Origin of the sequence: Mesorhizobium sp. C120A, from assembly GCF_030323105.1 — a bacterium.
Classification (GTDB): Bacteria; Pseudomonadota; Alphaproteobacteria; order Rhizobiales; family Rhizobiaceae; genus Mesorhizobium.
On the sequence record NZ_CP100476.1, the window covers coordinates 5,033,772 to 5,090,229 of the forward strand.

Annotated in this window: 54 protein-coding genes and 2 pseudogenes (1 of these 56 running past the window's edge); 29 read left to right on the forward strand and 27 right to left on the reverse strand. The window is 63.6% G+C overall.

What is annotated here, in order from left to right:
* The 7 genes in view from NL532_RS32270 to NL532_RS24780 are tightly spaced (at most 52 nt apart) and all read right to left on the reverse strand, a layout consistent with a single transcriptional unit that may run on beyond the window.
* Window positions 1-219 carry the 5' portion of an addiction module antidote protein gene (locus NL532_RS32270; protein WP_196813849.1) on the reverse strand. Its footprint begins 363 nt before the window's first position, so the window shows 219 of its 582 coding nt (coding positions 1-219); it begins with the start codon at window positions 217-219; the stop codon falls past the left edge of the window.
* A gap of 52 nt (window positions 220-271) precedes the next feature.
* A complete protein-coding gene (locus NL532_RS24755; RefSeq protein WP_023829027.1) occupies window positions 272-1,276 on the reverse strand; it encodes a Rieske 2Fe-2S domain-containing protein in 1,005 nt (334 codons plus the stop codon).
* Window positions 1,273-2,406, reverse strand: a complete 1,134-nt coding sequence (locus NL532_RS24760) for a GNAT family N-acetyltransferase (protein WP_023829028.1) — start codon at window positions 2,404-2,406, stop codon at window positions 1,273-1,275. The genes NL532_RS24755 and NL532_RS24760 overlap by 4 nt, the downstream gene beginning before the upstream one ends.
* Window positions 2,403-3,659, reverse strand: coding sequence for a F390 synthetase-related protein (locus tag NL532_RS24765; protein WP_023829029.1), 1,257 nt, complete (start codon window positions 3,657-3,659; stop codon window positions 2,403-2,405). Before NL532_RS24765 ends, NL532_RS24760 begins: the two co-directional genes overlap by 4 nt.
* Window positions 3,656-4,480, reverse strand: a complete 825-nt coding sequence (locus NL532_RS24770) for an MBL fold metallo-hydrolase (protein WP_023829030.1) — start codon at window positions 4,478-4,480, stop codon at window positions 3,656-3,658. The genes NL532_RS24765 and NL532_RS24770 overlap by 4 nt, the downstream gene beginning before the upstream one ends.
* Complete coding sequence (locus NL532_RS24775) at window positions 4,477-5,481, reverse strand: NAD-dependent epimerase/dehydratase family protein (protein ID WP_031203082.1); 1,005 nt, start codon at window positions 5,479-5,481, stop codon at window positions 4,477-4,479. Before NL532_RS24775 ends, NL532_RS24770 begins: the two co-directional genes overlap by 4 nt.
* Window positions 5,478-6,419, reverse strand: coding sequence for a 3-oxoacyl-[acyl-carrier-protein] synthase III C-terminal domain-containing protein (locus tag NL532_RS24780; RefSeq protein ID WP_245261185.1), 942 nt, complete (start codon window positions 6,417-6,419; stop codon window positions 5,478-5,480). Before NL532_RS24780 ends, NL532_RS24775 begins: the two co-directional genes overlap by 4 nt.
* Window positions 6,420-6,620: 201 nt before the next feature.
* Here NL532_RS24780 and NL532_RS24785 point away from each other — a divergent pair, with 201 nt between their 5' ends.
* Complete coding sequence (locus NL532_RS24785; RefSeq protein WP_023693959.1) at window positions 6,621-7,217, forward strand: T6SS immunity protein Tdi1 domain-containing protein; 597 nt, start codon at window positions 6,621-6,623, stop codon at window positions 7,215-7,217.
* Between the two features lie 6 nt (window positions 7,218-7,223).
* Here NL532_RS24785 and NL532_RS24790 read toward each other — a convergent pair whose 3' ends face one another.
* Genes NL532_RS24790 through NL532_RS24800 form a run of 3 tightly spaced genes read right to left on the reverse strand, consistent with a single transcriptional unit; the run spans window position 7,224 to window position 9,515 of the window.
* On the reverse strand, window positions 7,224-7,673 hold the full coding sequence (locus tag NL532_RS24790; protein WP_023672739.1) for a DNA polymerase III subunit chi: 450 nt from the start codon (window positions 7,671-7,673) through the stop codon (window positions 7,224-7,226).
* A gap of 8 nt (window positions 7,674-7,681) precedes the next feature.
* The gene (locus NL532_RS24795; protein ID WP_023695590.1) at window positions 7,682-9,172 is read right to left on the reverse strand and encodes a leucyl aminopeptidase; all 1,491 of its coding nucleotides are present in this window, start codon (window positions 9,170-9,172) and stop codon (window positions 7,682-7,684) included.
* Between the two features lie 49 nt (window positions 9,173-9,221).
* Window positions 9,222-9,515 carry a hypothetical protein gene (locus NL532_RS24800; RefSeq protein WP_155923815.1) on the reverse strand — a complete coding sequence of 98 codons (294 nt, stop codon included), beginning with the start codon at window positions 9,513-9,515 and terminating at the stop codon, window positions 9,222-9,224.
* Window positions 9,516-9,547: 32 nt separating this feature from the next.
* Here NL532_RS24800 and lptF point away from each other — a divergent pair, with 32 nt between their 5' ends.
* The 8 genes from lptF to NL532_RS32275 all read left to right on the forward strand — a co-directional run bounded on the left by lptF (window position 9,548) and on the right by NL532_RS32275 (window position 18,105).
* Window positions 9,548-10,747, forward strand: a complete 1,200-nt coding sequence (gene lptF / locus NL532_RS24805) for an LPS export ABC transporter permease LptF (protein WP_023672737.1) — start codon at window positions 9,548-9,550, stop codon at window positions 10,745-10,747.
* Between the two features lie 2 nt (window positions 10,748-10,749).
* Window positions 10,750-11,832 (forward strand): LPS export ABC transporter permease LptG, encoded by a 1,083-nt coding sequence (lptG, locus tag NL532_RS24810; RefSeq protein ID WP_023695591.1) that lies wholly within the window; start codon window positions 10,750-10,752, stop codon window positions 11,830-11,832.
* Entirely contained in the window at window positions 11,832-14,264 is a 2,433-nt protein-coding gene (locus NL532_RS24815) for an LPS-assembly protein LptD (RefSeq protein WP_023829031.1), read from the forward strand. The genes lptG and NL532_RS24815 overlap by 1 nt, the downstream gene beginning before the upstream one ends.
* Window positions 14,265-14,354: 90 nt before the next feature.
* A complete protein-coding gene (locus tag NL532_RS24820; RefSeq protein WP_023826924.1) occupies window positions 14,355-15,284 on the forward strand; it encodes a peptidylprolyl isomerase in 930 nt (309 codons plus the stop codon).
* 12 nt (window positions 15,285-15,296) lie between these two features.
* Window positions 15,297-16,325, forward strand: a complete 1,029-nt coding sequence (pdxA, locus tag NL532_RS24825) for a 4-hydroxythreonine-4-phosphate dehydrogenase PdxA (RefSeq protein ID WP_031197143.1) — start codon at window positions 15,297-15,299, stop codon at window positions 16,323-16,325.
* A 38-nt stretch (window positions 16,326-16,363) separates the two neighbouring features.
* On the forward strand, window positions 16,364-17,200 hold the full coding sequence (gene rsmA, locus NL532_RS24830) for a 16S rRNA (adenine(1518)-N(6)/adenine(1519)-N(6))-dimethyltransferase RsmA (RefSeq protein ID WP_023826922.1): 837 nt from the start codon (window positions 16,364-16,366) through the stop codon (window positions 17,198-17,200).
* A 114-nt stretch (window positions 17,201-17,314) separates the two neighbouring features.
* Window positions 17,315-17,518, forward strand: coding sequence for a hypothetical protein (locus NL532_RS24835; RefSeq protein ID WP_023754730.1), 204 nt, complete (start codon window positions 17,315-17,317; stop codon window positions 17,516-17,518).
* Window positions 17,519-17,754: 236 nt separating this feature from the next.
* A complete protein-coding gene (locus NL532_RS32275; protein ID WP_348524272.1) occupies window positions 17,755-18,105 on the forward strand; it encodes a Fic/DOC family protein in 351 nt (116 codons plus the stop codon).
* 85 nt (window positions 18,106-18,190) lie between these two features.
* Here the strand turns inward: NL532_RS32275 and gmk are convergent, their stop codons facing one another.
* The 7 genes from gmk to fabD all read right to left on the reverse strand — a co-directional run bounded on the left by gmk (window position 18,191) and on the right by fabD (window position 24,983).
* Window positions 18,191-18,865, reverse strand: a complete 675-nt coding sequence (gene gmk, locus NL532_RS24845; protein WP_031197142.1) for a guanylate kinase — start codon at window positions 18,863-18,865, stop codon at window positions 18,191-18,193.
* Between the two features lie 6 nt (window positions 18,866-18,871).
* Window positions 18,872-19,762 carry a YicC/YloC family endoribonuclease gene (locus NL532_RS24850; protein WP_023685689.1) on the reverse strand — a complete coding sequence of 297 codons (891 nt, stop codon included), beginning with the start codon at window positions 19,760-19,762 and terminating at the stop codon, window positions 18,872-18,874.
* Between the two features lie 262 nt (window positions 19,763-20,024).
* On the reverse strand, window positions 20,025-21,281 hold the full coding sequence (gene mltG, locus NL532_RS24855) for an endolytic transglycosylase MltG (protein WP_023715070.1): 1,257 nt from the start codon (window positions 21,279-21,281) through the stop codon (window positions 20,025-20,027).
* Between the two features lie 202 nt (window positions 21,282-21,483).
* Window positions 21,484-22,746, reverse strand: coding sequence for a beta-ketoacyl-ACP synthase II (gene fabF / locus NL532_RS24860; RefSeq protein WP_023685687.1), 1,263 nt, complete (start codon window positions 22,744-22,746; stop codon window positions 21,484-21,486).
* A gap of 34 nt (window positions 22,747-22,780) precedes the next feature.
* Window positions 22,781-23,017, reverse strand: coding sequence for an acyl carrier protein (locus tag NL532_RS24865; RefSeq protein ID WP_006203723.1), 237 nt, complete (start codon window positions 23,015-23,017; stop codon window positions 22,781-22,783).
* Between the two features lie 220 nt (window positions 23,018-23,237).
* Entirely contained in the window at window positions 23,238-23,975 is a 738-nt protein-coding gene (gene fabG / locus NL532_RS24870) for a 3-oxoacyl-[acyl-carrier-protein] reductase (protein ID WP_023685686.1), read from the reverse strand.
* Window positions 23,976-24,035: 60 nt separating this feature from the next.
* Window positions 24,036-24,983 carry an ACP S-malonyltransferase gene (gene fabD / locus NL532_RS24875; RefSeq protein WP_023695599.1) on the reverse strand — a complete coding sequence of 316 codons (948 nt, stop codon included), beginning with the start codon at window positions 24,981-24,983 and terminating at the stop codon, window positions 24,036-24,038.
* A gap of 277 nt (window positions 24,984-25,260) precedes the next feature.
* On the opposite strand from fabD, the gene NL532_RS24880 reads away from it, so the two are divergent.
* The 13 genes from NL532_RS24880 (at window position 25,261) to NL532_RS24940 (ending at window position 39,300) form a co-directional block, all read left to right on the forward strand.
* The gene (locus NL532_RS24880) at window positions 25,261-27,189 is read left to right on the forward strand and encodes an LTA synthase family protein (protein ID WP_023829033.1); all 1,929 of its coding nucleotides are present in this window, start codon (window positions 25,261-25,263) and stop codon (window positions 27,187-27,189) included.
* Window positions 27,190-27,501: 312 nt separating this feature from the next.
* Entirely contained in the window at window positions 27,502-28,002 is a 501-nt protein-coding gene (gene rpsF, locus NL532_RS24885) for a 30S ribosomal protein S6 (protein WP_023672722.1), read from the forward strand.
* Complete coding sequence (gene rpsR / locus NL532_RS24890; protein ID WP_006203718.1) at window positions 28,002-28,250, forward strand: 30S ribosomal protein S18; 249 nt, start codon at window positions 28,002-28,004, stop codon at window positions 28,248-28,250. Before rpsF ends, rpsR begins: the two co-directional genes overlap by 1 nt.
* A 266-nt stretch (window positions 28,251-28,516) precedes the next feature.
* A complete protein-coding gene (rplI, locus tag NL532_RS24895) occupies window positions 28,517-29,104 on the forward strand; it encodes a 50S ribosomal protein L9 (RefSeq protein ID WP_023672721.1) in 588 nt (195 codons plus the stop codon).
* Between the two features lie 186 nt (window positions 29,105-29,290).
* Window positions 29,291-30,640 (forward strand): cyclopropane fatty acid synthase, encoded by a 1,350-nt coding sequence (locus tag NL532_RS24900; RefSeq protein ID WP_023829034.1) that lies wholly within the window; start codon window positions 29,291-29,293, stop codon window positions 30,638-30,640.
* 157 nt (window positions 30,641-30,797) lie between these two features.
* Entirely contained in the window at window positions 30,798-31,775 is a 978-nt protein-coding gene (locus NL532_RS24905; protein ID WP_023733856.1) for a small ribosomal subunit Rsm22 family protein, read from the forward strand.
* A 222-nt stretch (window positions 31,776-31,997) separates the two neighbouring features.
* Entirely contained in the window at window positions 31,998-33,491 is a 1,494-nt protein-coding gene (locus tag NL532_RS24910) for a replicative DNA helicase (protein WP_023731144.1), read from the forward strand.
* Between the two features lie 230 nt (window positions 33,492-33,721).
* Complete coding sequence (gene radA / locus NL532_RS24915; RefSeq protein WP_023672716.1) at window positions 33,722-35,125, forward strand: DNA repair protein RadA; 1,404 nt, start codon at window positions 33,722-33,724, stop codon at window positions 35,123-35,125.
* A gap of 48 nt (window positions 35,126-35,173) precedes the next feature.
* Window positions 35,174-35,860, forward strand: a complete 687-nt coding sequence (locus tag NL532_RS24920; RefSeq protein WP_023731145.1) for a CvpA family protein — start codon at window positions 35,174-35,176, stop codon at window positions 35,858-35,860.
* A gap of 108 nt (window positions 35,861-35,968) precedes the next feature.
* On the forward strand, window positions 35,969-37,450 hold the full coding sequence (gene purF, locus NL532_RS24925; RefSeq protein ID WP_023672714.1) for an amidophosphoribosyltransferase: 1,482 nt from the start codon (window positions 35,969-35,971) through the stop codon (window positions 37,448-37,450).
* A gap of 30 nt (window positions 37,451-37,480) precedes the next feature.
* Window positions 37,481-38,236, forward strand: coding sequence for an SDR family NAD(P)-dependent oxidoreductase (locus NL532_RS24930; RefSeq protein ID WP_023829035.1), 756 nt, complete (start codon window positions 37,481-37,483; stop codon window positions 38,234-38,236).
* Window positions 38,237-38,313: 77 nt separating this feature from the next.
* Entirely contained in the window at window positions 38,314-38,943 is a 630-nt protein-coding gene (locus tag NL532_RS24935; protein WP_023708609.1) for a hypothetical protein, read from the forward strand.
* 135 nt (window positions 38,944-39,078) lie between these two features.
* Window positions 39,079-39,300, forward strand: a complete 222-nt coding sequence (locus NL532_RS24940; RefSeq protein WP_023689120.1) for a hypothetical protein — start codon at window positions 39,079-39,081, stop codon at window positions 39,298-39,300.
* Window positions 39,301-39,581: 281 nt separating this feature from the next.
* Here NL532_RS24940 and NL532_RS24945 read toward each other — a convergent pair.
* Window positions 39,582-40,556 (reverse strand): annotated as a pseudogene (locus NL532_RS24945) (IS5 family transposase).
* Between the two features lie 71 nt (window positions 40,557-40,627).
* Window positions 40,628-41,134: an OsmC family protein gene (locus NL532_RS24950; protein WP_023731453.1), complete on the reverse strand. Its 507-nt coding sequence runs from the start codon at window positions 41,132-41,134 to the stop codon at window positions 40,628-40,630.
* Between the two features lie 287 nt (window positions 41,135-41,421).
* On the opposite strand from NL532_RS24950, the gene NL532_RS24955 reads away from it, so the two are divergent.
* The 3 genes and pseudogenes from NL532_RS24955 (at window position 41,422) to NL532_RS24965 (ending at window position 44,925) form a co-directional block, all read left to right on the forward strand.
* On the forward strand, window positions 41,422-42,927 hold the full coding sequence (locus NL532_RS24955) for a S10 family peptidase (RefSeq protein ID WP_023826919.1): 1,506 nt from the start codon (window positions 41,422-41,424) through the stop codon (window positions 42,925-42,927).
* Window positions 42,928-43,076: 149 nt separating this feature from the next.
* Window positions 43,077-43,965 (forward strand): annotated as a pseudogene (locus NL532_RS24960) (DMT family transporter).
* A 51-nt stretch (window positions 43,966-44,016) separates the two neighbouring features.
* Window positions 44,017-44,925 carry a DMT family transporter gene (locus tag NL532_RS24965; RefSeq protein ID WP_023727358.1) on the forward strand — a complete coding sequence of 303 codons (909 nt, stop codon included), beginning with the start codon at window positions 44,017-44,019 and terminating at the stop codon, window positions 44,923-44,925.
* A gap of 135 nt (window positions 44,926-45,060) precedes the next feature.
* Here NL532_RS24965 and NL532_RS24970 read toward each other — a convergent pair whose 3' ends face one another.
* Entirely contained in the window at window positions 45,061-45,924 is an 864-nt protein-coding gene (locus NL532_RS24970; protein WP_023727359.1) for a LysR substrate-binding domain-containing protein, read from the reverse strand.
* A gap of 112 nt (window positions 45,925-46,036) precedes the next feature.
* Here NL532_RS24970 and NL532_RS24975 point away from each other — a divergent pair, with 112 nt between their 5' ends.
* A complete protein-coding gene (locus NL532_RS24975; RefSeq protein WP_023693979.1) occupies window positions 46,037-46,447 on the forward strand; it encodes a tautomerase family protein in 411 nt (136 codons plus the stop codon).
* Window positions 46,448-46,450: 3 nt separating this feature from the next.
* Here NL532_RS24975 and NL532_RS24980 read toward each other — a convergent pair whose 3' ends face one another.
* Window positions 46,451-46,957, reverse strand: coding sequence for an RES family NAD+ phosphorylase (locus NL532_RS24980; protein WP_023689127.1), 507 nt, complete (start codon window positions 46,955-46,957; stop codon window positions 46,451-46,453).
* On the reverse strand, window positions 46,954-47,442 hold the full coding sequence (locus NL532_RS24985; RefSeq protein ID WP_023695606.1) for an Xre family toxin-antitoxin system antitoxin: 489 nt from the start codon (window positions 47,440-47,442) through the stop codon (window positions 46,954-46,956). Before NL532_RS24985 ends, NL532_RS24980 begins: the two co-directional genes overlap by 4 nt.
* A 199-nt stretch (window positions 47,443-47,641) precedes the next feature.
* Between NL532_RS24985 and NL532_RS24990 the strand changes: the two genes are divergently transcribed.
* Window positions 47,642-49,864 carry an AMP-binding protein gene (locus tag NL532_RS24990; RefSeq protein ID WP_023829036.1) on the forward strand — a complete coding sequence of 741 codons (2,223 nt, stop codon included), beginning with the start codon at window positions 47,642-47,644 and terminating at the stop codon, window positions 49,862-49,864.
* 160 nt (window positions 49,865-50,024) lie between these two features.
* On the opposite strand, the gene pssA is transcribed toward NL532_RS24990, so the two are convergent.
* Together pssA and NL532_RS25000 are read right to left on the reverse strand one after the other, a co-directional pair.
* Window positions 50,025-50,840, reverse strand: a complete 816-nt coding sequence (pssA, locus tag NL532_RS24995; RefSeq protein WP_023672701.1) for a CDP-diacylglycerol--serine O-phosphatidyltransferase — start codon at window positions 50,838-50,840, stop codon at window positions 50,025-50,027.
* A 3-nt stretch (window positions 50,841-50,843) separates the two neighbouring features.
* A complete protein-coding gene (locus NL532_RS25000) occupies window positions 50,844-51,704 on the reverse strand; it encodes a phosphatidylserine decarboxylase (protein WP_348524271.1) in 861 nt (286 codons plus the stop codon).
* A gap of 92 nt (window positions 51,705-51,796) precedes the next feature.
* Between NL532_RS25000 and NL532_RS25005 the strand changes: the two genes are divergently transcribed.
* A complete protein-coding gene (locus NL532_RS25005; protein ID WP_050588142.1) occupies window positions 51,797-52,486 on the forward strand; it encodes a lysozyme inhibitor LprI family protein in 690 nt (229 codons plus the stop codon).
* Window positions 52,487-52,583: 97 nt separating this feature from the next.
* Window positions 52,584-53,456: an SMP-30/gluconolactonase/LRE family protein gene (locus NL532_RS25010; RefSeq protein WP_031197140.1), complete on the forward strand. Its 873-nt coding sequence runs from the start codon at window positions 52,584-52,586 to the stop codon at window positions 53,454-53,456.
* Here the strand turns inward: NL532_RS25010 and NL532_RS25015 are convergent.
* From NL532_RS25015 to NL532_RS25025, 3 genes are all read right to left on the reverse strand, one after another.
* Window positions 53,435-53,770 carry an antibiotic biosynthesis monooxygenase gene (locus tag NL532_RS25015; RefSeq protein WP_023685667.1) on the reverse strand — a complete coding sequence of 112 codons (336 nt, stop codon included), beginning with the start codon at window positions 53,768-53,770 and terminating at the stop codon, window positions 53,435-53,437. The genes NL532_RS25010 and NL532_RS25015 overlap by 22 nt on opposite strands.
* A 285-nt stretch (window positions 53,771-54,055) precedes the next feature.
* Window positions 54,056-55,936 (reverse strand): ABCB family ABC transporter ATP-binding protein/permease, encoded by a 1,881-nt coding sequence (locus NL532_RS25020; protein ID WP_023826914.1) that lies wholly within the window; start codon window positions 55,934-55,936, stop codon window positions 54,056-54,058.
* A gap of 24 nt (window positions 55,937-55,960) precedes the next feature.
* Window positions 55,961-56,296: an ArsR/SmtB family transcription factor gene (locus tag NL532_RS25025; protein ID WP_023672695.1), complete on the reverse strand. Its 336-nt coding sequence runs from the start codon at window positions 56,294-56,296 to the stop codon at window positions 55,961-55,963.
* Window positions 56,297-56,458 lie beyond the last annotated feature (162 nt).

A 56,458-nucleotide genomic window follows, 5' to 3' on the forward strand; every position in this document is an offset into this window, starting at 1 on the left:
GAGCAGGATAATGACCGTGTTGCCGCGCCGGACGAAGTACACGCGGTATCCCGGACCGTAATCTACGCGCAATTCTCCTATGCCATCGAAGAACTTGGCGTCTCCCGCCAGCCCAGCCTGAACGCGGACAATCCGTTGGGTGATCTTCTTTACGGCGCGAATGTCCGTGAGCCCTCTGAGCCATTTTCGGAATTCGTCAGTGGATCGAACTTCGATCATCCGTGAACTATAATTTACAGCAGAACTGGAATCAAGTGCCGTGAACTTTAGATTACAACTCGATTTGGTGCACCCGCGGCTCTGCCGCCGCCGGTGGCATCTTGCCGTCGATGATCGCCGCTATGTCGCGGCGCAGGAAATCCAGCGGGCCGATCGCCGGCTGAACCTGCGGCGATATACGGGCGTTGTCGCTGGCCGATTTCAGCACACGGCGATCCTGCTGCAGGGCAAAGGCAAAGAGCGGCCGGAAAGCAAGCGCCTTGAGTTCGCCGAACAGGCCCTGTCGCGGGCCGATCAGCCAGCCGACGCCTTCGACGGTCCGTTCGTCCGCCTGACGCAAATGGAAAGTGGTCGCCAGCGCCAAGCCGCCCTTGCCCCAATATTCGAGTTCGACGATGCCGGGATGGCGGTAGCGGCCGATGGTCATGGCGCGCTCGCCTTCCAGCAGCCGGCTGACCAGCCCCTGTTGGCGGTCCTCGCCGGTGTAGCAGCTTTCGACCCAGCCCTTGCCGCCGGTCACCTCGACGCGCACGAGATGGCGCTTTGCGGTCAGGCCGCGCAGCACACCCTTGTGGGTGAAGTGGGTGTGAGTGGCGTCGAGAATGTTCTCGGCGGCGTCGAGCACCGTCGATCGCGCCGAGCTTCGCACCCGCTTCACGACGACATCCTTGCCTTGCATGCAATGGAGATAGGGCTCGCCCTCAGGCGTGCCTGCCGAGACGAAGACGACGCCGTCGCGCTCGATCGCGCTGTAGCGGCGGATACGGTAATGCGGGACGTCGCCGACATGGCCGGGAATGGCGGTGCAGCGCCCTTCCCCATTGTAGCGCCAGCCATGATAGGGACATTCGATCTCGCCACCGACGACCTTGCCGGTCGAGAGTTCGACCAGGCGGTGAGCGCAGCGGTCGAAGAGGGCGGCAATGCCTTTCGCCGAGCGGAACAGCACCAGTGGCGCGCCGTCGAACAGGATGCGCTTCGGCTTGGCTTTGATGTCGGCAGACCGCATCACCGCCTGCCAATAGTCTTTGTCTTTCTGCTGCCGGGTGTCGCTCAAAGTTCAAATCTCCTGAGCAGGGGAATGCCGATCTTCGCGAGCACAAATTCCATGATCCGCACCGCCATGCGTTGGCGGCGCGGCAGATGGGCAGCATAGACGGCGTTGTATTCCACCGTGGCCACGGCGCCGCGCAAGCGTTTGAAGGCGGCGGCACCGGCGCTCATGTTGAAGAACAGGCCGTGCGCCATCGCATGATCCTGCGCCAGCGCCATCATCATGCGGTAAAGGCCTTCGCTCACCGGGAGGCCGGTGTCGTAGCCGACGATGGGCTGCGTCAGTGTCCTGCCGTTCTGAGACAAAGCGGCGACGGCGACCAGTTCACCGCCGGGACGACGCAGGCCTGCCAGTTGCAGGATGCCGCGACGGTGCGTCTCGCCGATATAGCGGGCCGTGTAGTGCGGGTTGAGCGGCGTGTATTTGTCGAGATAGAGCATCCGGTAGAGCGCTTCGGCGCGCGCATAGTCGGCCTCGGTGAAGTCGCCATTGCCGACCTGCTCGAAAGGCGTCGTGGGCAGCCGCTTGCGGTCGCGCTTCATGTCGTTGGTCATGGCCGAACCGTCGCCTGCGAAGATGTAGATCTGCCGCGCCGCCAGCATTCGAAAACCCTCCGCCTTCAGCGCTGCAATTGTCGAGGGATCGGCGATCTCGTTCAGGGAGCGGATGAGAACAGCGCGATCGGGAAAACGCGCGGTGAGATCGTCGCGCATCGCCGCGACCGCGTTGCGATCGAGCAGCGGCACCGGATTGGTCGAATAGAGCCAGTTGTTGACCTGAACCTGATGGTCAAGGCCGCTCATCCTGACCAGCGGCGCGCACAGGCCAATCAACATGCGGATCGCTCTTTGCAGCATGGGCGACGAGACGAAATTGCGGGTCTCGTCGATGGCGTAGTCGATATAGGCGCTGGACGGGCAGCAGATATAGCAGTTCGGCGCCTCGCTTCTGTCGTTCAGCGTCAGTGGAAAGAAGCGGCCAGCGATCTCGAAGGCCTCGACGGCGACCGTCAGATTTCGCACGAGGTCGCGCACCGGCACCTCGTTAAAAAGCTGAACGAAGGCTTCGACCTCACGCGGGTTGTTTTCTACCCGGTTCGTCTGATCGAGTGGCAACATAGCGAGCCGGTTCATGATGCCGCTCCCAGGTGGCATTCGACCCGACGCAGTTTGCGGCCGGTCTCCAACGGCAGGTCCCTGCGAACAAGGCTGACCGAAGCTGTCGCCTGGCGCGCCGCCAGCAAATTGCGCACGGCCTGATGGGCGGCGGTGGCGGCTTCGTCGGCAAGCCCGGGGGCCAGGCTGAGTTCGATTGCATCTTCAGCGGTCTGGACCAGGCGGAAATCGTCGATGCGCCGGTCGGCCTTGAGCACCGCATTGCGTAGTATGTCGGGCGTGACGAGGAGCTGCCCGTGCGGCGAGGCGAGCCGGAAAGCGTCGTCCATTCGGCCGACGATCTCGTCCAGCGTGCGCAGCGGCGAGCCGCAGCGGCATGGCTTTTCGGACAGCCGCAGCAGATCGTTCATCCGGTAGCGCGCCATGATCTGGGTCCGGCGGCGAAAGGCGGTGATCAGCGGCATGACCAGGCCGTCGCCGGCCGGTTCGAACTCGAAGAACACCGAATCCTCGGCCAGATGCAGCCCGCCCTGGCGGCAGGTGACGGCGAACAGCCCTTCCGTCGCCATGTAGATCTGGTCGAGCTGACGACCAAAGAATGCCTGGATGACCGGCCGGTCAACCGGGTCGAGCGTTTCGGCGGCGCTGAAGACACGCTGCGGCTTGAGCCTAAAGCCCTCGGCCGCGAAGTGCCGCAGCATCTTCGGCGGCGCGATGATCACCGTCGGCGCGAAACCTTCGAGGGCGGCGCGCCAGCTCTCCGGACCGCGCGTCAGATCGAAGAAGCGCAGGTCGATACGCCGCGATTTGCGCGCGCTGTCGTAGAGCCCGGTGTTTTGCGGCAGGATCACCGCCACGCGCTGCCGGCGCCAGACGAGATCGGGCACGGCCTTGGCCAGGATCGTGCCCAGCCAGCGGTATTTTTCCGCCTCGGAAATGACGAACAGACCGCGATTGCCCGACGTGCCGGTGCTGGAGCCGACAGTCAGCTCGCCAATGTGGCCATCGCCGGCCTGCGCCTTCCAGGCCTCGGCGGCCGAGACGCCGCGGATGTTGAAGCGCTCGAAATTGCCCATCACCGTCGCCTTGTCGGTCACCGGCAGGTCGCCGAGAAGACGCGGCGCCTTGCCGTAGAACGGCGCGCGCGGCAGGTCGCGGTCGAGAAAGCGGCGCAAGGCTTGCGCCTGCCAGCGCTCGAAACTCTCGCGGCTTTTGCGCGAAACCCATTGCGTCAGCGCAAACGAGCGGATCGCTTCGGCCGGCCCGTTCACGCGCTCTCTCCGGCCACATCGTAGGCCGTCACCGCCGGATCATGACAAAGAACAACCTCGCCGCCGGTCGCCAGAAACCGACGCAACATTACGCTGGTCGGCTCGATCGCGGCGGCATCCTCGGCCAGCAGGGTTGCAGGCAGACCGGGAGTTCGGTTTTCGACAAGGGCCGCGATCAACCATTGCGCGTCGACAGCATAGAGCAGCGGCCGCTCCTGATTTGGGAACAAAAGGCCGAACTGGCCATCGGCATGGCCGGGCAGACCGACGGCGACGACGCTGCCATCGCCGAACAGATCGGCGCCGCCCGGTACGCCGCCACGCGACTCGACCTGCCGCTTCGACGATAGCCCGTCGAGTCGGGCCTCGAAGTCAGACGGGAACAGTTCCTTGAAGACGCCATGGCGCAGATTCTGCAGGGACGTCTTGGCCTTCGCCCGCGCCCACGCGGTGTCATTGGCGATAAGCCGAGCGTTGGGAAACAGCGACAGGCCCGACATGTGGTCGGCATGGAAATGCGTGACAATGACGGTGCGCACGTCCGGCGGCGAGAGGCCGAAGCGCGCCAGTACCGCGAGCGGCTGCTCGGCTTCGTTGAGCTGGGGCCGGAGGATCGCACTGTAAAGACGCAACGCCGTGCTGCGCTCGCTGCCTTGTGTCACATGCGGCGTGTAGCCGGTATCGACCAGTACGGGGCCGGCCTGCGGATGCATGATCAGGCCGTAGCGGACACGTAGCCTGACCTTCGCCCAGCTGCCGCCGCGCAGGATCAGGCGCTCGGCTGCGCTGACAGAGGCGCTGTTGGGGAAGACGATCTTCACGCAGCCTCCCTGCTTTCCGTCGCCTTGCCGAATGTGCGATCGAGCCCTTCCTCGAACGACACTTTCGGCGCCCAGCCGAGGATGCGGCCTGCCTTGGAAAGATCAAGGCTCTGCGCATAGGCGAACAGGCCAAGACCGTAGCGCGTCACCGGCGGTTCCGGGCGGCCGGGCAATATGTTCGCTACCGTCTCCGCTATCCCGGCCGCCAGCATGGCGGGCCAGAGCGGCATTCTGCGCCAGCGCGGCTGCACGCCGGCGCGGGCGCAGGCCGCCTCGGCAATGCGGCGGACCGGCACCACTTCGCCGCCGGAGATGTTGAATATCTGTCCCTCGGCAGCGCTCCCGGCGGACAGCGCGGCAAAGACCGCATCGACGACATCCTCTATATAAGTGAGATCGATGCGCGCCCTGCCGTCGCGAAACAGCGGCAGCGGGCGCTGCCGTGCCACCTGCAGCAGACGCGGCAGCAGCGTGCGATCGCCGGGACCGTAGAGGCCGCGCGGCCGCAGCACCACCGGGCTGATCTCAGGCGCCGCCAGCACGATCTCCTCGGCCTGCCGCTTGGTGCGGGCATAGTGGTTGACCGGAGGGGGCAAGGCCGCATTCTCGGAAACTCCGAGCTGGTCGCGATAGGCGAAACAGACCGTCGGGCTGGAGATATGGACGAAGCGGCGCACGCCTTGCCCGCGCGCGAAATCGCTGAGGTTGCGGGTAGCTGTGACATTTGCCGTCTGGAAATCCGCCAACCTGCCGAAGGGCGCGGAAAGTGCCGCGCAGTGGATGATCGCATCGACGCCGTCGAGAGCGCGCGCGGCAGCTGCATCGAATGGTTGAGACAAATCCAGCCGAACGACCCGATGACCAGCGGCTTCGAGCGCGGCGCAGCGTTTGGCGTCCCTGCCAAGACCCAGCGCCGGTGTGCCCACTGCCGCCAGCCGCGCCATGATATGCGCGCCGAGGAAGCCGCTGGCGCCGGTGACGAGGACGCGTCCCACGGTCATGCTTCCAGCGCCATGCCGCCGAACGACACGCCGGCCGAGGTGCCGAGGAACAGCACCTTGGCGCCCGGCCCAATGCGTTGTTCGCGGCGTGCGACATCGAGCGCAAACGGGATGGAAGCGGCGATCTGATTGCCGTAGCGCGCCGCGATGTCGACGAGCTTTTCCCTGGCGAAGCCGGTCTGGCGCGCCATGTGGGCGAGCGCCAAAGGGCTCGCCTGATGCGGCACGACGAGGTCGACATCGTCGTGCCGCCAGCCGGCGCGATCGAGCAACTCCGCTACAAAGCCGTTGAAATGGCGTGACGTGACGCGAAACAGTTCCTTACCCTCCATGTGGAACAGGCTGTGGCGGGCGAATTCCTCAGGCTCACGATGAAAGTCGAACCGGGTGCCGCCGGAGCCGATGCTGCAGGCCTCATAGGCGGAAGGGTAGGTGCGCATCAGGTTGGCCGCGACTCGACCCTCGGCAGGGGCTGCCTGTTGCAGCACGGCGGCCGCCGCGCCATCGCCGAAGAGGGCCGCAATTTCCGGCTGGTCCTGCCACGGCAGCGCGCGCGAGGCGATTTCAGACGAGAACACCAGCGCCGTCCGGCATTGCCCGGCCTCGATCAGGCGCGACGCGGTCTCGAAGGCTGTGAGGAAGCCCAGGCAGGTGCTGTTGACGTCGAAAGCGGCCGCCGACCCATCGGCAAGGCCGAGGCGCTGCATGACCAGCGGCGCCGTCGACGGCAACGGCTGGTAAGGCACGCCGCAACCGCCGATGACCAGATCGACACTGCCTGCCTCAAGTTCGGCATCGGCAAGCGCCAGACGGGCTGCGGCACAAGCAAGGTCGACCTGCGATTCGGCGTCGCAGACATAGCGTTCGATGACGCCGGTCGCGGCCTCGAAATGTCCATCGCCAAACCCCAGCCGCGCATCGAGGGCGCGCGACGTCACGCATCGAGCCGGCACGGCCCGCCCGGTTCCGATGATCCTGATCCGCATTCTCAGCCCGCCCAATGAGCCTGCATCCAGTCAATCCATAAAACGGATCCAATGTGATGGCCATCATCAAGACGAATGCGTGGGAACTATGGAGCCTTCAGTGGATTGCGGCTAGAATCTCTCGCAAGTATAAAGACCCGTACGGGGGCGATTATGGCCAGATCTTTTTTCCGCTTTATTTCTTCAATTTTTGGCGCGTCCGACGCCAGACAGGAAGGAAAAGCCGAGGCCAACAGAGCCAATACAGGGGGCTTGATCAGAGCCGAATGGCCCCATGACTATCAGTTCCTCTTTATCGAACCACCTGCGAACGAAGTCGCGGAAGCGTTGGACGGCTGGAAGTGGATCGGACTGGATGGCCTTGAACCAGCTGCGGTGTCAGCTTTCGGCGACATATTTTTCCGTGCCGGCGACGGGTCGGTTCGTCATCTCGATATGCTCGACGGGAAATTGACCAGAATTGCGGGTCATTGGGCGGAATTTCAGGCCGACTTGCAGAATGAAGCGCGCCGCGACGAGTTGCTGCTGGCGGGCCTTGTCGTTGCCGCCCGAAAGAACCGACTGATTCCGGCAGCCGGCCAATGCTATGATTTCAAGAAGCCGCCGGTGCTTGGCGGCGAAATGAGTCTGCGAGAGATGGAAACGACGTTTTTCGTTGTGAAGGTGCATATCGCCGGCCAAATCCATCGGCAGGTGAAAGATCTCCCGCAGGGCGCGAAGATAAACAAGGTTACGATCAGCGACCGATAACGCGACTTACGCCTTGCGCTCCCAGCGACGGTCGGGCGTCTGCTGCCAGTAGGTGACAGCGTGGCCCGCTTCTTTCAACACCTTCCAATGCGTCCGCGCCCCTTCGACCTGGGCCGCGTCATGGCCGTCGAACAGGAACACGGCGCGTTCGTAGCCGGCGAGATCGGCGGGTGCGGCGCCATCGACGAGGAAGCGTATCTGCGCCTGGTTGGGGTTGGCGTCGCTCGTGGTGAGCAGGATTGGCTGTTCGGCCGGATGGGCTTCACGGTCGGTCGCGTGCGCGAGGAACGAATCGTCCCTGAATGTCCACAGATGCAGGTCGAGCGCATCGCGCCGCTCCTCGGTCCCTGTCTGCACCACGGCGCGCCAGCCGCGATCGACGCTGCGCTCGAGCAGGCCGGGAAGCGCATCCTCCAGCGTCGATTCGGTCAGGTGGTAGAACAGGACATCGGCCATTCCCTGCCTTATCCCTCGTAATTGTCGCGCACCAGCCGGTCGAGCAGCCTGACGCCGAAACCCGAGCCCCAGGACTGGTTGATCTCGCTCGGCGGAGAGCCCATCGCGGTGCCGGCGATGTCGAGATGCGCCCACGGCGTTTCCTTGACGAAGCGCTGCAGGAACTGCGCGGCGATGATGGCGCCGCCATAGCGGCCGCCGATGTTCTTCATGTCGGCGTTCTTGGAATCGATCAGCTTGTCGTATTCGGGCCCAAGCGGCATGCGCCACAGCCGCTCCTGACTCGCCTGGCCGGCCGCCGTCAACCTGTCCGAAAGTTCGTCATTGTTGGAGAACAGGCCGGCATAATGCTGGCCGAGCGCGACCATGATGGCGCCGGTCAGCGTCGCCAGATTGACCATGAATTTCGGCTGGAAGCGGTCGTTGCAATACCACAGCGCGTCGGCCAGAACGAGGCGTCCTTCGGCATCGGTGTTGAGCACCTCGATGGTCTGACCCGACATCGAGGTGACGATGTCGCCGGGGCGCTGGGCATGGCCGTCGACGGCATTTTCCACCAGCCCGACGATGCCGACGACATTGGCCTTGGCCTTTCGCGCGGCCAGCGCCTGGATGAGCCCGATGACGGCCGCGGCACCGCCCATGTCGCCCTTCATGTCTTCCATGCCGGAGGCCGGCTTCATAGAATTGCCGCCGGTGTCGAAGGTGACGCCCTTGCCGACGAAGGCGACCGGTGCGTCCTTGGCCTTGCCGCCCTTCCATTGCATGACAGCCATCCGGGCGCCGCGCGGCGAACCCTGCGCGACACCGAGGAGCGAGCCCATGCCGAGCTTCTTCATTTCCTTCTCGGTGAGGATCTCGACCTCGACGCCGAGCGCTTCCAGTTCCTTGGCGCGGGCGGCGAATTCGATCGGGCCGAGCGTATTGGCCGGTTCGTTGACAAGGTCGCGCGCCAGAAGCACGCCGTCGATGACCGCAACCTCGTCGGCGAAGGCCTTTTTCGCCGCGGCAGGATCGGCGGTGTGGATGGTCACCTTGACCGGTTTCTTCGGCTCGGCATCGTCCTTGTCTTTCCTGGTCTTGTATTTGTCGAAGGAGTAGCTGCGAAGAATGATGCCGGCGGCAAGGTTCGCCGCTTGCCTGCCGCCAATCTTTGCGCCCGGCACATCGAGGATGACGGCCACCTCCGCTGCCTTGCGCAGGGACGCGGCGATGGTGCCGCCAAGCTTCAGCCAGGCAAAGTCATCGAGGCCGGCGACCTTGCCGGCGCCGACCGCCACCAGTCGGTCGAGCGATGTTCCCTGCGGCGCCAGCACTTCGACGACACCGGCGAATTTTCCGGAAAACTCCGCCACCGGAAACGCCCGCGCCAGCGTTCCTGAGGGGTCGCAGGCCTTTGCCGGTTCGCCAAGACCACCATCGTCGGCCGCCAGCACGATGATGCTGCCCTTTTTGGGTGCGGCAAATTTGGCGAAGGCGATCAATGGTCTCAAAGTCATCAGGTCCTGCTTTCGGGAAACGGCTCAGATTTTCAGGAAAAATGCATTCTCAGGGAAGATGCGCGACATTTGGTCGTTTTCCTTGATTTGGCAAGACTTTGCCGGAATCAGGGATCATATGCGCAGCGGAATCGATAACGATTCGTCGCGGCACGGCTCCGCTTTCCTGCCGCAACCTGTTGTTAACCATCGATGTTCTCCCTTTCTTATTCATTGCCGCCGACACTCCGGCCTGCGGAACGGGCGATGTGGGACGGAGAATCGGATCGAACCGCCTGAAAGAAATGGCCAAACGCACCCAGTTGTACAGCCGCAGCCGGACGACTACCTTGTCGGCGGGCATGATGCCGTTCGGCAAATCGAGAAAAGCCTTACATGAAGGTCGTTGAACGCTACATCATGCGTCGCGCACTGGCGGTGTTTCTCGCTGCGCTGATCTGGACGCTGGCCATTGTCTGGACGACGCAGGTGCTTGCCCGCATCGACCTGGTCACCGACAGTGGCCAATCGGCGCTCACTTTTTTCGAGGTCGCGGGCCTCATCATCCCCACCATCATCCCGATCGTGGTGCCATTCGCCCTGGTGGTGGCGGTGGCCCAGACGCTCAGCGTCATGAACTCCGATTCGGAATTGGCCGTCATCAACGCCGCCGGCGCCTCGCGCTGGACGATTGTGCGGCCGGTCCTGCTGATCGCGCTGGCGGCCAGCGTCTTTTCCTTCGCGGTCGACAATGGCGTCGAACCCTATGCCAGGCAGAAGAACCGCCAGCTGATAGCATCCTCGCGCGCCGATCTCTTGTCGCTGATCATCCAGGAAGGCACGTTCCGCAAGATCGACGACGGGCTGTTCCTGCAGATAGGCGAGCGGCTGCCGGACAACCGGCTCGGCGGCATCTTCGTGGCCGATTCGCGCGAGGAAGGCGCCAATCTGATCTATTATGCCAAGAGCGGCAGCGTCGTCGAAAAGGGTGACGAGAAGGTGCTGATGATGAATGACGGCGTCATTCATCGCAAGACGCTGACCGGCGACCTGTCGGTCATCCGCTTCACGTCCTACGCCTTCGACCTTTCCGCCTTCATGTCGGCGGCGAACGATATCATGCTCCTGCCCAAGGACCGAACGACGCAATACCTGCTCAACCCGGATCCGAACGACAAGATCTTCCAGCGCAGGCCCGGCGCCTACAAGGCCGAGCTCGACCAGCGCTTTTCCGAATGGTCCTATTCGCTGGTGTTCGCGCTGATCGCGCTGGCCGTGGCAGGCGATGCGCGCTCACACCGCGAGGCGCGCATCCACCCGCTGATCACAGCCATCGCCATTGCGCTGTTCGTGCGCTGGCTGGGCTTCTTTGCCGCCGGCAAGGCCGACAAGATCCCGCAATACGCCTATATGGTCTATGGCGTGCCGGTCATCGCCTCGGCGGTCGCCATCTGGTTCATCGTCACCTCGCGAAGCATGGAACTGCCCGGCAGTTGGGCCGACTGGATGACGAATTTCGCCGGCCGCGTCAGCGATGGCTGGACGGCGCTCAAGCTGCGCCTCAATCGGCGCTACACATCCGGCCAGGGAGCCTGACGATGGGCTGGACCCTGGGCCGCTACTTCTTCTTTCGCTACGTGTCGATCACGATCTGGTTCTTCATCGGCCTTCTGGCGCTGGTGTTCCTGATCGACTTCACCGAGCTGTCCGGCCGCATCACCGGCCTGCCGGGCTTCACCTACGGCACGGCGGTCGCGATCTCGGCGCTGAGGATGCCGATGATCATGCTGCAGACGGTGCCGTTCGTCGGCCTGTTCTCGGCGATGGCGACGCTGGTGTCGCTCAACCGAAAATACGAGCTGGTGATTGCGCGCTCGGCCGGAGTGTCGGCCTGGCAGTTTCTGTTGCCCTGCTGCATCGGTGCGCTGTTATTCGGCATATTGTCGGTCGGCGTGCTCAATCCGATCGCCGCGCATGGCTTCTCATGGTCGGAGCAGATGGAAAACCAGCTGCGATCCGGCAATTCGAACGCGGTGGCGGCCGATGCCACGCCGTGGATCCGCCAGAAAACCAACTCCGGCGATACCATCATCGGCGCCCGCGCCATCCTGAACCAGGGCCTGGAAATGGCCGACACCGTGTTCTTCGTCCTCGATCCGCAGGGCAATATCGTCGAGCGCAAGGACGCGGCGCGGGCCTTTCTGCGCGACGGCTACTGGGAATTGCAGGACGTCAAGGTGTTCAAGGACGGCAACATCCGTTCCGAAACGACCGACCAGTTGCCGACCAACCTCAAGCCGGAATTCGTGCAGGAACGGCTGGCGCGCCCCGAAACCATCCCGTTTTACGACCTTCCCGGCAAGATTGAGGTTGCCCGCTCCTTCGGCCTCAAGGCAAATGCCTTCGCCATGCAGTTCGATTCGCTGGTGGCGTTACCGTTCCTGCTTGTGGCCATGACGCTGATTGCGGCAACAGTTTCAATGCGATTTGCGAGGATGGGGCAGTCGGCAACGATGATTCTGGGTGGCGTCCTCGCCGGCTTTCTGCTTTATGTCGTTTCGGTATTGGTCAAGGCATTCGGCGTGGCGGGATTCGTGCCCACAGCCGTGGCTGCATGGGTTCCGGTTGTCGTGGCTATGTTCTTTGGGGTGACATTCCTGCTATACAAGGAAGACGGCTAGTGAGGGAGGCGGCTTTGCGCAGCCATAGGCAGGCCGGTTTGGCGCGCCTCTATTCGGCGAGCGCCTTGGCATGCCTGCTCGCCTGTGGCGTGCTGACGGCCCCTGCGCTGGCGCAGGACGTCACCGACGTGGCAACGAAGGTTCCCTCCGGCTCCCAGATGCTGCTGGCGGCCGACACGCTCGTCTATAACAATGACAACCAGACGGTCACCGCCATCGGCGGCGTCCAGATCGACTATGGCGGCAACAAGCTCGTCGCCCAGCGCGTCGTCTATGATCGAAACACCAAGCGGCTGGTTGCCAGCGGCAATGTGGAGATCGTCAACAGCGACGGCACCAAGATCAACTCGCAGCATATCGATATTACCGACGATTTCGCTGACGGTTTCGTCAATGCGCTGCGCGTCGAAACGCCCGAAAAAGCCTATTTCGCCGCCGAAAGCGCCGAGCGCATGGGCGGCGTGCTGACAACGTTCCACAACGGCGTCTATACGGCCTGCGAGCCTTGCGAAGACAAGCCGGACAAGGCGCCGACCTGGCGGATCAAAGCCAGGAAGATCATCTGGAACGGCGAAAAGAAAACGGTTCGCTTCGAGAACGCGAATTTCGAATTCTTCGGTTTCCCGCTGGCTTATCTGCCGGCGTTCGAGATCGCCGACCCGACGGTCAAGCGCAAAAGTGGCTTCCTGATCCCCAGCATCGGCTACAACAATCGTCTCGGCGGCGGCGTCAAAGTCCCCTACTACTTCGCTTTGTCGCCGACCTACGACCTCACCGTTACCGGCAGCGGCTACACCAAGCAGGGTTTCCTCGGCGAGGCCGAGTGGCGCCAGCGCTTCAACAATGGCCAATACACGCTGAAGCTTGCCGGAATCAACCAGCAGGACCCTGGCGCTTTCCGTGATTTCGCGGCTTTCCCCGGCGGCTACAATGTCAATTCGGGGCCAGCAGGCGATCCGAACAAGTTCCGCGGCATGATGGGCACCAAGGGCCAGTTCGCCATCAATCCGCGCTGGGACTTCGGCTGGGATATCCTGCTTCAGACCGACAAGAATTTTTCGCGTACCTATACGATCGAAGGCTACAACGACGCCGTGCATCAATCGTCGGTCTACCTGACCGGCCTAAACGACCGCAACTATTTCGATGTGCGCGCCATGCGCTTCCAGGTTCAGGAGAACACACCGGACGGCAACGTCGCATCGCGCAGCGACAAGCAGCCCTGGGTGTTGCCGTCGCTCGATTATGCCTACATCCCCGACATGTCGGTGGCCGGCGGCCAGCTGTCGTTCAACGTCAATGCGCGCATCATCCGCCGCGACGATCTCGATCAGGCCTATTTTACCCCCTATGTGCCGGGCTCAGGCGTCCAGCGCGTGCGCGGCATCGAGGGCGACTCCGGTCGCCTCACCGCCGAGGCCGAATGGAAGCGTACCTTCACCACGGACGGCGGATTGCAGTTGACGCCCCTTCTGGCTCTGCAGGGCGACGTCGACTATCTCAACGCTTCTTCGGCTTCGCTGACTGCGGTAAACCAGATGGCAACGAATGTCGGTGCCTCCGACGACATGCGGTCCTCCTTCGCCCGGTACATGGCGACCGCCGGACTTGAAATGCGCTGGCCGGTGCTGTTTTCGATGGCCGGCTCCAGCCATATCGTCGAGCCGATGGCGCAGGTCTTCATGCGCCCGAACGAGCAGTATGTCGGCGGGCTCGCCGTTCCCAACGAGGACGCACAGAGCTTCGTCTTCGATGCCACGACGCTGTTCGAGCGCGACAAGTTCTCCGGCTACGACCGCGTCGAAGGCGGCAGCCGCGCCAATGTCGGGTTCCGCTATTCGGGCGCCTATGACAATGGCTGGGGCACCAACGCCATCTTTGGCCAATCCTACCAGCTGGGCGGGCGCAACTCGTTCGATTCACCGGATCTGGTCAATGCGGGCGCCGATTCCGGCCTGGAGACTTCAACCTCCGACTATGTCGGCCTTGTCGGCTTCAGCAGCCCGAGCGGCTTCTCCGGTTCGCTCAGCGGCCGCTTCGACGAGCAGACCTTCGAAGTTCGCCGTGCCGAGGTGAAGGCCGCCTATTCCGGGCTGCCGGTTTCGCTGAGCGCCAAATACGCCTTCATCCAGGCGCAGCCGCTCTATGGTTTCACCACCGACCGCCACGAAGTCACGCTCGGCGCCTCGACACACCTGGCCGAAAACTGGCGCGTCTTCGGCACCGGCACCTACGACCTGCAACAAAGCGTGCTGGTCAAGGACGGCGTCGGCTTTGCCTACAATGATTCCTGCTTCACCTACCTGATGACGTACTCGGAATCACGCGACATCAACACCAAGGAAGTGTCGCAGAATGTCGGCTTCAACCTGTCGTTCCGCACGCTCGGCGATTTCGGCTCGTCCCAAAGCTCGATCGACTCCATCCAGTAGAGCCGGCTGACGACATCGTTTTGCCGCATAAAGCGGGCACGGATTTCCCCAATATCGGGCTGGAATCGGCCAAAACCGGGCTAGAATTGGATGCTTTCGATGAGGAAATACCTGTTTTCGGCAGGATTCGCGCTCCTGTTGGCGGCGACCTCGGTCTCCGTCACCATGATAGTACCGCCGGCCTTCGCCAGTGAAATCAAGTATGTCGTCAACAACATGCCGATCACCACCGGCGACATCGCGCACCGGGCTGCCTTCCTGAAACTGCAGCGCAAGAAGGGTGACGCGGGTCAGGAAATGATCGACCAGACGCTGCGTATGGCGGAGGCCAGGCGTCTCGGCATCCGCATCTCCGACGCCCAGGTAGAGGCTGCCTATCAGCGCTTTGCCTCGAGCAACAAGATGCAGCTCAAGCAGCTCGACGGTGTCATGGCGCAGTCCGGCGTGACCAAGGAGCATTTCAAGGAATTCATCCGCTCCCAGATGGCGTGGAACCAGGCGCTGAGCGCACGCTACAGCGGCGGCGGCGGGGAGGTGAGCGAACAGGATCTGGTCAAGCGCATGCTCGAAAAAGGCGGCGCCAAGCCAAGCGCCACCGAGTACATGCTGCAGCAGGTGATCTTCGTGGTGCCGAAGGCCGAACGCAGTGCCACACTCGCCAAACGCAAGCGCGAGGCTGAAGCCATGCGCGCCCGCTTCAATGGCTGCAACACCACGCGTGAATTCGCCAAGGGTCTGATCGACGTCACCGTTCGCGACCTCCCCCGATTGCTGGCGCCGCAACTGCCGCCGGACTGGGCCGAGCAGATCAAGGCCACCAAGCTGGGCGGCGCCACGGCCGTGCGCGAGACCGATCGCGGCATTGAATTCATCGGCATCTGCTCGTCGCGAGAGGTTTCCGACGACAAGGCGGCCCAGATGGTGTTCCAGAGCGAAGGCAGCGGCGACAAGAACGCCGACGAGCTCTCGGCCAAGTATGTCGAAGAGCTGAAGGCGAAAGCCAAGATCGTTACGCGCTGAACCGGCCCAGCCGTGCATGAGACAGAGCTTCCGCTGGCGCTGAGCGTCGGCGATCCATCCGGCGTCGGTCCGGAAATCGCCATTGCCGCGTGGCAGAGCGCCCGCGGTTCCGGTGCCGCACCCTTCTATCTTCTCGCCGATCCGGCGCTGATTGCCGCGCGGGCGCGCCGGCTCGGCGCGGCGGTGGCAATCGCCGAGACGGTGCCGGCCCAAGCAGCTGGTGTCTTTCAACACGCCTTGCCCGTGGTGCCGCTGGCGGCCCACTTCACCGACGATCCCGGCCGGCCCGACCCGGCCAATGCCGCCGGTATCATCGAGGCCATCGATCGCGCCGTCGCCGACTGCCTTGCCGGTCACGCGGCCGCGGTCGTCACCTGCCCGATCGCGAAGAAGCCGCTTTACGATGCCGGCTTCGGCTTTCCCGGTCACACCGAATATCTGGCGCATCTGGCCTCGCTCCACACCGGCGGCACGGTGACGCCGGTGATGCTGCTCGCCGGCCCCGAATTGCGCACCGTTCCGGTCACCATCCACATCGCGCTGGCCGAGGTGCCGAAGACGCTGACGACGGAGCTGATCGTTGCCATCGCGCGCATCACCGCCGGCGATCTTGCACGCCGTTTCGGCATCGCCAGGCCGAGGCTCGCGCTTGCCGGCCTCAATCCGCATGCCGGCGAAAGCGGCGCCATGGGGACAGAGGACGAGCGCATCATTCGTCCTGCGGTCGACATGTTGCGGGCGCAAGGCATCGATGCCTTCGGGCCGCTGCCGGCCGATACGATGTTTCATGCGCGCGCCCGCGCCGGCTATGACGTGGCGGTCTGCATGTATCATGACCAGGCGTTGATCCCGGCCAAGGCGCTGGCCTTCGACGAGGCCGTCAACGTCACGCTTGGCCTGCCGTTCATCCGCACCTCGCCCGATCACGGCACAGCCTTCGACATCGCCGGCAAGGGCATCGCACGTCCCGACAGCCTGATCGCGGCGCTGATGCTGGCCCGCCGGCTGGCCGATACCGGCGCAAAGCCCGCAGCTGCATGAGCCACAAATCATGAGCCCAAATCATGAGCCCAAAATTCATGAGCATTGACGGGCTGCCGCCGCTGCGCGAGGTGATCGAGCGCCATGGACTGCAGGCAAAGAAGGCGCTTGGCCAGAATTTCCTGCTCGACCTCAATTTGACCGGCAAGATCGCGCGCGTCGCCGGGGACCTTAGCGACAGTACGGTAATCGAGGTCGGCCCCGGCCCCGGCGGGCTGACCAGGGCGCTGCTCGCTGCCGGTGCCCGCCGCGTCGTCGCCATCGAGCGCGACGAACGCTGCCTTGCGGCCTTGGCCGAGGTCTCCAACCACTATCCGGGCCGGCTCGAGGTGATCAGCGGCGATGCGCTGAAGACGGATTTTGCCGCTCTTGCCAAGACCGCGTCACAAGGCGGCCCGGTGAGGATTGCCGCCAACCTGCCCTACAATATCGGCACCGAGCTGTTGATCCGTTGGCTGACCGTGGCGGACTGGCCACCCTTCTATCAATCGATGACGCTGATGTTCCAGCGCGAGGTGGCCGAGCGCATTGTCGCCGGTGCCGGCAGCGATGCTTATGGCCGGCTCGGCGTGCTGGCGGGCTGGCGGACCGAGGCGAGGATCGCCTTCGACGTGCCGCCGCAAGCGTTCACGCCGCCACCCAAGGTAACGTCCTCGGTGGTGCATCTGGTGCCGCGCGCCAGCCCTTTGTCAACCGACGTGAAAAAACTCGGTCGCGTCACCGAAGCCGCTTTCGGCCAGCGCCGGAAAATGCTGCGGCAGAGCGTGAAGAGCCTGGGTGGCGAGGCACTGCTGACGCGCGCCGGCATCGATCCGACCCGGCGTGCGGAGACGCTCAGCGTCGAGGAATTCGTGCGGCTGACAAACGCGGTTTGACCGGCGGCGCTAGTCGGCCGTGGACCCAAATCGCATCCTGTGTGACAGCGACGACAAGCAGCATATAGCGGCATGCAGTTGCCGGTGAGTCGCCGAGCGTGATATTGTCGTCATATGAAAAAGAGTACCTCAAGCCTCCGCCCGACCCAAAATGGCCAGTTTGTCCTGACCAGCGGCAGGGGCGAAAAAATCAGCGCGATTGAAGGCTTGAAGCTATCGCAACGTATGGGCTTCATTCTGAAGGAAAGCCGTGAGCGCGGCCTGAGCGGGGATGAGCGCAGGGCGCTTATCAAGGACCAAGTAACCCGCAAGAAGTAGGATCGGCAGGTGGTCTATGCCGCTGAACATGATCCGCTGTGCTACCCAGGCACGACCGTTCTCCGCAACAGGCTGAATATCAAAGACCAGGCCCAACTCGATGAATTCGAGTTGGCACTTTTCCTGACCAGGGCCGACGAACATATCCCCGCAGGCCGTCTGGATTTCGAGCACTACAAGGCGTCGATCATCACCTGTTCCAGGACGTTTATGAATGGGCGGGAGAGGTTCGCGCCATCCCCATCGGCAAGGGGGGCAACTGGTTCTGCTATCCTGAGTATATCAACCAGGAAATGCATAGAATTTTCGGCGAACTCGCCGACGGTGATTATCTCTGCGAACTCGACCTCGACGCCTTCGCCGTTCGGGCCGCGCATGTTTTGGCCGAAATCAATGCCGTCCACCCGTTTCGCGAAGGCAACGGCCGCACGCAGCTTACCTTTCTGGCAATGCTGATGGAGAATGCAGGATTCCCATTCAATGCCGATATGCTCGGTCGCGAAAACGTCCTGAATGCGATGATTGAGAGCTTTGCCGGCGAGGAAACCCCATTGGCAGAACTCATAAAAGATATCGCCAGCCAGTAACAGATGTCCACAGCGTCATATTGCCAGATCGTTTGCCAAAGACGCCCTTCATGGGGACAGCCGGCCATCGGGGAACGACAGCTGCCTATTCCGTCTTCTCGTCCAGCAACCCCGAGACGAAATCGAACAGCCCGGGCCGGCGGTCGCGCCGCAGCCTTTCCGCCGTCACGATGCCACGCACTTCGGCGAAGGCGCGGTCGAGATCGTCGTTGACGATGACAAAGTCATATTCCTTCCAGTGCTCGATCTCGTTGCGGGCGTTCTTCAGCCTGGTCTCGATCACGTGCTCCTGGTCCTCGGCGCGGCGCTTGAGGCGCGACTTCAATTCCTTCATCGACGGCGGCAGGATGAAGATCGAGACGATGTCGGCGCGCATCTTCTCCTTGAGCTGCTGGGCGCCTTGCCAGTCGATGTCGAAGAGCATGTCACGGCCCTGCGCCAGCGCCAGTTCGGCCGGCTCGCGCGGCGTCGCGTAGCAATTGCCGTGCACCTCGGCCCATTCGAGCAACGCGTCGGAATCGCGCAGCCGCTCGAACTCGCGCGTGGTGCGGAAGTGATAGTGGACGCCCTCGATCTCCGAGCCGCGGCGTGGCCTGGTGGTGACCGAGACCGATAATTCCAGGCTGCCGTCGCTTTCCAGCAGGTTGCGCGCGATCGTCGACTTGCCGGCGCCCGACGGCGACGACAGGACCAGCATCAGCCCGCGGCGGCGAATGCGGGATCCGAGATCCCTGGCAACCATCGGCTTCTTGCCACCCATTCGGGTTTACTCCAGATTCTGGACCTGTTCGCGAAACTGGTCGACCACCGCCTTCAGTTCCAGCCCGATGGCGGTGACAGTGGCGGCGTTCGACTTGGAACACAGCGTATTCGATTCGCGGTTGAATTCCTGCGCCAGAAAATCGAGCTTGCGGCCGATGGCGCCGCCATTTGCCAGCAGCGCTCTGCCCGACGCCACATGCGTCTTCAGCCGATCGATCTCTTCACGGATATCGGCCTTGGTGGCCAGGAACGCCGCTTCCATGTGCAGCCGGCCGGCATCGAGATTGGCCGACGCATCCATCAGCAGCCGCACCTGTTCGGCGATCCGCTCGCGGATCGCCGCCGGTTCGCGCGACGGGTCGGCCTCGGCTTGAAGCGTCAGCGCCTCAATGGCGTCGATATGGCCGGAAAGCAGCGAACGCAGCGCTTCGCCCTCGTTCTGGCGTGCCTGCTCGAGACCTGTAAGCGCCGTTTCCAGCGCGGACAGGATTGACGCGTCGAGTGCTGCCCGCACCTCCTCGGTTTCGCTGGTTTCAGGGATATCGAGCACGCCGCGCAGGGAAAGCAGACCGTCGGCAGTTGCCGGACCAACACCGAACTGGTCCTGCAGCCGCTTGGCCAAGCCCGCCAGATCCCTGAGGAAGGCTTCGTTGACCACTGGCTGCGCCTGCTGGCCGGCGGCGCGACCGACGGTCAGCGTCGCCTGGAAATTGCCACGCGAAAAGCGCTTCTGCAGCGTCTGCCGCACAGTCGGTTCGAGCCGCTCGAAACCTTGCGGCAGCCGCAACCTGACCTCGACGCTCTTGCCGTTGACCGACTTGACCTCCCAGGCGATCGAGGCGCCGTCATGTTCGGCAACAGTGCGTGCAAATCCGGTCATGCTCTGCAAATTCATGATGCGGCTCGTGTCTCCCTGATGGTCCGATTCTAACAATTGCGCATGCGTTCGATATCACGGGCAGCGCGAATGTCAGAATCGCAATACCGGCAAGATCTTGATTTCCGCTGTCGTTTCGATCTCGCTGGGCTGAAATCGAGAAGCAGAGGCACCCGAGCAAGACCGAAAACGCTTCGAACCCCGCTGTTCGTTCAAAGCAGCAGCGCGTCCGCCTCTGTCCGCATCGCTTAAGGTCGATCCGTCTGAAAGCGCCGGCCTGCTACTGGGCGGCACCCGTATCGCCGGCATCACCGCTGTCACCGGCGGCATCGCCACTTGCGTCACCGTTGTCGTCGCCATCCGCCGGCGCATCGGTCTGGCCCGGAGTCTTGGCGCCCTTGGCGGCGTCTTCAGCCTGCTTCTTCTGCAGTGCCCGATAGCGGGCAACGTTCTCATTGTGCTCGGCAAGCGTGGTGGCAAAGACGTGGCCGCCGGTGCCGTCGGCGACGAAATAGAGATCATCGGTCTTCGACGGGTTGGCGACGGCTTCGAGCGCGGCGCGGCCGGGATTGGCGATCGGCGTCGGCGGCAGGCCATTGATCAGATAGGTGTTGTAAGGCGTCTGTTTCTGGATGTCAGATTGATAAATCGGCCGGTCGGCGGGTTTGCCCTTGCCGCCGAACAGGCCGTAAATGATGGTCGGATCGGATTGCAGCCGCATGCCCTTGGCCAGACGGTTGAGGAAGACGGCGGCAACGCGCGAGCGCTCGTCGCCCCGGCCGGTTTCCTTTTCGACGATCGAGGCCAAGGTGACGAAGTCGTCGACATTGGCCAGAGGCAGGTCGGGCGCGCGCCGCTGCCAGACCTCGTCGACCAGCTTCTTCTGGTCGGCGAGCAGCTTGTCGACCATCTGTTGGCGCGTGGCGCCGCGGGTAAAGCGCAGCGTGTCGGTGGCGAGGCTGCCCTCAGCCGGCTTGGCGGCCGGCATGTCGCCGGTCAGCGCATCCTGCTCGGCGATGCGCTGCAGCGCCTGCTCGACCGTCAGGCCCTCGGGAATGGTCAGCGAATACATCACCGACTTGCCGCTCTTCAGAAGCTCCATGATGTCGCGCATGGAGGCGCGCGGCTTTATCTCGTATTCGCCTGCCTTCAGCGCTGAATCATTGCCATAGACCCGCACGGCGATGCGGAAGATGCGGGCATCGCTGATCAGCCCACGCCGTTCGAGCTGGTCGGCAATATCCTGGACGCCGGTGCTCGGCTTGACCAGGAAGGTGTCGCCGGCCACCGACGGGCCCGGTTCGTTGAATGCCTGCTTGCCGAAATAGAGCGAAACGCCGGCGGCGAGGATCATCAACATCACCGCGGAGATGACGAAGTTCATGAACACGACGACTTGGCTGCGCGAGGCGCGCGAGCGCTTTGGTGGTGGTGTGCCGGCTTCCGGGCGCAAAGCTTCGGCCGCGGTCTTCGGCACGATCGGGCCGGTCTGCTGGTTTTGTCCGAATTGTCCGCTGCCGCCCGGATTGGTGTTCATTAGCGCCCTACCATCTGATCTCTTAGAGCGACCATGCGCCCGATTGGACGCACAGCGTGCCCTAACATTTCAAGCCTACGCATCGTGCTTTTAAAAAAAGCGCCTTCGGTTTCAGGCCGATGCGACGAATCCCCAGCGGCAGAGTAGGCTTGAATATGGCAAAATTGACGACAGACCGCTGGCGCGCCGGTCGATACCGCAATCAGCCTGTATAACGCTGGAATACCAGCGAAGCGTTGGTGCCGCCGAAGCCGAAGGAGTTGGACAGCGCCACGTCGACCTGGCGATGCCGTGGCGTGTTCGGAACAAGATCGATCGCGGTTTCGCGTTCCGGGTTGTCAAGATTGATGGTGGCTGGCGCGATGTTGTCTCTGATAGCGAGGATCGAAAAGATCGCCTCGGCGGCGCCCGCGGCACCCAGGAGATGGCCGATCGACGACTTGGTCGATGACATCGAGATTTTCGAGGCGGCGTTGCCGACCAGCCGCTCGACGGCGCCGAGTTCGATCGTGTCGGCCATGGTCGAGGTGCCGTGCGCGTTGATGTAGTCGACGTCGGCGGGCGTCAGCTTGGCCCGGTTCAGCGCCGCCGTCATGCAGCGGAAGGCGCCGTCGCCGTCTTCGGCCGGTGCAGTGATGTGATAGGCATCGCCGGTCAGGCCGTAGCCGGTGACCTCGGCATAGATCTTGGCGCCGCGCGCCTTGGCGTGTTCGAGTTCTTCCAGCACGACGACCCCGGCGCCCTCGCCCATGACGAAGCCGTCACGGTCGCGGTCATAGGGACGCGAGGCCTTCTCAGGCGTGTCGTTGCGGTCGGTGGACAGTGCCCGGCAAGCAGCGAAGCCGGCAAGCGATAGTCTGGTCACCGGCGATTCCGCGCCGCCGGCCAGCATCACGTCGGCATCGCCGAAGATGATCAGCCGGGCGGCATCGCCAATGGCGTGCGCGCCGGTCGAGCAGGCGGTGACGACGGCGTGGTTGGGGCCTTTCAGCCCATGCCGGATCGATACCTGGCCAGATACCAGGTTGATAATGTTGCCGGGAATGAAGAATGGACTGATACGGCGCGGTCCGCGCTCTTTCAGGATGATAGCGTTCTCGGCGATGCCCTCGAGGCCGCCAATGCCGGAGCCGATCATGACGCCGGTGGCGCAGCGCTCGGCTTCGGTGCTGGGCTCCCAGCCGGAATCCTTCAGCGCTTCGTCGGCGGCCGCAATCCCGTAAAGGATGAAGTCGCCGATCTTGCGCAGTTCCTTGGGCTCCAGCACGGCTTCGGGATTGAGCGTGCCGTTGGTGCCGTCACCGCGCGGAATGACGTGGGCGATCTTGCAGGCAAGATCTTCCACTTCGAACTCGGTGACGCGCTTGGCGGCGCTGCGGCCGGTCAGCAGTTCCTTCCAGCTGTGCTCGAAGCCCATGCCGAACGGTGAAACCAGGCCGAGGCCCGTGACGACGACACGCCTCATCGCAGGTCCTCCCCGGTGATGACTGCGGATAGCGTCAGGCCGAAGCCTTGTCGATGTACTTCACGGCATCGCCGACGGTCAGGATGGTCTCGGCCGCATCGTCCGGAATCTCGACGCCGAACTCTTCTTCGAACGCCATGACGAGTTCGACCGTGTCGAGGCTGTCCGCGCCCAGATCATCGATGAAGCTCGCCTGCTCCGTCACCTTGTCGGCATCGACGCCAAGATGTTCGATGACGATCTTCTTGACGCGCTCTGCGGTGTCACTCATTTGGGCATCCTCGTCTTTTGTTTGTCTGTCTTCGTTAGCGGGCAGAATGCCGCTAATCAAGCTGAAAGATGGTCCTGCCGGAAACGCAACGATGCCGGACCGGTTTTTGCCCGAACCGCCGGGTTGCGGGCCGCATTACACGAAAAATGGCTGAGGTCCAAGGCGAAATGGTCTCTTTTCACAAGCCGGCCATGTCTTCTTATCACCCGGCAATATCCTGTCAGATCATGGCCATGCCACCGTTGACATGGATGGTCTGGCCGGTGACGTAGGCTGCCTCGTTGGAGGCGAGATAGGCGACGGCCGACGCCACTTCAACACTCGTGCCCATGCGGCGCGTCGGGATCGCGGCCATTATCGCGTCTTTCTGCTTGTCGTTGAGCTTGTCGGTCATGGCCGATTCGATAAAGCCCGGGGCGACGCAGTTGACGGTGATGTTGCGGGTGGCGATCTCCTGCGCCAGCGACTTGGAAAAGCCGATCATGCCGGCCTTGGAGGCGCAATAATTGGTCTGGCCAGGATTGCCGGTGACGCCGACCACCGAGGTGATGTTGATGATGCGGCCATGGCGGCGGCGCATCATCGGATGGGTCAGCTCGCGGGTCAGCCGGAACACGGCGGTGAGGTTCACCTCCAGCACGCTGTCCCAATCCGCGTCCGCCATGCGCACGAACAGGCCGTCCTTGGTGATGCCGGCATTGTTGACCAGTATGTCGACGCCTTCGAGTTCGGCTTCGGCCTTCTGGCCAAGCGCCTTGACCTCGTCACGGTCGGCAAGATTGGCCGGGAACAGCTTTACCCGGTCGCCGAGTTCGCCGGCCAGGGTCTCCAGTTTCTCGATGCGGGTGCCGTGCAGGCCGACAATGGCGCCTTGCGCATGCAGCACCCGGGCAATCGCCTCGCCAATGCCGCCCGATGCGCCGGTGACGAGCGCCTTGCGGCCGGTCAGTTCGAACATTTTCGTCTCCTGATCTTAAGAGAACACCCTTCCCACGGGAGGGGTTGAATCGCCAGTGGATTATGCAAGCGCGGCCAGCGCCGCCTCGACTTCGGCCGGCGTGCCGACGGCCGATGTGGCGATGTCGCGGTTGATCCGCCGCGCCAGGCCGGAAAGCACCTTGCCGGCGCCGATCTCATAGAGCGTGGCGACGCCATTGGCGCCGAACCACTCCACCGTTTCGCGCCAGCGCACGCGGCCGGTGATCTGCTCGACCAGGCGGCGCGCGATCTCGTCGGGGTCGCTGGTCGGGGCTACAGTGACGTTGGAGACGACGGGCACGACCGGTGCATTCTTGGTCACGCCGGCCAGCGCCTCGCGCATGACATCGGCCGCCGGCGCCATCAGCGCCGAATGGAAGGGTGCGGAGACCTGCAGCATCAGCGCCCGCTTGGCGCCCTTTTCGGTGCACAGTTTCGCGGCGAGTTCCACCGCCGCCCTGGCGCCGGAGATCACCAGCTGGCCGCCGCCATTGTCGTTGGCGATCTGGCAGACCTTGCCGGATCCCGTTGCGGCCTCGGTGCAAGCGGCTTCGACGTCGGGCTGTTCCAGTCCGATGATCGCCGCCATGGCGCCCTCGCCGGCCGGCACCGCCGCCTGCATGGCGTTGCCGCGGATGCGCAGCAGCCGGGCAGCATCGGCGACCGAAACGAAACCGGCCGCGGCAAGGGCGGAATATTCGCCGAGCGAATGACCGGCAACGTAGGCAACCTTGTCCTTCAGCGAAAAGCCGCGCGCTTCCAGCGAGCGGATTCCCGCCAGCGAGACCGCCATCAGCGCCGGCTGGGCATTGGCAGTCAGGGTCAGCGCCTCTTCCGGGCCTTCCCAGATCAGTTTCGACAGCTTTTCGCCCAGCGCATCATCGACTTCCTCGAACACCCTGCGTGCCTCGGGGAAGGCGTCGGCGAGGTCCTTGCCCATGCCGACAGCCTGGCTGCCCTGTCCCGGAAAGGTGAATGCGACGGCCATTTGGGCGCTCTCCAGCGGCTGATTTTTACTGCCTGTGACGCAAGGCGGACCGCCAAGTCAAGCCCGGAGGGGGCATTTCGGCTCTCGCTTGAACCGGAGCTGACCTCGAGTCCCTGTTCCCAAAGGCTTTTTGCCGATCACACCTGATGAAAACCGCTCACGAATCGTTTGCTGGCTCTTCTTATTTTCGCCACAGGCGCTAGCTTTTGCATGACAGTTCTATGACAGAACGGTGGCGCGAGTGGAAATACGCGTTGCTTGGGCCGGGGGAAGAGACGTGGCTAGGATCAGGAAGGGCGCGGCCGTACCCGCGCCACAGTTCTTGGAAGACGATCCGTCCACCGGCTACCTGCCGGGGCGCAGATGGCCGGTCATCCGCTACGGTCTGGTCACGCTGCTTGCCTCCGCCATCCTGGTGTTCGCCATCGAATGGATCGTGCGCGGCGACTTCTTCGGCACGGTCGACTTCTTCCTGCAGCCATTCAAGCCGGGCTGGACCACCATCATTGTCTTTGCATTGGTGCTGATGGGACTGGACGCCGTGCTTGGCCGCAGTCACCAGAGCCTGATGATCGTGGCGCCGCTGACGCTGGCGCTGGCCTTTGTCGGGCATCAGAAGTCGCATTATCTCGGCGATCCGCTCTACCCAACCGATTTTCTTTATTCGCGCCAGATCATGGCACTGATGCCGCTCCTGGTGCGCGAACGGCCTTGGACGGCGCTCGCCATGGCGGTCGGCATCGTCGCCGGCCTGTCGCTGCTGATCTATGGCTGGCGGTTGTGGCGCCGCAAGGTTCCGGTCCTCAGCCGCAAAGGGCGGCTGGCGCGGCTGACGCTGGCAGTGCCGCTGCTCGCCTTCTTCGTCTCAATCATGGACTACGCCACCTTCTCGTGGACCCGCGACCGGCTGCAGATCATCCCGATCATGTGGGACCAGAAGGAGAACTACGCCTCCAACGGGTTTGCGCTGGCCTTCGCGCTCAACGTGCCGATGGCGCATGTCTCGGCGCCGGCGGGCTATTCCGACAAGGCGATCGACGCGATCGACAGGCCTGCTGTGGCGGCCTCGGTACCGGATGAGAAACCCGACATCATCGTGGTGATGAGCGAATCTTTCTGGGATCCGACCAAGCTGCCCGGCGTCACAATCACGCCTGACCCGATCCCCAATGTGCGGGCGCTGCGTTCCGGCTATATGTTTTCGCCGGAATTCGGCGGCATGACCGCCAACATCGAATTCGAGGCGCTGACCGGCTTTTCCAATGCCTTCCTGCCGGCGGGCTCGATCCCCTACCAGCAATATGTGCGCACACCGACGCCGTCGCTGGCGACCTTCCTGAAAAGCGAGGGATACCGGGCGCGCGCCATCCATCCGGGCACCAACTGGTTCTGGAACAGGGGCGCCGTCTATGCCGATTTCGGCTTCAACGATTTCCGCTCGGAAGAGACGCTGCCGCCACTGGAAAAGCGCGGGCCGCTGGCTTCCGATGCGTCGATGACCGACGAGATCATCGCAGAGGCCGACGCCAGCGAGCGGCCGGTGTTCTTCTTCGCCGTCAGCCTGCAGAACCACGGTCCCTACGAGCCGTACCGCTATTACAATCCGACCCACAAGGTCGCGGCACCGATCAGCACATGGGCGCGGGAATCGCTGCTCAGCTACGCCGAAGGCTCCGCCGATGCCGACCGTGGCCTCGAACGATTGATCGAATGGGCGAAGAAGCGCGAGCGGCCGACGGTCATCGCCTTCTTCGGCGACCATCTGCCGCCGCTCGGCCCCGTCTATGTCGAAACCGGTTACCTGAAGGACAATGTCGCGCCGCGCAAGGAACCGACGCCGGAGGCGGCACTGGAGCATCATCAGACGCCGCTGGTCATCTGGTCTAACCGCACCGGTCCGGCGCAGGATATGGGCGCGGTGAGCCCGGCCTTCCTGCCCTACCACATCCTGACAACGGCCGGGATCACGCACCCCTACTACACCGGCTTCCTGGGCGCGCTGCGCGAACGCTATCGCGTCGTCGACCGCAATCTGCTTCTGACACCGTCAGGTGAGGCCACGCCGGACTGGGCGCGGCAGAAGGAAGTTGATCCGGCGATCAACGATTTCCGCCTGCTGCAATACGACATGATGTTCGGCAAGCGTAAGGCGGCTCCGGACTTCTTCCCCGAAACGATCAACGGTCGTACCCCGCATACGAGTTGATGCCTGGTCTTTTCCAACCCTGCGACGCCAGGACGCTGTCCGGAGCATGCGTTACCCTTGCCTTCCAGCCAAATTGCTATATAGACGCCCGCAATCTGCCGGTCCTTGCTGGGGGCTGAACGGAGGGCCGGAGGTTTTATCCAAAACCTTCGTGTGAAGCCAGAAGCGCTTCCGCCTCCCGTGTCTCCGCTCTCGACCGTCTCGAAATGCTCCTTTCTTCCTCGCCCCCCTCGGGACCAGCGGGTCAGAGAAGTTGCAGAGGCTTTTGCCGCGAGGATCCGGGAGAGAAACGAAGAAAGGCACTGAACCACTATGGCTCTATACGAACATGTGTTCCTTGCCCGGCAGGACCTCTCGCAGCAGCAGGTCGATGCGCTTGTCGAACAGTACAAGGGCGTCATCTCCGCAAATGGCGGGTCCGTCGGCCGGGTCGAGAACTGGGGACTGAAGTCCCTCACCTACCGGGTCAACAAGAACCGGAAGGCTTACTACACGCTTATGGACCTCAACTGCCCGCCGGCAGCGCTCAACGAGATGGAGCGCCAGATGGGCCTGTCCGAGGACGTGCTGCGTTTCCTGACCGTCAAGGTCGAGGCGCATGAGGAAGGCCCGTCGGCCATGATGCAGAAGCGCGAAGAGCGCTCGGAACGCGGCGGCTTCGGCGACCGCGACCGTGGTGATCGTGGTCCGCGCTCGTTCGGCGACCGTGATCGCGGCGACCGTGGCGATCGTCCGCCGCGCTCATTTGGCGACGCCGGTGGTGATCGTGGTCCGCGCCGTCCGCGCGAAGGCGTTGAAGGAGGTGCAGAATAATGGTCGACATCAATCAGATCCCGACCCGGCGCCCGTTCCATCGCCGCCGCAAGACCTGCCCGTTCTCCGGCGCCAACGCGCCCAAGATCGACTACAAGGACGTGCGTCTTCTGCAGCGCTACATTTCCGAGCGCGGCAAGATCGTGCCGTCGCGCATCACCGCCGTCAGCCAGAAGAAGCAGCGCGAACTCGCCAAGGCGATCAAGCGCGCCCGCTTCCTCGGCCTGCTGCCCTACGTGGTTCGCTAAGACTTTCGGGCGGGCGGTTCGCCGCCCGCTTCCTTCTCCCACGGCGACGGGCGCCGCAGGGGTAATTTGATGATGCATGTCGTTGTCCCAAAACCGGGACCACTCTTGGCGACGTGCATTGAAATCCCGAGTTGAGGTGAAAAGCCTCTAACTGCCGCGACAGGCAGGACAGCGACACCGGCGCCAAGGCGCTCAGAGCTTCCTGACCTGTTCCATTCAATTCGGCGCCGATCCCGCGGTCGGTGCCCAGACGAAGGAACAAGACCATGCAAGTGATTCTTCTCGAACGCGTTTCCCGCCTCGGCCAGATGGGCGATACCGTCAAGGTCAAGGACGGCTTTGCCCGCAACTTCCTCTTGCCGCAGGGCAAGGCGCTGCGCGCCAACGAAGCCAACAAGAAGAAGTTCGAAGGGCAGCGCGCGCAGCTCGAAGCGCGCAACCTCGAGCGCAAGTCGGAAGCCAGCCAGGTTGCCGAAAAGCTCGACGGCAAGAGCTTCATCGCCGTGCGTTCGGCCGGCGAGACCGGCCAGCTCTACGGTTCGGTGTCGACCCGCGACATCGCCGACCTGCTGACCGCCGAAGGGTTCTCGGTCAACCGCAACCAGATCCAGCTCAACCAGCCGATCAAGACCATCGGCGTCACCAATGTGGCGATTGCGCTGCATCCGGAAGTCGAGGTCACCATCAGCCTCAACATCGCCCGCACGGCCGACGAAGCCGAGCGCCAGGCCAAGGGCGAGACGCTGACCACCGCCGAAGCCATCTATGGCGATGACATCAACGACAACGCACGGCCGGAGAACTTCTTCGACCCGAACACCGAGTTCGAAGGCGGCGAAGAAGACAACGCCTGATCCCGCACGGGGCCCGATCGGGAAGCGAGGGGAGCAGCGCTCCAATCACTTCCTCGTCATCCAGCCTTTCTGGACCAATGCCCGGGCCTCTCGCCCGGGCATTTTTGTGCCAAATGGAACTTTTCGAACCCCTATATCTTGTTGCAGAATTGGTCCGCCAGTCTGACCGTGAGGGGACATTTGGTGATGAATATTCTGTTGAAGCGCGTTCTCGACCGCCTGGTGCGTACGGGCAATCTGAAAGTCACCGGGCCGAAGGGCTCCACAGTGGTTTTCGGCGACGGCAGCGGCGAGCCGGTGCATATGCACATCAAGACCAGGCACGCCGAGCGGGCCATCTCCTTCGACCCGATGCTGGCGGTGCCGGAAGCCTATATGGACGGCGAACTCGACATCATCGAGGGCGGCGTACTGGGTATGATGCGCATCGCCTTCCAGAACATGGGCAGCGGCGGTATCGACGCCACCTGGTCGAAGGCCATCGAGGGTCTGCGCCACGCCTTTCGCCGCCTGCAGCAGATCAACACCGCATCGCGGGCGCGCCGCAACGTGCAGCGCCACTATGATTTGTCGGGTGACCTCTACCGGCTCTTCCTCGACGAGGACATGCAGTATTCCTGCGCCTATTTCGAACAGCCGGACATGACGCTCGACGAGGCGCAGATGGCCAAGAAACGCCATATCGCCGCCAAGCTCAGGCTGAAGGCCGGCCAGACCGTGCTCGATATCGGCTCCGGCTGGGGTGGGCTCGGCCTCTATCTCGCCAAGGCTTTCGATGTCGACGTGCAAGGCGTGACGCTGTCGACCGAGCAGCACGGCGTCGCCACCGACCGGGCGCATGCGCAAGGCTTGCAGGACCGCGTGCATTTCGACCTCAAGGACTACCGCGAACTCAATGAACGCTTCGACCGCATCGTCTCGGTCGGCATGTTCGAGCATGTCGGCGTCAACCACTTCCGCACTTTCTTCGACAAGTCGGCGACGTTGTTGAAGCCCGACGGCGTCATGCTCTTGCACACGATCGGCCGCTCCGGCGTGCCGTGGGCGACCAGCGCCTTCATCCGCAAGTACATTTTTCCGGGCGGCTACATTCCTTCGCTGTCGGAGGTGATGCCGGCGATCGAGAAGTCGGGCCTTGTAGTCACCGACATCGAGATTCTGCGGCTGCACTATGCCGATACGCTGAAGCATTGGGGCCAGCGCTTTGCCGCCAACCGCGACAAGGCCAAAGCCATCTACGACGAGCGCTTCTGTAGGATGTGGGAGTTCTATCTGGCGGCTTCGGAAGCCGCCTTCCGCTGGCAGGATCTGGTGATCTTCCAGATCCAGATCGCCAAGAAGAACGACACGCTGCCGATGACGCGCGACTACATGGCCAAATGTGAAAAGGCGCTCGAAATGCGCGAAATGGGGCATCGTCAGGAGGCGGCGGGCGCCGAGCCTGCTGTCGCCAGGTCTGTGCCTGCCAGGTCCGTTGCTGTCAGGTCCGTTGCGGCCAAGCCAGCGCGCCGTCGCAAGGTGGCGGATCGCGAATAACGCCTCGATTGCGATTGCCGCTTGCCATTGACGGCTCTGACACTGAAAAAGGTCTCGTTCTCGCGAGACCTTTTTTAATGACCTGCCTGCCCACCATCGCCACCACCCTTGTCGAGATCGCCGGCGCCCCGGTGCTCGCGCCACGCGGAGCCTGAGCGTGGAACTCCCCGCCTCGCTGCGTCAAGGCGTCGAGCGCCTGCTCGAAACGATACCGCTGGCGGTGCTGCGCCAGGCGGCGAAGACGCTGTCTGACCGCTACCGCGCCGAATTGCGCGACGGCCGCCTGCACATGGCCGAAGAGATGGCGGTAAAAGCCTATCTGGCGACGCGGCTGCCGGCGACCTACGCGGCGGTACGGGCCGGTCTCGACGAACTCGCCTATGCGCGGCCCGATTTCCAGCCAACGAGCTTGCTCGATGTCGGCGCCGGTCCTGGCACGGTGCTTTGGGCCACTACAGACCTGTGGCCCGACCTCGAAGAGGCGGTTCTGGTTGAAGCAAGCGCCGCGGTGCGCAAGGTTGGCCAGTCGCTCGCCCTTGATACCATCGCCACCAGGATGGACTGGCGCGCCGGCGACGTGACCATCGACCTTGCCGATCTCAAGCCTGCCGACCTCGTCACCTGCGCCTATGTGCTGGACGAGATCGCGCCAGCATCGTTGCCGAAGCTTGTCGGCCGGCTCTGGCATTTGACCGGCGACACACTGCTGATCGTCGAGCCCGGCACACCGGCAGGCTGGCAGCGCATCCTGGCAGTGCGCAGGCAATTGCTGGAGGCCGGGGCGCATGTGCTGGCGCCTTGTCCGCATGAGGCGCCCTGCCCGCTTGAGCCGCCCGACTGGTGCCATTTTTCGCGCCGCGTCGCTCGCTCGCGCCTTCATCGCCTGGCCAAGGACGCGGACGTGCCGTGGGAGGACGAGAAATTCATCTACGTCGCGGCGTCGCGGCAACCCGCGCCTGTACATCCGCCCCGCGTGATTGCGCCGCCGAAATCGGGCTCCGGCAAGGTGCTGCTCAAACTGTGCCAGCCGGATGGCGGCGCCGGCGAGACACTTTTCACCAAGCGCGAGGGCGAGTTGTTCAAGGCAGCGCGGCGACTGGACTGGGGCGATACATTGGACGGAAGAAGCGGATAATCACCGAGATTGTTCTTGCTCTGTTCCAACGACTCGGATAAAGGTCAGCGCCTTTCTGAGTCAACCGGAATCGGGGCGCGGAAACACTCTTCTGTGGACGGTTTGCCGCCCCTGTGAACAAACGGGGCATCGAGGTTGATTGGTCGTGCGGTGATGCAGAAAGGTCAGCACCGATTTATCTCGTTCTGATATCGAGAAGCCGGGATCAAAATCGGGGACATCATGGCAGAGGCAGCGCGAAAATTCGGCGTGGCGGAGCAGCAACCGCTTTATCGTGAAGCGCCGAACAACATCGAGGCCGAACAGGCGCTGCTCGGCGCCATCCTCGTCAACAACGATGCCTTCTACCGCGTCTCCGACTTCCTCAAGGCCGGCCATTTCTACGAGCCGCTGCACCGGAAAATCTTCGAGGTCGCGGCCGAGCTCATCCGCATGGGCAAGGTGGCGACGCCGATCACGCTGAAAACCTTCCTGCCGGCCGACGAGAAGGTCGGCGACATGACGGTGGCGCAATATGTGGTTCGTCTGGCGGTCGAAGCCGTCACCGTCGTCAACGCCACAGACTATGGCCGCGCCATCTACGATCTGGCCACGCGCCGGGCACTGATCACCGTCGGCGAGGACATGGTCAACATCGCCTATGACGCGCCGGTCGACATGGCGCCGTCCGAACAGATCGAGGATGCCGAGCGGCGGCTGTTCGAACTGGCCGAAACCGGCCGTTACGATGGCGGCTTCGAGAGCTTCACCGACGCGGTCAAGACCGCCGTCGACATGGCCAACGCCGCCTATATGCGCGACGGCCATTTGTCGGGCCTCGCCACCGGCATGCGCGATCTCGACCGCCGCATGGGTGGCCTGCAGGCGTCGGATCTGATCATCATTGCCGGCCGTCCGGGCATGGGCAAGACATCGCTGGCCACCAACATCGCCTTCAACATCGCCGAGATGTATGAGCCGGCGCAACAGGCCGACGGCTCGTTCAAGGCAGCCAATGGCGGCGTCGTCGGCTTCTTCTCACTGGAAATGTCGTCCGAGCAGCTCGCCACCCGCATCATTTCCGAACAGACGGAAATTTCGTCGTCAAAAATCCGCCGCGGCGAGATTTCAGAGATGGATTTCGAAAAGCTGGTCGCCTGCTCGCAGACCATGCAGAAGATCCCGCTGTTCATCGACCAGACCGGCGGTATCTCGATCGCGCAGCTGTCGGCGCGGGCGCGGCGGCTGAAGCGTCAGCGCGGCCTCGACCTCATCGTCATCGACTATATCCAGCTGATGCAGGGGTCGAGCGCGAAATCGTCGCAGAACCGGGTGCAGGAAATCACCGAGATCACCACCGGCCTGAAGGCGCTGGCCAAGGAGCTCTCCGTGCCAATCATCGCGCTGTCGCAGCTGTCGCGTCAGGTCGAAAGCCGCGAAGACAAGCGCCCGCAGCTGTCCGATCTTCGCGAATCCGGTTCGATCGAGCAGGACGCCGACGTGGTGATGTTCGTCTATCGCGAGGAATATTATCTGAAGAACCGCGAGCCGAAGCCCGGCACCGACGAGTACATCAAGTGGGAACACGAGATGAACGAGATGCGCGGCAAGGCCGAAGTCATCGTCGCCAAGCAGCGCCACGGCCCGACAGGTTCGGTCAGCCTCGCCTTCCAGGGCGAGTTCACACGGTTTTCCGACCTCGCCGAAGAGCATCATATTGCGGAGAGGTTTGAGTAGCTTTTTGGCCTACCGCAGCGCTCCGTCACACCCCCCTCTGGCCTGCCGGCCATCTCCCCCGCAAGGGGGGAGATCAGCAGCTTTGCGGATGGCGCTCATCTTGCGACGTTGGCGATTGGCGAAAGCAGCGACGATAGCCAATCTCCCCCCTTGCGGGGGAGATGTCCGGCAGGACAGAGGGGGGTGTGCAGGATCACCCTCCTTCGGTCATTTGCAGGCAGCATCACTCCATGGCTAAATCGCGCGTCCAGTTCATCTGCCAGAATTGCGGGTCGGTGCATCAGCGCTGGGCCGGCAAATGCGATGCCTGCGGCGAGTGGAACACGCTGGTCGAGGAAGGCACCTCGGGCGGCATAGGCTCGGGACCGGCCAACACGCGCAATGCGCGCAAGGGCCGCGCCGTGGTGCTGACCAGCCTGTCCGGTGACATCGAGGACGCGCCGCGCATCATCTCGGGCATTGGCGAACTCGACCGCGCCACCGGCGGCGGCTTCGTGCGCGGCTCGGCGCTGCTGGTCGGCGGCGATCCCGGCATCGGCAAGTCGACGCTGCTTACCCAGGCCGCAGCAGCATTGGCGTCAAAAGGCCACCGCATCGTCTATGTCTCGGGCGAAGAGGCTGTCGCGCAGATCCGGCTGCGGGCGCAGCGGCTTGGCGTCGCCGACACGCCGGTCGAACTTGCCGCCGAGACCAATGTCGAGGATATCCTGGCAACAATAGCCGACGGCAGAAGGCCGGACCTCGTCATCCTCGATTCCATCCAGACGCTGTGGACCGACATGGCCGACTCGGCGCCCGGCACCGTCACCCAGGTGCGCGCCTCGGCGCAAGCGATGATCCGCTACGCCAAATCCACCGGTGCTGCCATCGTGCTGGTCGGCCATGTCACCAAGGAAGGCCAGATCGCCGGTCCGCGCGTCGTCGAGCACATGGTCGACGCCGTTCTCTATTTCGAAGGCGAAGGCGGCCATCACTACCGCATCCTGCGCACGGTGAAGAACCGTTTTGGGCCGACCGACGAGATCGGCGTCTTCGAGATGTCGGACAAGGGCTTGCGCGAGGTCGCCAATCCGTCGGAGCTGTTCCTCGGCGAACGCCACGCAAAATCGCCGGGTGCCGCGGTATTTGCCGGCATGGAAGGCACACGTCCGGTGCTGGTCGAGATCCAGGCGCTGGTGGCGCCGTCCACATTGGGCACGCCGCGCCGTGCCGTCGTCGGCTGGGACGGCGCACGGCTGTCGATGATCCTTGCCGTGCTCGAAGCCCATTGCGGCGTGCGCTTCGGCACCCACGATGTCTACCTCAACGTCGCCGGCGGCTACCGGATTTCCGAGCCGGCGGCCGATCTGGCGGTTGCCGCTGCACTGGTTTCGTCGCTCACCGGTCTTGCCCTTCCCGCCGATTGCGTCTATTTCGGCGAAATCAGCCTGTCGGGCGCAGTGAGGCCGGTTGCGCATGCGCAGCAGCGCCTTAAAGAGGCCGAAAAGCTGGGTTTTGGAAGTGCGGTTCTGCCCTTGGGCAGCGAGGAGGTTGTCGGGGGGATCGGGGCCGGCGCTTTCCAGCCGACCGAACTTGCCGATCTCGTCGCACGCATAGCCGGCTCACGGCGCAGCCGTGTCGACGTGGAAGATTGACGCGGCTCGCCCGAGCCGTGAAAAGACAATCTGAGTGGGGCGAAAGACATGCCGATTACGCTGCTGGACGGAATTCTCGTCGGCTTCACCCTGGTCTCGGCGATGCTCGCCATGGTTCGCGGCCTGTCACGCGAAATCCTGTCCGTCGTGTCCTGGGCGGCTGCCGCCGCGGCGGCATTCTTCTTCTACAAGCCGGTGCTGCCTTACGTTCAGCCCTATGTCGAAAGCGACAAGATCGCCATGGCGGCATCCGCCGGCATCGTCTTCCTCATCGCGCTTATCGTCGTTTCCGTCATCACCATGAAGCTAGCCGACTGGATCATCGATTCCAGGATCGGCGCGCTCGACCGTACGCTGGGCTTCCTCTATGGCGCCGCGCGCGGCGTCCTCGTCGTCGCCGTGGCGCTGCTGTTCTTCAACTGGCTGGCCGGCGCCAAGGCGCCTGCCTGGATCGCCAACGCCAAGTCGAAGCCGCTGCTCGAGACCATCGGCGCCAAGCTGGAAAGCCTGCTGCCCGAAGATCCGGAAAACGCCATCCTGAAGAAGCTCAATCCGAATCAGCCGGCAGCCGAGACGCCTCCGGCGGCAGATGCACCGGCGGCGGATGCTCCGGCAACCGGTGACGATACTCCGGCAACCGGTGACGATACTCCCGCGCCCGACGACGAGACCGACGCTCCAGCCGATAACGCACCCGCGCCCGCTGCTCCGGCTCCGGCCGCGCCGGCAAACTGATACGGACGGATGGTGCCGGACAGGTGCCATCCCGGCAGTTCCGGCCTGACTACGTTGCTTTCGCGGTGCTATCGCACTATATGGCCATTTTAGCGGAGCTTGAGCCCCATGGCAGTTTCGAAGGCAGACGCGGACGACGTCCTTTCCGCCGAAGCAGACGATCATTTCCACGATGAATGCGGGGTGTTCGGCATTTTCGGCCGGCAGGACGCTGCGGCCATCGTCACACTAGGCCTGCATGCGCTGCAGCATCGCGGCCAGGAAGCTGCCGGCATCGTCTCCTATGACGGCACGCAGTTCCATGTCGAACGCCATGTCGGCCTGATCGGCGACACCTTCACCAAGCAGCACGTCATCGACAGCCTGCAAGGCAACCGTGCCATCGGCCACACGCGCTATGCCACGACGGGCGGCGCCGGCATGCGCAACATCCAGCCCTTCTTCGCCGAACTCGCCGATGGCGGCTTTGCCGTCGCCCATAACGGCAATCTCACCAACGCCATGACCGTGCAGCGCGCGCTGCAGAAACAGGGCGCGATCTTCTCGTCGACCTCCGACACCGAGACGCTGCTGCATCTCGTTGCCACCAGCAAGGAACGCGATTTGAATTCGCGCTTCATCGACGCCGTGCGTCAGGTTGAAGGCGCTTTCTCGCTGGTTGCGATGACCTCCAAGAAGATGATCGGCTGCCGCGATCCGCTCGGCATCCGCCCGCTGGTGCTCGGCGACCTCGACGGCGCCTGGATCCTGGCCTCCGAAACCTGCGCGCTCGACATTATCGGCGCCCGCTTCGTGCGCGACCTGAAGCCCGGCGAAATGGTCGTGGTGACCTCGAAGGGCATCGAGAGCCTGTTCCCCTTCGAGCCGCAGAAGACCCGCTTCTGCATCTTCGAATATGTCTATTTTGCCCGCCCGGACTCCTCGGTCGAAGGCCGCAATGTCTACGAAGTGCGCAAGCGTATCGGCGCCGAATTGGCGCAGGAAAGCCCGGTCGAGGCCGATATCGTCGTGCCGGTGCCGGATTCCGGCACGCCGGCGGCAATCGGCTTCTCCCAGGCGGCAGGCATCCCCTTCGAACTCGGTATCATCCGCAACCACTATGTCGGCCGAACCTTCATCCAGCCCGGCGATTCGATCCGCCATATGGGCGTCAAGCTCAAGCACAACGCCAACCGCCGGATGATCGAGGGCAAGCGCGTGGTGTTGGTCGACGATTCGATCGTGCGCGGCACCACCAGCCAGAAAATCGTGCAGATGGTGCGCGACGCCGGCGCCAAGGAAGTGCATATGCGCATCGCCTCGCCGCCGACCAGCGCGTCGTGCTTCTACGGCGTCGACACGCCGGAGAAGTCGAAGCTTTTGGCATCGCGCATGTCGATCGAGGAAATGGCCGAGTTCATCCGTGTCGATTCGCTCGGCTTCCTCACCATTGACGGGCTCTACCGCGCCGTCGGCGAAGCCAGCCGCGACAATGAGCAGCCGCAATTCTGCGACGCCTGTTTCACCGGCCAGTACCCGACCCGCCTGCTCGACTTCGAAGGCCACGACAATGTGCGCACGCTGTCGCTGCTGGCGAACAACGGGGCGTAAAGCCCAACTGCTATCCTTGAAAGCGCTCGCATGACCCTCGACCTCTCCGGCCGCGTCGCGGTCGTTACCGGCGCCTCGCGCGGCATCGGCTACTTCATCGCCAGGGAACTTGCCGCCGCTGGCGCCCATGTCATTGCGGTTGCCCGGACCGTCGGCGGGCTGGAAGAACTCGATGACCAGATCAAGGCCGAACGCGCGAAAACCGGCAAGGGCGAAGCGACGCTGGTGCCTCTCGACCTCTCAGACATGGCCGGCATCGACCGGTTGGGCGGGGCCATTCACGAGCGTTGGGGCAAGCTCGACATTCTGGTGGCCAATGCCGGCGTGCTCGGCGTCATCTCGCCGATCGGCCATGTCGAGGCCAAAACCTTCGAGAAGGTAATGACCATCAATGTCACCTCGACCTGGCGGCTGATCCGCTCGGTCGACCCGCTGCTCAGGCTGTCCGACGCCGGCCGCGCCATTCTCATGTCCTCCAGCTCCGCGCATTCGGCGCGCGCCTTCTGGGCGCCCTATGCGGCGTCGAAGGCGGCGGTGGAAGCCATGACGCGTTCCTGGGCGCATGAGACGCAGAGCCTGCCGCTCCGCGTCAATGCCGTCGACCCCGGCGCCACCCGCACCGCCATGCGTGCGCAGGCCGCGCCCGGCGAGGATCCGGAAACGCTGCCGCACCCCTCAGAGGTGGCAAAACGCATCGTGCCGCTGGCGAGCCCCGAGATGAAAGAGACGGGGCTGATCTTCCAGGTCAAGAACAACCGCTTCGTCGCCTACCGGCAGCCGGAATAAACCGGGTTGTAGCGGGATTAAACGGGCCTCCAGTTACGTTTCTTCGAATGTAGGACATTCGAAACCGGAGGACCGACATGCGTAGACTTCTTCTCGTTGCCGCCGCCGCGATTGCCGCCACAGCCGGCGTGGCGCTGGCGCAAGACGCAAAGATGAGTTTCTTCGTCACCAGCGTCGGTTCCGGCAAAGGCGCCGATCTCGGCGGTCTCAAGGGTGCCGACGCGCATTGCGCCTCGCTGGCGGAAGCGGCTGGGGTTACCGGCAAGGAATGGCACGCCTATCTCTCGAGCGCCAATGTCGATGCGCGCGACCGTATCGGCAAGGGTCCCTGGGTCAACGCCAAGGGCGAGAAGATCGCCGATGACGTCGCCTCGCTGCACAGCGACGCCAACGCCATCAACAAGCAGACGGCGCTGACCGAGAAGGGCCAAGTGGTCAATGGCCGCGGCGACAAGCCGAACCGGCACGACATATTGACCGGCTCGAAGCCTGACGGCACCAAGATCGCCGACCAGACCTGCGGCGACTGGACCTTGAGCGGGGCGGAGGGCGCGGCGATGATGGGCCATCACGACCGCACCGGCCTTGATGAGTCGGCGGCGGCGAAATCCTGGAACTCCTCGCATGCCTCGCGCGGCGGCTGCAGCCAGGAGGCGCTGAAAGGCACCGGCGGCGACGGCCTGTTCTACTGCTTTGCCGCGAACTGAGAGACGTCTGGGAGCGGTTCGTTCACGGGTCTGTGATGGTCCTGCAGGTCCCTCCCCCATCGCCCTGCTTTCGCCATCAGCCGGGAGTTGCTAGGGTCGACCCGACTCCGACACCCAGCAAAGCGAGGAATTCCCATGGCTGCTCCCAGCGTAGCATTGGTCTGGTACCTGGTGATCGCCGGCCCGCAAGGCGGCATGGTGGTGCTGCCCAGCACCTTCGACACCCGCGAACAGTGCACAAACGCGATTACCGAATATCAGAAGCAGCCGACGCCGGCCGGCTGGGCGGTCAACTGCGTGCCGAGCGCCTCCCCGTTTACCGATGAGGGCGACGCGGAAGAGCCTGCGGCGCAGTAGCGCCATCTCCCCCTCGAGGGGGAGATGGCCGGCAGGCCAGAGGGGGTCGCCTCGCGTAGAGTGCCAACCTCCTTCCGCACAAAGGGCGTCGCGTCCAGTCGGCCCGACCCCCTGTGTCGCCTTCGGCGACATCTCCCCCTCAAGGGGCCCGTTGCGTTATAGGCTTTGGGCGTGGAGAGAGACGGCAAGGGCAATGCGAGGTGGTTTCCGGCGCTGGTTTGTGGCCAGATGGGGTAGGAGTTGGCGTATTCGGCGGATTTCGGGCGCAGTGCGACCCTAGATCAGGTCGCCAGCGTCACCCAGCGACGCATGTTGAAGGCCATGGCGGCGATGAGAACCTGTCCTGCCGCCTTGGCCAGACCGCGATAGCGGATGGCGCAAAGTCGCATGCGGTTCTTCAAGGTGGCGAAGGTCGTCTCGACGGCAAAACGTTGCCGGGCGATCAGTTGGTTGAACTGCTTCAGGCGCGCCGGCAGGCGCGGATGATGCTTGTTGGCCCGCCGCATCAGCCGCGGCTTGATCCCGCGCTGCCTCAGCGACAGCTCGCGCGCTTGGTGTGATAGGCCGCATCCGCCAGCACCGCGCCTTCGTCGCCACAGATCAGATGATCCGCCTCGACCGTGTCGTTGACGTTGGCTGCTGTCGTCCTCACCCGGCGGATCAGGCCAGAACCCTGGTCGACGCCGACATGGGCCTTGTAGCCGTAGGAGGAGCCAGGCTTGCCCTGCCGGCGTGTAAAGCCGGCATCGGGATCGCCGGCATCGCCCGCTTCGTGCGCGGCCCCACTGGGCGGCCGTGCCGCCGCTGTCTCGATCACCGTGGCATCGAGCATCGTGCCGCGCCGCAGGATCAGCCCGGCCTTGTCCAGTTGATGGTCCAGTTCGCCAAACAGCTTCTCCAGAAGCCCGGCCTCCACGAGAAGATTGCGAAAGCGGTTGAGCGTGGTGTGGTCGGGCACCGTCTCCTCGAGCGTCAGTCCAACGAAGCGGCGGAACGACAGCCGATCGGCGAGCGCCTCCTCCAGTTCGTTGTCCGACAGCCCATACAAGGATTTGCAGCAGAAGCGCCTTGAACATCACCAGCGAATTGTACGCAGGCCGCCCCGGCCCAGTTGGCGAGCGCAGCCGCGCCAGGATCTTCTCGAAGCGATACCACTTCACCAGCGACGACAGCCGGTCCAGTCGTCCGCTCCGACCAAGACCCTGCGGCAGCAGAGCCTCTACAAAACTGAACTGGCCGCTCGGCTTTGTCGTCATCGCAAAATCCCCGTTTCAAAAACAGGGAATCACATCCACCCAATTTTGCAACAGTCCCTCAAGGGGGGAGATCAGGCGCGCGCCTTCACCGTCAGCTCCGGCTTGCTGTTGATGGTCTGGAAGACCACGCAATAGCGTTCAGTCAGCTTGATGAGCGAATCGATGCGGTCCTGCGGCTCATCCGTGTCGAGGTTGAAATTCAGCCGGATGGCGCGAAAGCCCACGGGGGCGTCCTTGGCCACGCCCAGCGTGCCACGAAAGTCGAGATCGCCTTCGGCCTCGACGGTGGCTGCGCCAAGCCTGAATTCCAGCGCCGTCGCCACTGCCTTCAGCGTCACGCCGGCGCACGCCACCAGCGCCTCCAAAAGCATATCGCCCGAACACAATTCGAGCCCGGAACCGCCGGTCGCCGGATGCAGGCCGGCGACCGCCAGCGCCCTGCCCGTCTCGACCTTGCAGGCAATCGACTGGTCGTCGATGGAGCCTTTGGCGCGAAGCGTGATCAGCGCTCGCGAGGAATCGTCGCGATAAGCCTCCTTGATCGGTGCCTGCATGGCCTTGAGTGCGGTGGCGTCCATGTTGCATTCCTTTTCGAGTCCGTCGCGCTTTGATAGCACTGATATGCCAGCGAGACAGCGCCCCCCTCTGGCCCGGCCACCTCCCCACAGGGGGAGATCTGCAGCTTCGCCGATGGCGCTTTCTACGCCGGCGATTAGCGAAGGCGGTCGCGACATCCAATCTCCACCCCTGTGGGGGAGATGTCTGGCAGGACAGAGGGGGCTGAAGGAATGCTACCTCACGAAGAGTTACTTTGACTTCGACCGCCCCGGCCATACCTAAGCAGAGTCATTCCCGCGGAGACATCATGCCGTTCAAGCTGAAACTGATCTCGCTTACCCTGTTGGTGCTTGCAGCCTTCGCGCAGCCAGTCCTCGCCGAAACGCCCGAGCGCCCCGCACCGGCAGGCGGCGTGCTGTCGCTGCTGCCGGCACCGCAGACGACCAGCCATTCAATCACCATTGCCGGGCGCAAGCTGGACTATCAGGCTAAGGCCGGCACGCTGTCACTGCTATCCGGCAAGGGCGAGGTCACCGCGGAAATCTTCTATGTCGCCTATACGCTGCCGCCACTGGCGGGCGCGGAGAAGGCTCGCCCCATCACCTTCGTCTTCAATGGCGGCCCGGGCGCGGCATCCGCCTATCTGCATCTCGGCGCACTCGGCCCGCGTGTCGTCGCGACCGGCGCCGATGGCCAATTCCTGCCGCCGCCGCAAAAGCTGATCGACAATCCCGACAGCTGGCTCGACATGACCGACCTCGTCTTCGTCGATCCGGTCGGCACCGGCTACAGCCGCGAGGCCCCCGGCCAGGACACAAAAGATTTTTGGGGCGTCAGCCAGGACGCCAGTTCGATCGGCGCTTTCATCCGGCTCTATCTCGCCCAGAACGGCCGCACCGGATCGCCGCTCTTCCTTGCCGGCGAAAGCTATGGCGGGTTCCGCGCGGCACTTCTCGCCAGGACCCTGCAGGAAGATGTCGGCCTGAGCCCCAACGGCATCGTGCTGATCTCGCCTGCACTGGAGTTCACGCTGGTGCTGCCCGACGAATTCCAGCCACTGCATTGGGCGCTGGAACTGCCCTCGCTGGCGGCGGTGCGCCTGCGCAGCGAAGGCCTCAGCGGCGAGGCGCTGCGCGAAAAGCTCGCCGAGGTCGAACACTATGCTATGGGTGACTACCTCACCGCTCTGGCCGGCGGGCTGGAACAGGGTGGGCGGCTGGCCAGCCAGCGCGTGGCCGAGATCACCGGCCTGCCGCTCGACCTCGTGCAACGCAATTTCGCCCGCATCCCGACCGCCCTGTTCGCGCGCGAATTCCAGCGCCCCAGTGGCAAAGTGCTCAGCCCGTATGACGGCACCATCGCCACCAGCGACATCGCCCCGGAGAGCGCCCGCAGCGCCGGCCCAGATCCGGTGCTCGACCGCAGCGTGCCGGCGCTGACCTCGGCCTTTGTCGGTTATGCGCGCGACGAGCTGAATTTTCGCACCGATGTCAGCTACAGGTTGCTCAATGGCGATGTGACCCACGCCTGGGACTATGGCGGCTCGCGGCAAGGCTATGCCGGGGTGATGGACGATCTGCAGCGGGCGCGCTCGCTCAACCCGGGGCTCGGCGTGGTGATCGTCAACGGCGACACCGATCTGGTCACTCCCTATCTGGCCTCACGCTATCTGGTGAGCCAAATCCCGACGCTCGGCGGGGCAAAACCCATCCGTCTCGACGTCATCGAGGGCGGCCACATGATGTATCTCAGGCCGGGCGGCCGGCGCGCCCTGAAGGAGGCCGCTTCGGAGCTCTACCAGGCAACACAGTGAACGGCGTGCCCACGCTGTCGGCCAGGCTGCGCCAACGCAAGCTTGCCACTGGCGTAGCGCCCCGCAGGCTTTCGCCCGTGTAGCCTGCAATGGGAGCCTGATTGGGGCAGGCTTCTTCTTCGTCCTCTTGACAGCGCCGGACACGCCGCATGGCCGATATTGCCATTCTGGAAACCCGCGAAAGGGTGCTTGCCGGCATCCTGTTCACCGGCTGCGCCTATTTCCTGTTTTCGACGCAGGACGCCGCGATCAAGCTTCTGGTCGTCGGCATCAGCGTCTGGCAGATCATGTTCTTCCGCTCGATCGCTGTGCTTATCGGCTGTGCTGCAATCGGCGGACCGCCCATCTTTGCCGACACAATGCGCTCGCCCATCGTGCGGCCGATGCTGGTGCGCAGCGCCTTCACGCTCGGCGCCTGGCTCTGCTACTACAACGCGGCCCGCTCCCTGCAGCTGGCCGAACTCACCACCATCTATTACGCCGCCCCGATCATCGTCACCGTGCTGTCGGTGGTGATGCTTGGCGAAAAGGTGCCGCTGTTGCGCTGGCTGGCGGTGTTCATCGGCTTCGTCGGCGTCTTCATCGCCTGTGATCCCACTCGTCTCGGCTTGTCCGTGCCGATGCTCTTGGTACTGGCTGCGGCAGTGCTGTGGGGCATTGCCGTGGTGCTGTTGCGCAAGACGGCGCTGGCCGAGCGCACGCTGATCCAGCTTTGTGCTCAACAATTTCTACTTCCTGGTGTTTTCCACGGTGCCGGCGCTGTTGGTCTGGCAGATGCCGGACTGGCGCCAGTTGCTGCTTTTGATCAGCGTCGGCGCGCTCGGCGGCGTGGCGCAATTTATGCTGTTCGAAGGCATGAAGCGGGCGCCGGTGTCGATCGTGGCGCCGTTCGAATACACCTCATTGGTCTGGGCCTTCGGGCTCGGCTTTGCGATCTGGGGCGACGTGCCGCGTCGCGAGGTGTTTCTGGGGGCGGCGTTGATCGTCGGCGCCGGCCTGCTGATCATCGGCAACGAGCATTTCCGCAAGCGGCTATGAGTACCCCGTGCTGACAGCATGGTGGCAGGAGAAGACGGATAGGCTGCTGAGATGACGGAAGCGCTCGACGGCCCAGGCACCACAGATACCGCTGCCGATCGTACGCTCGGCATCATGCTGGTGGCGGCCTCGGCGGCTTTCTTCGCCCTGACCGGCGTGCTGACCAAATCGATCCACGCCGACCCGCTGACCATCACTTGCTGGCGCGGCTTTGTCGGCGCGATCCTGATCACCTTCTATGTGCTGTGGCGCCGGCGCCGCTCCGGCGGGCGGGAAAGCTTGCGGCTTGGCTGGCGCGGCTGGTTGCTGGCCCTCGAGGGCGCCGCGGCCAGCATCGCCTTCATCTCGGCGTTCAAATTCACCTATGTCGCCAATGTCGCGGTCATCTACGCCACCGCGCCCTTCATCACCGCGCTGCTCGCCTTCGTGCTGGTGCGCGAGCCGTTCCGGGCGCAGACGCTTGCCGCCGCCGCCGTTTCGCTGTGCGGCGTGGCGATGATGGTCGGCTCCGGCTTCGGCAGCGGTCATCTGTTTGGCGATGGGCTCGCGCTGCTGATGACCGCCGGCAGCGCGCTCTACATGATCATGGTGCGCGCCTTCCGCGACACGCCGGTGGTGTGGGCGGGCGCAGTCTCGGCGCTTCTGCTGTTCGTGCTCGGCTGGTTCGTCACCGACCCCCTGGCGATTTCTGCTCGCGACGCCGTGCTGCTCGTCGCCTTCGGAGGATCGTTTGCGGCGGCGTCGATCCTGTGGACGGAAGGCTCGCGGCTGATCCCTGCGCCCGAGTCCGGCCTTCTCGGTGCCGCCGAAGTGCCGTTTGCGATCCTGTTCGCCTTCCTGTTCCTCGGCGAGATCGCGCCGGCCGCCAGCCTGATCGGCGGCGCCATAGTACTGTGCGCGGTTTTCGCCCATGCGGGGCGCGACTGGCTGGCCGCGAGAAAAAGTGCGGCAACCCAATAATTATTTTCCAAGTCATGGAACCATCATGCGGATCAGGCAGTTTTATGGTGCGACGGGTCACCCCCCAAGTCCCCCCAAACCCCTCGACCCGTCCTCCTCAAAGCCGACCGTAAAGGTCGGCTTTTTCTTTGGACATCAGCCGGCAAAGCCGGGCAAGGCGAGGTTGTCGCTGAGCAGGATGGCAAGATCGCGCGCCGGCCGCTCGGCGCCCTGGCCGAGTTTTATCGCGAATTGCGCTGTCGGCACCGGCGGCAGGGCGAATTCGCGCGGTGCTTCGGCAATGCCTGAATGGGCAAAGCGGGCGGTGCGCAAGGTCAGCGCGATGCCGGCATTGACCGCCGTGCGCAATCCGGCAAGGCTGGCGCTGCCGGCGGCAATGCGGTAGCGGCGGCCGGCAGCATCGAGGGCCGCGAGTGCTGCTTCGCGAAAGCCGCAATAGGGGTCGAGCAGCGCCAGCGGCAATTCCTCTTCCCGCACGGCAAGCCCTTTTTGCGAGCACAGCCACAGCATCGGCTCACTGAACAGCCCGACTTCGTCATTGGCCGGCGTCTTGCGCATGACAATGGCCAGATCGAGCTGCCCGGCCTGCAGCGCCTCGCCAAGCTCGGCCGAACGGCCAACGCGGAGTTCGACCCTGACGCGCGGATGGCTGGTCGCGAAGGCGCGCAGCAGCTCCGGCAGGCCGCTATCGGCGAAATCCTGTGTCGTGCCGATGGCGACGCGACCAGCGGCACGCGCGCCCTTGAGCGCCAGCCAGGCCTCGCTGTGCACGGCAAGAATGCGGCGGGCATGACCGACAAGATCCTCGCCGGCCGGCGTCAGCCCGCGCCCGCGCCCCTGCGCCACCAGCAGCGGTTCGCCGACGATCTCCTCCAGACGCTGCATCTGCGCGGTCACCGCCGAGGGCGAGCGGCCGACAGCAGACGCAGCCTGAGCCAGCGAGCCGCCATCGACAAAGGCAAGGAAGGTTTTGAGCAGATCGGGATCGAGCGCCTGCATAATTCGATAATACAGAACCTTTTGTTCGAAACAATTCGATTTTTTTGATTCCAAGATGATGGCATTGTCTCTCCAACGGCAAACAGACGCCGCTCAAACGAAGGAGAGAAAAATGCCCATCATCAACATCAGCGTCACCGGTAAGCCCGACGCCAAGCTGTCCGCCACAATCGCCAAGGAAATCACCGGCCTGACCGCAACCCATCTGCGCAAGGACCCGACGATCACCGCCGTCGCTGTCACCTATATCGACCCGCAGCACTGGTTCGCCGGCGGCAAGTCGCTGGCAGAGCATGGCGCCAATACTTTCTGGCTCGACATCAAGGTGGTCGACGGCACCAACACCAAGCTGGAGCTGGAAGCCTATCTGAAGGCGATCTTTGAGGCCTTCGGTAAGTTGCTCGGTGGCGTGCATGAGGAGAGCTATGCCTTCGTGCACGAGGTTCCGGCCGCAGCTTATGGCTATGGCGGCAAGAGCCAGGAGTTCCGGTTCATCAGTGGGCGGCTGAAGGCCACGGCCTGATTGCTACCCAGCGGGAGGATGAAGCCTTGTATCAAGCGCGAAATCCTCCCGGAGATGCAAGCTATAAAGGCCTGCCGCCCGGTTGGGATCGAACACCAGGTTCCAGCTGTGCTGGGATACCGCGCTGGGGATCAGAAAGAACGGATGCTTTGCCAGCAGACCATCGCCGAACTGCTGCTGTCCCGCGCCCGGGATGCCGGGACGCAGCCAGTTCGCGTTCGGAATATCGTCGGTTTGGACCACATAAATCTCTGATGGATCGACGATGTCGAATGCCGTCAGCACGTGAGGGACAGTATCCAGCGTGCGAAACCCCTTGTGGACCGCCACCTCCAAGATGGCGGTCGATGGGTCGATGGACGCATATACGGCTCTGATCCCTTTGCTGTTCCACCTTCCCCCAAGCTTGAAGGCTCCTTCGCCACTGTCCCAGCTCGCCTTGAAGCGTCTGTGATCAAGCCTCCAGCCCAACAACTGCCCTGTTCCGAGGGAGCCCGGCAAAGGCGTCACGCGTAGATACCATAGTCGAGCCGCTCAAGAAACTCCTGCACAAGCGCAGTGCCCGCCGCCGTGGCCAGCAGATCGATCGGCCGGCGATTGTCCAAACCCATGGCAGACTCGATCATCCATTTTTCCGCGTCTTCCTGAGTCCCGAGCACGGACGTGGCCTTTGTCAGGAGCTTGGCGAAGTTCCAGGTTCTGGAACCTTGCTCCCGACTGAGGGTCTTGGAGTGATCCGATTTGTGCCGCTGAAATGTCCGCTCGCTCATGCCGAATGCGGTCTCAAACGCATCGGCGGGATCAATGACCATCAGATGCCTGACGAGGCTTTCGAGCGCCTGGCCCGGAATTCCATGCAGGATCATTTCATGTGCCTCAAGAGGACTGGCTACCGAGAATCCAAGAACCTTCCGTCCACCAAACAGGTCGACCATTCGTTCGAACTCCGGCTCCATATGTGGTGCCTCGGCAAAACCCAGCGGGGAACTGGCCATATTACCTCTCCGTCACGTGTCGCTTTATTTACGACACGTGTCGCAACATTTCAAGGCCTGCGTTTGGGTCATTGCCTGGTGAGGTCAGGTGGAACACCGCTCCCTCGCACCCGCGCATTGACCTTGCTCCCCATTGCGCTACCCTCTGCTCTCGAAGCGGACGAAGAGCCGCATACCGGACCGTTGGGAGAGACGCGGCATGATCCTGACACTGGCGCTGCTTGCAGGCCTCGTGCTGGCCTGGCTGCTGATTGGCGCGATCGAGACGTTTCGTCTCGACCTGCGCTTTACCCAGGCGCTACTCTATGTGCCGTTCAAGCTCGCCTACCGGATCGATGACCGGCGCATCCGCATTGCCCGCAACGCGCCGACGCCGGTGATCTATGTGGTCTCGCACCAGTCACGCTTCGAGCCGGCGCTGATGCTGTCGCTGCTGCCCGACGACACGCTGCACATTCTCGACGAGGCCTCGGCGCGCTCGCCCTGGATGGAGCCTTGGCGCGAGCTTGGCCGCACCATCGCCTTCAACGCCGAGCATCTCTTCGTCAGCCGGCGGCTGGTCAGGGTGCTGAAGGGTAAAGGCCGGCTTGCCGTCTATCTGCCCGATGACGTCGAGCCCGATGTGAAGACGTTTCGCCTGTTCCGCGCCGTCACCCGCATCGCCATGCAGGCCGACGCCCGCATCGTGCCGATCTTCGTCACCGGCTCGCGCGACCTGCCGGTTTCCTTGACGCCAAAGAACCGGGCGCCGCGCCACTGGTTCCCAAAACTCTCGATCAGCGTGCTGGAGCCAATGACGATTGCCGAACTGGTGGCGCGCAACCCCGACCAGGCTTCCAACACCAATGCGTTGTTCGACCGCATCGCCGAGGCGCGGCTTTATGGCAGCAACCTCGATCGCGGCCTGTTCCTGGCCATGCGCGATGCCGCGGATCGCACCGGCGCCTCGCATCCGATCATCGAGGATGTGATCAGCGGCTCGCTCAGCTATCGAAAAATGTTCATCGGCGCGCGCGTGCTCGGCCGCCGTTTCCAGGCGGTGGCGGCGCCCGGCGAAGCGGTCGGGGTTTTGCTGCCCAACGCCAATGGCGTGGTGCTGTCCTTCGTCGGCCTGCTCTCGGCCGGCCGGGTAGCGGCGATGATCAACTACACGGCAGGGCCGGCCAGCGTAACCGCCGCGGTGCGCGCGGCAGTCATCCGAACGGTGGTTTCCTCGCGCGCGTTCGTCGAGAAGGCGGCGCTTGCCGACATCATCGCCGCGATCGAGGCCGGCGGCGCCAAAATGCTGTGGCTGGAGGATGTGCGCGCAAGCGTCACGACGCTGGAAAAGCTCGCAGCAGCGGTGCTGTGGCGGTTCCCGCTGCAGCGGCAGGATGCGGCCAAGCCCGCCGCAATCCTGTTCACCTCAGGCTCGGAAGGCACGCCCAAGGCCGTGGTGCTGTCGCACCGCAATCTCCACGCCAACGCCATGCAGGCCGAGGCGCGCATTACCATTTCGCCGTCCGACATCCTGCTCAACGTGCTGCCGGTTTTTCACTCTTTCGGCCTGACCGGCGGTACCATCCTGCCGCTGGTGACCGGGGTGAAACTGTTCCTCTACCCGTCACCGCTGCACTACAAGATCATCCCGGAGATCGCCCGCAAGGTGAAGCCGACCATCATGTTCGGCACCGACACTTTCCTTGCCAACTATGCCCGCACCGCCAAGGATGGCGATTTCTCAAGCCTGCGCTTCGTCGTCGCCGGCGCGGAAGCGGTGAAGCCGGAGACGCGGCGCGTTTATCGCGAGCGCTTCGATGCCTCGATCATCGAGGGGTTCGGGCTGACGGAGGCCGCTCCCGTCGTCGCCGTCAACACCGCCATCCATGGTCGCGACGGCACGGTCGGACGGCTGTTGCCGGCGATGCGCATGAAGCTCGAACCGGTCGAGGGTATCGAGGGTGCCGGCCGCCTGTGGCTCGACGGGCCGAATTTGATGATGGGCTACATGACCGCTGACCGGCCCGGCGAATTGCAGCCGCTGGACGGCTGGCACGACACCGGCGACATCGTCTCGGTCGACCGCGAAGGCTTCATCACCATTCGCGGGCGGGCAAAACGCTTCGCCAAGATCGCTGGCGAGATGGTGTCGTTGGGCGCCGTCGAGATGCTGGTGCAGTCGCTGTGGCCGGAAGAGCGCCACGCCGCGGTGGCGGTGCCGGACAAGAGGCGCGGCGAGCGCATCGTGCTGGTCACCACCGCCGACGACGCCGATCCGGAAGAACTGCGCGCCTTCGGCAAGAAGGCAGGTGCGGCCGAACTGATGGTGCCCAACGACATCGTCAAGGTCGAGGAGATCCCGGTGCTGGGTTCCGGTAAGACGGATTATGTCTCGACGCGGAACCTGGCGATCGAGAAGCTGGGGCTGGGCCTGGCGGCTTAGCGTATCTCCCTCCTTGAGGGGGAGATGGCCGGCAGGCCAGAGGGGGTCGCCTCGCGTGAAGCGCCGACGTCCTCTTCGCTCAAACGAGGTCGCGTCCGGGGCGTACCGACCCCCTCTGTCGCCTTCGGCGACATCTCCCCATCAAGGGGGGAGATAACAACTACCCAATATCCGACGGCGGCACTTTTTCGCCCTCGCGCTTGGCGCGCTTCGAATACGCCCGCACGCTGAAAGGCAGGAAGATGAGATAGCCTGCGACAGAGGCGGTCAGCGTGTACCAGGGATAGGTCATCAACAGCAGGACGTATAGAACGACCGCCAGGATGATCGGCAGCACCTTGTCGCCCGGCACTTTCAGGCTTTTGCCGGAATAGACCGGCAGCCGGCTGACCAGCAGGAAAGCGACCAGCACAGTGAAGCCGGTGGCGACGAATGCCGTCAGGCGGTCCGGCTCGAGACCGAGCCGGAGGAAGGACAGATAGAGCGGCAGCATAACCAGCACGGCGCCGGCCGGCGCCGGCACGCCGACGAAGTATTCGCTCTGCCAGATCGGCCGGTCATGGTCTTCGTCGAGCACGTTGAAGCGCGCCAGCCGCAGGCCACAGGCGATGGTGAACAGAAGAGCTGCGATCCAGCCGAAGGAGCCGGCGCGGTCGAGCAGGAAGGCGTAGAGCACCAGTGCCGGCGCGACGCCGAAATTGACGATGTCGGCCAGCGAATCCATCTGCGCGCCGAATTTGGATGTCGCCTTCAACATGCGCGCCAGGCGCCCGTCTATGCCGTCCAGGAAGGCGGCGAGCAGCACCATCACCACGGCCGGCTCGAAACGGCCCTCGAAGCCGAAGCGGATGCCGGACAGGCCGGCGCAGATGGCAAGTACGGTGACCAGATTGGGCAGCACCATGCGCATCGGAATCTCGCGGATGCGCGGGCCGCCGCTGCCATGGGCCTCGAACTTTTTGAACGGCGCGCCCACCGCTTACGAAATCCTGACGAGCGGGGTTGCGGCGACGCCGCCGAATTCGGCGAGCACGGTTTCGCCGCCGACCGCCGTCTGGCCGACGGCGACGCGCGGCACCGCGGTCGAAGGCAGGAAGACATCGACGCGCGAGCCGAAGCGGATCAAGCCGAAGCGTTCGCCGACGGCAATGGAGCCGCCGGTCTCGGCCCAGCAGACGATGCGGCGCGCCACCAGGCCGGCAATCTGCACGGCGACAACGATGCCGTTGGGACTGTCTATGACCAGCCCGTTGCGCTCGTTCTCCGAGCTTGCCTTGTCGAGTTCGGCATTCAGGAACTTGCCCGGCCGGTGCTCGATTTTGGTGATGCGGCCGCGCACGGGAGCACGGTTCACATGGCAGGAGAAGACATTCATGAACACCGAGATGCGGGTCATTTCGGTGTTGCCGAGGCCGAGCTCGCGCGGTGGCACGGCCGGGCCGACCGCCGAGATGACGCCGTCGGCGGGACTGACCACCAGCCTGTCATCGACCGGGGTGACACGCTCGGGGTCACGGAAGAAATAGACGCACCAGGCGGTCAGGATCAGGCCGATCCAGAACAGCACCGAGGAGAAATAGCCGAGGAACAGCGTGCCCGCACCAAAGGCGGCAATGAACGGATAGCCCTCGCGATGGATCGGAACGAAGGCATTCTTGATCGAGTCGACGAGGCTCATTGGCTGGAGCTCATGGGCTGGGGGCGGTCCCTGTTTCAGGTCCGGCCTCAATACCGGAAAGGCTCCGCGGCCGCAACGCAACATTGGGCAAGGCCGCATCGGCCGCAGCCGGCAGGAACGGTCACGTGCTTGCCTGCCGGCGGCTTTGCCGCCAGAGTTCATACCGCCGCTGGCTCAGTGCGCGGCGAAAAGGCCGACCGCCCATGATGCCAAACACAGGCAAAGCGTACCTTGTTGCCATACGACTGGCAGCCATGGGTGCCGTTTTGACCGTATTCCTGGCAGCGAGCGACCACGCAGCGGCGCAAGGCAAGCCATCCTTCGATTGCGCCAAGGCCGCCAGCGTGGCGGAAAAGGCCATATGCGCCGATCCGACCCTGGCGCAGGCCGATGCCGAGGTCGCGAAGAATTATGCCGCGCTGCTGAAGAGGCTCGATGCTCATGCCGGCAAGGCGCTGCGGGACGACCAAAGCGATTTCATCGCCTATCGCGATCAGATCGCCGGTTTCAACGAAAGTTCGCCCAAGAACCAACAGGCTTTCGATCTCGGCGAATTCCTGCGCGACCGCGCAACCTTCCTGTCCGGCATACGCAAGCCGGCTGATGGCGGCTTGATCGGCACATGGAGCAGCGTGCGCGGCAGCGTCGACATCAAGGCTGTTGGCGGAGGCAAGGTCGAGATCTCGGAAGAGGTCGTTTCCAATCCAGTCTCGGGAAGTGGGTCATGCGAGATCGACGGCACGGTCGAGGAGCGCAATACGCTTCGACTTGAGGACACCGACGACAACGACAACCCAACCGGTTTTGTCTTTACCTTCCGACGCGACGGCGATGCGCTTGTCGTCGAGCAGAGCGGCGCCGGCAAGGATGGCAGATCGGATCCCCTGTCATGCGGTGCCAACGGCCATGCCGATGGCACGTTCTTCCTGAGCGAAAAACAGTAAACCTGCTGTCGGCAAAACCACCCCTCACCCGTCCTTGGTGAGACGGCGATCATGGTTCCTTGCCATGATTGCGCACCCAACAAGGAGTTACCCCAAAATGCTGAACCAGACGCGTCTCGTTGCCGCCGGCCTCGCGTTCGGGGAGTCGCCGCGCTGGCATGACGGACGGCTGTGGCTCTGCAATTGGGGCACCGGCGAGATCGTCGCCGTCGATGCAGACGGCGACAGCGAGATCCTGCTCAAGATACCAGCCACCCTGCCCTATTCCATCGACTGGCTGCCGGACGGGCGGCTGCTGGTCATCTCGGGTCGGGATGGCTTGTTGCTGCGGCAGGAGGCGGATGGAACGCTGGCCACCCATTCCGATCTTCGGTCGCTGTCAAACAGCCCGTGGAACGAGATCGTCGTCGACGGGCGCGGCAACATCTATGTCAATGGCGGCGGGTCGGCGCCTGCACCGGGCGAGCATTTCGGGCCCGGCACCATCGTGCTGATCACGCCGGACGGCTCGGTTCGACAAGTGGCCGAGAACATCGCTTTCGCCAACGGCATGGCGGTGACGCCGGACAACAGGACACTGATCGTGGCGGAGTCGCATGCCAACCGGCTGACCGCCTTCGATATCGCGGAGGATGGCGGGCTTTCCAACCGCCGGGTCTGGGCCGATCTCGATGGCTTTCCCGACGGCGTCTGCCTCGATGCCGAAGGAACTGCCTGGTATGCGGATGTTCCCAACAAACGCTGTGTGCGGGTGCGCGAAGGTGGCGAGGTGTTGCAGACAGTCGATGCCGATCGCGGCTGCTTTGCCTGCATGCTGGGCGGGCCGGATGGCACGACACTGTTCATCGTCGCCGCCGAATGGCGTGGTTTCGAGAACATGATCAGCGATGCCCGCACCGGCCAGGTGCTGAGCGTCGAGGCGCCAGCACCTGGCACGGGCTGGCCCTCCTACATCTCAGGCAGACGCTGATAGTTGGCGATATCGGCCTTCACACCCAGCCGGGCAATGGTCTCCTGCGGGTTGAAGCCCGCCCGCTCGTGGGCCGCCTTGACGATCGGCACGACATTGTCGACGGCCGCCTGGTTTTCCCATTCGACAATGGTGACCAGGTTGAACTCACCCGGACCCGAAAATTGCTCGAGCACGAAATCCTGGACGAAGCCTTGCTGCAGGCGCAGCAGTTCATGCGTTGCCCTGACCTTGCGAAGGATTTCTTCACGGGCCTCGGCAGGAACGACGAATTTGTCGACCCTGAACACGGCTGCCTCGGCAAGTTTATCCATTTGAATCTGTCTCCGTTCTTGAACGACTTGGGTTCGGTGGCTCAGGAACGGGTTTGCGATCTCAACTTAGGTTGAGGTCAAGGGGAAATTTTCGGTGGTGATGATGGCGACGACGCTGCATATCACCCCCCTTGAGGGGGAGATGGCCGGCAGGCCAGAGGGGGTCGGTTCGACTGGATGCGCCCCCCTTGCGACCGATGAAGGTTAGCGCTCCACGCGCTGCGACCCCCTCTGTCGCCTTCGGCGACATCTCCCCCTCAAGGGGGGAGATCGGCGCTCCGCCGCCTAGCTCACCTCCGAAGTCCGCCTGCGCACAACCACACCCAGCTCATCGCTCTCGCGTGCAACTCGAAGCCTCTCTTCGGCTTCTGTCGCTTCGCGCTGGCGGTCCCACATCGACGCGTAGAGGCCATGCTTTTGCATCAGCTCGGCATGGGTGCCGCGCTCGGCGATCTCGCCGTCCTTGAGCACGATGATCTCGTCGGCGGTGATCACCGTCGACAACCTATGCGCAATGACGATGGTGGTGCGGCCCTTGCTGACCAGGTCGAGGGCGGCCTGGATTTCCTGTTCGGTGTGGCTGTCCAGCGCCGAGGTCGCCTCGTCGAGCATCAGGATCGGCGGCGCCTTCAAAATCGTGCGGGCAATCGCCACGCGCTGCTTTTCGCCGCCCGACAGCTTTAGCCCGCGCTCACCGACCATCGAGCGATAACCTTCCGGCAGCCGTTCGATAAACGGGCCGATCTGGGCAAGCTCGGCGGCTTTCTGCATATCCTCTTCGCTGGCACCGATGCGACCGTAACGGATGTTGTAGGCGATGGTGTCGTTGAACAGCACGGTGTCCTGCGGCACCATGCCGATGGCGCCGCGCAGGCTCGCCTGCGTCACATCACGGACATCCTGGCCGTCGATCAGCACCTGACCGCCCTGGACGTCGTAGAAGCGGAACAAGAGCCGCGAAATCGTCGACTTGCCGGCGCCGGACGGACCGACAATGGCCACCGTCTTGCCGGCCGGAACCTCGAAGGAGACGCCCTTCAGAATCTTGCGGCTGGGGTCGTAGGCGAAGTGCACGTCGCGGAACTCGACCTTGCCGGCTGTAACAGCCAGTGGCTTGGCATCCGGCTTGTCGGTGATTTCCTGCGGCACATCGAGCAGGTCGAACATTTGCTCGATGTCGGTCAGCCCCTGGCGGATTTCGCGGTAGATGAAGCCGATGAAATTGAGCGGCACCGCAAGCTGCATCAGCATGGCGTTGATGAAGACGAAATCGCCGACCGTCTGCGTGCCGGCCTGCACCTCCAGCGCCGACATGCACATGACGATGACGGTGCCGAGACCGAAGATGATGCCCTGGCCGAAATTCAGCCAACCGAGCGAGGTCCATATTCTGGTCGCCGCCATTTCATAGCGCGCCATCGAACGGTCGAAGCGCTCAGCCTCCATACCCTCGTTGTTGAAGTATTTGACGGTCTCGTAGTTGAGCAGCGAGTCGATCGCCTTGGTGTTGGCGTCGGTGTCGCTGTCGTTCATGTCGCGGCGGATCGAAATGCGCCAGTCGCTGGCGCGAACCGTGAACCAGACGTAGAGCCACACCGTGGCCGCCACCACGACCACATATTTCCAGCCATAGGTGTAGGCGAAGATGCCGGTGGTCAGCGCGAATTCGAGGATGGTCGGCGCCGTGTTCAGCATGATGAAGCGCACGATCGTCTCGATGCCCTTGGTGCCGCGCTCTATGATGCGCGACAGGCCGCCGGTGCGGCGCTCGAGGTGAAAGCGCAGCGACAGCTGGTGCATGTGAACGAAGGTGCGGAACGCGAGCTGGCGCACCGCATATTGGCCAACGCGGGCAAACAGCGCGTCGCGCAGCTGGTTGAAGCCAAGCTGCACCAGCCGCACGACATTGTAGGCGACGACCAGCATCACTGGCGCCAGCAGGAAAGATGGCAGCGGCGGCGGCGATTTGGCGTCGCCGGCCAGGGCATCCGTCGCCCATTTGAAGAAATAGGGCCCGGCAACCAGCGTCAGCTTGGCAACGACCAGAAGCAGCGTCGCCCAGGTGACGCGTGCCCTGAGATCGGGGCGGTCGGCCGGCCACATATAGGGCCACAGATTGCGCAAGGTGCCGAAGGTCGAGCTATCGGAAACGGTTTTTTCTGCCACTTGTCTTGCCTTTTGGGTGAGAAATCAGCGGCCGGAGCAGCAGGAATTGACGAGTGCGGTCAGCGATGCGGAAACGTCGGCGAGCGCGGCGCGGTCGAGTTGATAGCGCGAGCGCTGGCGGTCGGGCTCGAAGCGGACCAAGCCTGCTTCGACCAGGATTTTCAGATGCTGGGAGACCGTCGACTGCGCGAGGTCGAGATGGTCGACAACCTCACGGCAGCAGCAGGAGCGGCTGGCCGACAGATGTCTAAGGATCTCGATGCGCGCCGGGTGCGAGAGTGCGGCGAAGCGAGCGGCAACGGCGCGGCTTTGGGGCGGTGCGCAGTTTGCGTGGTCTGGTTCAGCGAGCGAGTCTGCCATCGTTCATCGGCGATAGACGATGAACGGGTGCGTGGCAAGCTAACCCGATGGGTAGAGCGACCTAATCTCCCCCCTCGAGGGGAGATGTCGCCGAAGGCGACAGAGGGGGTCGGTACGTCCTGACGCAACGTCGTTTGCAGCAAAGAGAAGGTCGGCGTTTTA

Excerpts from the sequence above, each read along its gene's own strand:
- NL532_RS24760 (WP_023829028.1), bottom strand. The coding sequence starts at position 2,406 with ATGAACCGGCTCGCTATGTTGCCACTCGATCAGACGAACCGGGTAGAA.
- NL532_RS24775 (WP_031203082.1), bottom strand. The coding sequence starts at position 5,481 with ATGACCGTGGGACGCGTCCTCGTCACCGGCGCCAGCGGCTTCCTCGGC.
- NL532_RS24785 (WP_023693959.1), top strand. The coding sequence starts at position 6,621 with ATGGCCAGATCTTTTTTCCGCTTTATTTCTTCAATTTTTGGCGCGTCC.
- NL532_RS24790 (WP_023672739.1), bottom strand. The coding sequence starts at position 7,673 with ATGGCCGATGTCCTGTTCTACCACCTGACCGAATCGACGCTGGAGGAT.
- NL532_RS24795 (WP_023695590.1), bottom strand. The coding sequence starts at position 9,172 with ATGACTTTGAGACCATTGATCGCCTTCGCCAAATTTGCCGCACCCAAA.
- NL532_RS24800 (WP_155923815.1), bottom strand. The coding sequence starts at position 9,515 with ATGCCCGCCGACAAGGTAGTCGTCCGGCTGCGGCTGTACAACTGGGTG.
- lptF (WP_023672737.1), top strand. The coding sequence starts at position 9,548 with ATGAAGGTCGTTGAACGCTACATCATGCGTCGCGCACTGGCGGTGTTT.
- lptG (WP_023695591.1), top strand. The coding sequence starts at position 10,750 with ATGGGCTGGACCCTGGGCCGCTACTTCTTCTTTCGCTACGTGTCGATC.
- NL532_RS24820 (WP_023826924.1), top strand. The coding sequence starts at position 14,355 with ATGCTTTCGATGAGGAAATACCTGTTTTCGGCAGGATTCGCGCTCCTG.
- rsmA (WP_023826922.1), top strand. The coding sequence starts at position 16,364 with ATGAGCATTGACGGGCTGCCGCCGCTGCGCGAGGTGATCGAGCGCCAT.
- NL532_RS24835 (WP_023754730.1), top strand. The coding sequence starts at position 17,315 with ATGAAAAAGAGTACCTCAAGCCTCCGCCCGACCCAAAATGGCCAGTTT.
- gmk (WP_031197142.1), bottom strand. The coding sequence starts at position 18,865 with ATGGGTGGCAAGAAGCCGATGGTTGCCAGGGATCTCGGATCCCGCATT.
- NL532_RS24850 (WP_023685689.1), bottom strand. The coding sequence starts at position 19,762 with ATGAATTTGCAGAGCATGACCGGATTTGCACGCACTGTTGCCGAACAT.
- mltG (WP_023715070.1), bottom strand. The coding sequence starts at position 21,281 with ATGAACACCAATCCGGGCGGCAGCGGACAATTCGGACAAAACCAGCAG.
- fabF (WP_023685687.1), bottom strand. The coding sequence starts at position 22,746 with ATGAGGCGTGTCGTCGTCACGGGCCTCGGCCTGGTTTCACCGTTCGGC.
- NL532_RS24865 (WP_006203723.1), bottom strand. The coding sequence starts at position 23,017 with ATGAGTGACACCGCAGAGCGCGTCAAGAAGATCGTCATCGAACATCTT.
- fabG (WP_023685686.1), bottom strand. The coding sequence starts at position 23,975 with ATGTTCGAACTGACCGGCCGCAAGGCGCTCGTCACCGGCGCATCGGGC.
- fabD (WP_023695599.1), bottom strand. The coding sequence starts at position 24,983 with ATGGCCGTCGCATTCACCTTTCCGGGACAGGGCAGCCAGGCTGTCGGC.
- rpsF (WP_023672722.1), top strand. The coding sequence starts at position 27,502 with ATGGCTCTATACGAACATGTGTTCCTTGCCCGGCAGGACCTCTCGCAG.
- rpsR (WP_006203718.1), top strand. The coding sequence starts at position 28,002 with ATGGTCGACATCAATCAGATCCCGACCCGGCGCCCGTTCCATCGCCGC.
- rplI (WP_023672721.1), top strand. The coding sequence starts at position 28,517 with ATGCAAGTGATTCTTCTCGAACGCGTTTCCCGCCTCGGCCAGATGGGC.
- NL532_RS24900 (WP_023829034.1), top strand. The coding sequence starts at position 29,291 with ATGAATATTCTGTTGAAGCGCGTTCTCGACCGCCTGGTGCGTACGGGC.
- NL532_RS24910 (WP_023731144.1), top strand. The coding sequence starts at position 31,998 with ATGGCAGAGGCAGCGCGAAAATTCGGCGTGGCGGAGCAGCAACCGCTT.
- radA (WP_023672716.1), top strand. The coding sequence starts at position 33,722 with ATGGCTAAATCGCGCGTCCAGTTCATCTGCCAGAATTGCGGGTCGGTG.
- NL532_RS24920 (WP_023731145.1), top strand. The coding sequence starts at position 35,174 with ATGCCGATTACGCTGCTGGACGGAATTCTCGTCGGCTTCACCCTGGTC.
- purF (WP_023672714.1), top strand. The coding sequence starts at position 35,969 with ATGGCAGTTTCGAAGGCAGACGCGGACGACGTCCTTTCCGCCGAAGCA.
- NL532_RS24930 (WP_023829035.1), top strand. The coding sequence starts at position 37,481 with ATGACCCTCGACCTCTCCGGCCGCGTCGCGGTCGTTACCGGCGCCTCG.
- NL532_RS24935 (WP_023708609.1), top strand. The coding sequence starts at position 38,314 with ATGCGTAGACTTCTTCTCGTTGCCGCCGCCGCGATTGCCGCCACAGCC.
- NL532_RS24940 (WP_023689120.1), top strand. The coding sequence starts at position 39,079 with ATGGCTGCTCCCAGCGTAGCATTGGTCTGGTACCTGGTGATCGCCGGC.
- NL532_RS24950 (WP_023731453.1), bottom strand. The coding sequence starts at position 41,134 with ATGGACGCCACCGCACTCAAGGCCATGCAGGCACCGATCAAGGAGGCT.
- NL532_RS24955 (WP_023826919.1), top strand. The coding sequence starts at position 41,422 with ATGCCGTTCAAGCTGAAACTGATCTCGCTTACCCTGTTGGTGCTTGCA.
- NL532_RS24965 (WP_023727358.1), top strand. The coding sequence starts at position 44,017 with ATGACGGAAGCGCTCGACGGCCCAGGCACCACAGATACCGCTGCCGAT.
- NL532_RS24970 (WP_023727359.1), bottom strand. The coding sequence starts at position 45,924 with ATGCAGGCGCTCGATCCCGATCTGCTCAAAACCTTCCTTGCCTTTGTC.
- NL532_RS24975 (WP_023693979.1), top strand. The coding sequence starts at position 46,037 with ATGCCCATCATCAACATCAGCGTCACCGGTAAGCCCGACGCCAAGCTG.
- NL532_RS24985 (WP_023695606.1), bottom strand. The coding sequence starts at position 47,442 with ATGGCCAGTTCCCCGCTGGGTTTTGCCGAGGCACCACATATGGAGCCG.
- NL532_RS24990 (WP_023829036.1), top strand. The coding sequence starts at position 47,642 with ATGATCCTGACACTGGCGCTGCTTGCAGGCCTCGTGCTGGCCTGGCTG.
- NL532_RS25000 (WP_348524271.1), bottom strand. The coding sequence starts at position 51,704 with ATGAACTCTGGCGGCAAAGCCGCCGGCAGGCAAGCACGTGACCGTTCC.
- NL532_RS25005 (WP_050588142.1), top strand. The coding sequence starts at position 51,797 with ATGGGTGCCGTTTTGACCGTATTCCTGGCAGCGAGCGACCACGCAGCG.
- NL532_RS25010 (WP_031197140.1), top strand. The coding sequence starts at position 52,584 with ATGCTGAACCAGACGCGTCTCGTTGCCGCCGGCCTCGCGTTCGGGGAG.
- NL532_RS25015 (WP_023685667.1), bottom strand. The coding sequence starts at position 53,770 with ATGGATAAACTTGCCGAGGCAGCCGTGTTCAGGGTCGACAAATTCGTC.
- NL532_RS25025 (WP_023672695.1), bottom strand. The coding sequence starts at position 56,296 with ATGGCAGACTCGCTCGCTGAACCAGACCACGCAAACTGCGCACCGCCC.